General features: G+C 62.7%; 39 protein-coding genes (2 of these 39 only partly in view). 13 read left to right on the top strand and 26 right to left on the bottom strand.

All coding sequences use genetic code 11. From position 1 onward, the window contains the following. Positions 1 to 175 carry the 3' portion of a hypothetical protein gene (locus tag C8C98_RS21645; protein ID WP_147436407.1) on the top strand. The gene continues 95 nt to the left of window position 1, outside the view, so 175 of the gene's 270 nt are visible here — the last part of the coding sequence; the start codon falls outside the window, past its left edge; the stop codon is at positions 173 to 175. Between the two features lie 130 nt (positions 176 to 305). Continuing rightward, positions 306 to 1,535, top strand: coding sequence for a nucleoside recognition domain-containing protein (locus C8C98_RS18230; RefSeq protein WP_121455428.1), 1,230 nt, complete (start codon positions 306 to 308; stop codon positions 1,533 to 1,535). A gap of 101 nt (positions 1,536 to 1,636) precedes the next feature. On the opposite strand, the gene C8C98_RS18225 is transcribed toward C8C98_RS18230, so the two are convergent. From C8C98_RS18225 to sbcB, 7 genes are all read right to left on the bottom strand, one after another. Next, positions 1,637 to 2,632, bottom strand: a complete 996-nt coding sequence (locus C8C98_RS18225; RefSeq protein WP_199726612.1) for a ZIP family metal transporter — start codon at positions 2,630 to 2,632, stop codon at positions 1,637 to 1,639. A gap of 69 nt (positions 2,633 to 2,701) precedes the next feature. Beyond that, positions 2,702 to 3,325 (bottom strand): superoxide dismutase, encoded by a 624-nt coding sequence (locus tag C8C98_RS18220; protein WP_121455427.1) that lies wholly within the window; start codon positions 3,323 to 3,325, stop codon positions 2,702 to 2,704. 135 nt (positions 3,326 to 3,460) lie between these two features. Further along, the gene (locus tag C8C98_RS18215; RefSeq protein ID WP_121455426.1) at positions 3,461 to 3,955 is read right to left on the bottom strand and encodes a hypothetical protein; all 495 of its coding nucleotides are present in this window, start codon (positions 3,953 to 3,955) and stop codon (positions 3,461 to 3,463) included. Positions 3,956 to 4,442: 487 nt separating this feature from the next. After that, positions 4,443 to 4,895 (bottom strand): hypothetical protein, encoded by a 453-nt coding sequence (locus C8C98_RS18210; protein ID WP_121455425.1) that lies wholly within the window; start codon positions 4,893 to 4,895, stop codon positions 4,443 to 4,445. Between the two features lie 272 nt (positions 4,896 to 5,167). Next, the gene (locus C8C98_RS18205; protein WP_121455424.1) at positions 5,168 to 6,481 is read right to left on the bottom strand and encodes a protein kinase; all 1,314 of its coding nucleotides are present in this window, start codon (positions 6,479 to 6,481) and stop codon (positions 5,168 to 5,170) included. A 39-nt stretch (positions 6,482 to 6,520) separates the two neighbouring features. After that, positions 6,521 to 7,765 carry a cystathionine gamma-synthase family protein gene (locus tag C8C98_RS18200; RefSeq protein ID WP_121455423.1) on the bottom strand — a complete coding sequence of 415 codons (1,245 nt, stop codon included), beginning with the start codon at positions 7,763 to 7,765 and terminating at the stop codon, positions 6,521 to 6,523. A 313-nt stretch (positions 7,766 to 8,078) separates the two neighbouring features. Continuing rightward, entirely contained in the window at positions 8,079 to 9,524 is a 1,446-nt protein-coding gene (gene sbcB, locus C8C98_RS18195; RefSeq protein ID WP_121455422.1) for an exodeoxyribonuclease I, read from the bottom strand. Positions 9,525 to 9,811: 287 nt separating this feature from the next. On the opposite strand from sbcB, the gene C8C98_RS18190 reads away from it, so the two are divergent. Continuing rightward, a complete protein-coding gene (locus tag C8C98_RS18190) occupies positions 9,812 to 11,215 on the top strand; it encodes a lytic murein transglycosylase (protein ID WP_121455421.1) in 1,404 nt (467 codons plus the stop codon). Between the two features lie 77 nt (positions 11,216 to 11,292). On the opposite strand, the gene C8C98_RS18185 is transcribed toward C8C98_RS18190, so the two are convergent. From C8C98_RS18185 to dnaE, 6 genes are all read right to left on the bottom strand, one after another. Then, entirely contained in the window at positions 11,293 to 12,639 is a 1,347-nt protein-coding gene (locus tag C8C98_RS18185; RefSeq protein ID WP_121455420.1) for a sigma-54 dependent transcriptional regulator, read from the bottom strand. Beyond that, a complete protein-coding gene (locus C8C98_RS18180; RefSeq protein ID WP_121455419.1) occupies positions 12,636 to 14,552 on the bottom strand; it encodes an ATP-binding protein in 1,917 nt (638 codons plus the stop codon). Before C8C98_RS18180 ends, C8C98_RS18185 begins: the two co-directional genes overlap by 4 nt. Positions 14,553 to 14,718: 166 nt before the next feature. Next, positions 14,719 to 16,026: a dicarboxylate/amino acid:cation symporter gene (locus C8C98_RS18175; RefSeq protein ID WP_121455418.1), complete on the bottom strand. Its 1,308-nt coding sequence runs from the start codon at positions 16,024 to 16,026 to the stop codon at positions 14,719 to 14,721. Positions 16,027 to 16,589: 563 nt separating this feature from the next. Further along, positions 16,590 to 18,935 (bottom strand): ATP-dependent Clp protease ATP-binding subunit ClpA, encoded by a 2,346-nt coding sequence (clpA, locus tag C8C98_RS18170; protein WP_099655342.1) that lies wholly within the window; start codon positions 18,933 to 18,935, stop codon positions 16,590 to 16,592. Positions 18,936 to 18,994: 59 nt separating this feature from the next. Then, positions 18,995 to 19,363: an ATP-dependent Clp protease adapter ClpS gene (gene clpS, locus C8C98_RS18165; RefSeq protein WP_099655341.1), complete on the bottom strand. Its 369-nt coding sequence runs from the start codon at positions 19,361 to 19,363 to the stop codon at positions 18,995 to 18,997. Positions 19,364 to 19,517: 154 nt separating this feature from the next. Then, positions 19,518 to 23,054 carry a DNA polymerase III subunit alpha gene (dnaE, locus tag C8C98_RS18160; RefSeq protein ID WP_121456370.1) on the bottom strand — a complete coding sequence of 1,179 codons (3,537 nt, stop codon included), beginning with the start codon at positions 23,052 to 23,054 and terminating at the stop codon, positions 19,518 to 19,520. Between the two features lie 183 nt (positions 23,055 to 23,237). On the opposite strand from dnaE, the gene C8C98_RS18155 reads away from it, so the two are divergent. Further along, complete coding sequence (locus tag C8C98_RS18155; RefSeq protein WP_099655340.1) at positions 23,238 to 24,038, top strand: outer membrane protein assembly factor BamD; 801 nt, start codon at positions 23,238 to 23,240, stop codon at positions 24,036 to 24,038. On the opposite strand, the gene C8C98_RS18150 is transcribed toward C8C98_RS18155, so the two are convergent. Beyond that, positions 24,001 to 26,097: an ATP-dependent DNA helicase gene (locus tag C8C98_RS18150; protein WP_233574594.1), complete on the bottom strand. Its 2,097-nt coding sequence runs from the start codon at positions 26,095 to 26,097 to the stop codon at positions 24,001 to 24,003. The two genes, C8C98_RS18155 and C8C98_RS18150, sit on opposite strands and share 38 nt — an antisense overlap. 260 nt (positions 26,098 to 26,357) lie before the next feature. Between C8C98_RS18150 and C8C98_RS18145 the strand changes: the two genes are divergently transcribed. Next, a complete protein-coding gene (locus C8C98_RS18145; RefSeq protein WP_099655339.1) occupies positions 26,358 to 27,155 on the top strand; it encodes a PP2C family serine/threonine-protein phosphatase in 798 nt (265 codons plus the stop codon). A 130-nt stretch (positions 27,156 to 27,285) separates the two neighbouring features. Here C8C98_RS18145 and C8C98_RS18140 read toward each other — a convergent pair whose 3' ends face one another. The 5 genes from C8C98_RS18140 to C8C98_RS18120 form a co-directional block, all read right to left on the bottom strand. Then, a complete protein-coding gene (locus C8C98_RS18140; RefSeq protein ID WP_121455417.1) occupies positions 27,286 to 28,008 on the bottom strand; it encodes a hypothetical protein in 723 nt (240 codons plus the stop codon). Continuing rightward, on the bottom strand, positions 28,005 to 29,102 hold the full coding sequence (gene zapE / locus C8C98_RS18135) for a cell division protein ZapE (protein ID WP_121455416.1): 1,098 nt from the start codon (positions 29,100 to 29,102) through the stop codon (positions 28,005 to 28,007). The genes C8C98_RS18140 and zapE overlap by 4 nt, the downstream gene beginning before the upstream one ends. 119 nt (positions 29,103 to 29,221) lie before the next feature. Further along, complete coding sequence (lpdA, locus tag C8C98_RS18130) at positions 29,222 to 30,649, bottom strand: dihydrolipoyl dehydrogenase (RefSeq protein WP_121455415.1); 1,428 nt, start codon at positions 30,647 to 30,649, stop codon at positions 29,222 to 29,224. A 102-nt stretch (positions 30,650 to 30,751) separates the two neighbouring features. Further along, a complete protein-coding gene (gene odhB, locus C8C98_RS18125) occupies positions 30,752 to 32,017 on the bottom strand; it encodes a 2-oxoglutarate dehydrogenase complex dihydrolipoyllysine-residue succinyltransferase (protein WP_121455414.1) in 1,266 nt (421 codons plus the stop codon). Positions 32,018 to 32,078: 61 nt separating this feature from the next. Next, positions 32,079 to 34,955: a 2-oxoglutarate dehydrogenase E1 component gene (locus C8C98_RS18120; protein ID WP_121455413.1), complete on the bottom strand. Its 2,877-nt coding sequence runs from the start codon at positions 34,953 to 34,955 to the stop codon at positions 32,079 to 32,081. 256 nt (positions 34,956 to 35,211) lie between these two features. On the opposite strand from C8C98_RS18120, the gene C8C98_RS18115 reads away from it, so the two are divergent. Together C8C98_RS18115 and C8C98_RS18105 are read left to right on the top strand one after the other, a co-directional pair. Beyond that, positions 35,212 to 36,282, top strand: coding sequence for an AI-2E family transporter (locus tag C8C98_RS18115; RefSeq protein WP_121455412.1), 1,071 nt, complete (start codon positions 35,212 to 35,214; stop codon positions 36,280 to 36,282). 835 nt (positions 36,283 to 37,117) lie between these two features. Beyond that, positions 37,118 to 37,498, top strand: a complete 381-nt coding sequence (locus C8C98_RS18105; protein ID WP_099655331.1) for a PilZ domain-containing protein — start codon at positions 37,118 to 37,120, stop codon at positions 37,496 to 37,498. Between the two features lie 91 nt (positions 37,499 to 37,589). Here the strand turns inward: C8C98_RS18105 and C8C98_RS18100 are convergent, their stop codons facing one another. Continuing rightward, positions 37,590 to 39,281 (bottom strand): long-chain fatty acid--CoA ligase, encoded by a 1,692-nt coding sequence (locus C8C98_RS18100; protein WP_121455410.1) that lies wholly within the window; start codon positions 39,279 to 39,281, stop codon positions 37,590 to 37,592. A 207-nt stretch (positions 39,282 to 39,488) separates the two neighbouring features. Next, entirely contained in the window at positions 39,489 to 43,460 is a 3,972-nt protein-coding gene (gene hrpA, locus C8C98_RS18095; protein ID WP_233574706.1) for an ATP-dependent RNA helicase HrpA, read from the bottom strand. A gap of 475 nt (positions 43,461 to 43,935) precedes the next feature. Here hrpA and C8C98_RS18090 point away from each other — a divergent pair, with 475 nt between their 5' ends. From C8C98_RS18090 to argA, 3 genes are all read left to right on the top strand, one after another. Continuing rightward, entirely contained in the window at positions 43,936 to 44,181 is a 246-nt protein-coding gene (locus C8C98_RS18090; RefSeq protein WP_099655328.1) for a hypothetical protein, read from the top strand. Further along, positions 44,174 to 46,309 carry a peptidase M41 gene (locus C8C98_RS18085; protein ID WP_233574593.1) on the top strand — a complete coding sequence of 712 codons (2,136 nt, stop codon included), beginning with the start codon at positions 44,174 to 44,176 and terminating at the stop codon, positions 46,307 to 46,309. Before C8C98_RS18090 ends, C8C98_RS18085 begins: the two co-directional genes overlap by 8 nt. A gap of 115 nt (positions 46,310 to 46,424) precedes the next feature. After that, the gene (gene argA / locus C8C98_RS18080) at positions 46,425 to 47,771 is read left to right on the top strand and encodes an amino-acid N-acetyltransferase (RefSeq protein WP_121455409.1); all 1,347 of its coding nucleotides are present in this window, start codon (positions 46,425 to 46,427) and stop codon (positions 47,769 to 47,771) included. Positions 47,772 to 47,877: 106 nt separating this feature from the next. Here argA and C8C98_RS18075 read toward each other — a convergent pair whose 3' ends face one another. Together C8C98_RS18075 and C8C98_RS18070 are read right to left on the bottom strand one after the other, a co-directional pair. Continuing rightward, the gene (locus C8C98_RS18075) at positions 47,878 to 48,813 is read right to left on the bottom strand and encodes an HDOD domain-containing protein (protein ID WP_233574592.1); all 936 of its coding nucleotides are present in this window, start codon (positions 48,811 to 48,813) and stop codon (positions 47,878 to 47,880) included. 103 nt (positions 48,814 to 48,916) lie between these two features. Continuing rightward, positions 48,917 to 49,864 (bottom strand): LysR family transcriptional regulator, encoded by a 948-nt coding sequence (locus tag C8C98_RS18070; RefSeq protein WP_121455407.1) that lies wholly within the window; start codon positions 49,862 to 49,864, stop codon positions 48,917 to 48,919. Between the two features lie 227 nt (positions 49,865 to 50,091). On the opposite strand from C8C98_RS18070, the gene C8C98_RS18065 reads away from it, so the two are divergent. The 3 genes from C8C98_RS18065 (at position 50,092) to C8C98_RS18055 (ending at position 53,389) form a co-directional block, all read left to right on the top strand. Further along, a complete protein-coding gene (locus C8C98_RS18065) occupies positions 50,092 to 50,706 on the top strand; it encodes an FMN-dependent NADH-azoreductase (protein WP_121456366.1) in 615 nt (204 codons plus the stop codon). A gap of 350 nt (positions 50,707 to 51,056) precedes the next feature. Then, the gene (locus C8C98_RS18060) at positions 51,057 to 52,109 is read left to right on the top strand and encodes an ABC transporter substrate-binding protein (RefSeq protein WP_233574591.1); all 1,053 of its coding nucleotides are present in this window, start codon (positions 51,057 to 51,059) and stop codon (positions 52,107 to 52,109) included. Next, positions 52,109 to 53,389, top strand: a complete 1,281-nt coding sequence (locus C8C98_RS18055) for a sensor domain-containing diguanylate cyclase (protein ID WP_121455405.1) — start codon at positions 52,109 to 52,111, stop codon at positions 53,387 to 53,389. The genes C8C98_RS18060 and C8C98_RS18055 overlap by 1 nt, the downstream gene beginning before the upstream one ends. A gap of 99 nt (positions 53,390 to 53,488) precedes the next feature. On the opposite strand, the gene C8C98_RS18050 is transcribed toward C8C98_RS18055, so the two are convergent. From C8C98_RS18050 to C8C98_RS18040, 3 genes are all read right to left on the bottom strand, one after another. Further along, entirely contained in the window at positions 53,489 to 55,831 is a 2,343-nt protein-coding gene (locus tag C8C98_RS18050; protein ID WP_121456365.1) for a bifunctional diguanylate cyclase/phosphodiesterase, read from the bottom strand. A gap of 187 nt (positions 55,832 to 56,018) precedes the next feature. Next, a complete protein-coding gene (locus C8C98_RS18045; RefSeq protein WP_121456364.1) occupies positions 56,019 to 56,816 on the bottom strand; it encodes a MetQ/NlpA family ABC transporter substrate-binding protein in 798 nt (265 codons plus the stop codon). 104 nt (positions 56,817 to 56,920) lie between these two features. Beyond that, positions 56,921 to 57,671, bottom strand: partial view of a DUF6817 domain-containing protein gene (locus C8C98_RS18040; RefSeq protein ID WP_099741034.1) — the 3' portion only. Its footprint extends 341 nt past the window's final position; only the last 751 of its 1,092 coding nucleotides appear in the window; its start codon lies beyond the right edge, outside the window; it ends in the stop codon at positions 56,921 to 56,923.

Raw genomic sequence — 57,671 nt, 5'->3', positions numbered from 1 at the left:
GAAGACCGCGATGCTCCTTGGCTACACGGCACTCAAGCTTGCAACGCTGCCGGAAAATCTCATTTTTGCGATTACGCCTGAATTTTTTGGCAGAAGCAACAACGCCAATTCATCAAAAATCAGCATAAATAATAAAAACAAACAGATTTTGATTTCAGTCAAATCCGGGCGCTGATCCATGTTGCCTGCCACCCACGCACAGCTGCAGCCAGCCCAGGCTTGGAACCTCTCTTAAACTGCTTCGCATATCGCTGCGCCCGACCTTTCCCTGCAGCCTCCAAATCCAATCCCCGCGATCACTTCACATGCTCAACACCCTCTGGCTGGGCTTTTTTCTTACGGCAGCCATTGCCGCCCTGGCCCAGTGGCTTCTCGGCGGCCAGGCCCAGGTGTTTGCGGCCATGGTCGAGTCGCTGTTTGCCATGGCCAAGCTCTCGGTCGAGGTGATGGTGCTGCTGTTTGGCACGCTCACGCTGTGGCTGGGCTTTTTGCGCATCGCAGAAAAGGCCGGCATTGTGGATGTGCTGGCGCGCTGGCTGGCACCCCTGTTTGCCCGCCTGATGCCCGAGGTGCCGCGCGGCCACCCTGCCCTGGGCTTGATGACTTTGAACTTTGCCGCCAACGCGCTGGGGCTGGACAACGCCGCCACGCCCATGGGGCTCAAAGCCATGCGTGCGCTGCAAGAGTTGAACCCCGAGCCCGCCACTGCCACCAACGCGCAAATTCTGTTCCTGGTGCTCAACGCCTCATCGCTCACGCTGCTGCCTGTCACCATCTTCATGTACCGCATGCAGCAAGGGGCGCACGACCCTACGCTGGTGTTTTTGCCCATCTTGCTGGCCACATCTGCATCCACCCTGGCCGGGCTGCTGGCCGTGGCCGTGGTGCAACGGCTGCCGCTGTGGCACCCGGTGGTGCTGGCGTATTTGCTGCCAGTAGCGCTGGTGTTGGGCGGCTTCATGGCATTGCTGAGCAGCCTGAGTGCTGCAGCCCTGGCGCAGCTGTCGTCGCTGCTGGGCAACCTCACGCTGTTTGGGCTGGTGGTGGCATTTGTGGCGATTGGCGCCTGGCGCAAGGTGCCGGTGTACGAAGCCTTTGTAGAGGGCGCCCGCGAGGGCTTTGATGTGGCCAAGGGGCTGCTGCCCTACTTGGTGGCCATGCTGTGCGCGGTGGGCGTGCTGCGCGCATCGGGCGCGCTGGGGTATGCGCTGGAGGGGATTCGCTGGTGCGTGAACACCCTGGGGGTGGATGCACGGTTTGTGGACGCGCTGCCGACTGCGCTGGTCAAGCCGTTTTCAGGCAGTGCGGCGCGGGCGATGTTGATCGAGACCATGCAAACGCAAGGCGTAGACAGCTTTGCCGCGCTGGCTGCGGCCACCATCCAGGGCAGCACCGAAACCACCTTTTACGTGCTGGCGGTGTACTTTGGGGCCGTGGGCATTCAACGTGCCCGGCACGCCGTGGCCTGCGCGCTGCTGGCCGAGCTGGCCGGGGTGGTGGCGGCCATTGTGGTGTGCTACCAGTTCTTTGGTTGAGGGCTTGTCACGGTTCAAGCCAAATCGGCCTGCAGCGCCTACCAATCAAGCGCAAGCAGCTATCAAATAAATAGCACCCATCGCCACACTGATGCGAGACATCAACCCAGCGCGGTGTCCAGCAGCATCATCAGCACAAAGCCCCACATCAGCCCGCCAGTGGCCCAGGCCTCGTGCCCTTTGCGGTGGGATTCGGGAATGATCTCGTGGCTGATGACGAACAACATGGCCCCCGCAGCAAAGCCCAGCCCCCAGGGCAGCAGGCTGGCTGCATGGCTGATGACCACCGCCCCCAGCACGGCGCCCAGCGGCTCGACCAACCCCGAGGCCATGCCCAGCCCCACCGCCACCGTGCGGCGGTAGCCCGCAGCCAGCAACGCCACCGCCACCACCAGCCCCTCAGGCACATCCTGGATCGCAATGCCTGTGGTCAAAGCCCCGGCGCGTAAGGCATCGCCGCCAGCGTAGGCCACGCCAATGGCCAACCCCTCGGGCAAGTTGTGCAGCGCAATCGCAAACACAAACAGCCAGGTGCGCCGCAGCGTGCGCGAGGCCTGGCCCTCGACTCCTTTGATGAAATGCTCGTGCGGCAGCCACCGCTCCAGGCACAGCAGTGCCGCAGCCCCCAGCAAAATGGCAGCGCCGATGGTGCCCCCAGCGGCCCAGCCCCCGGCCCCAGCCGCGCGGGCGGCTTGCAGGCCCGGCAAGATCAGCGAGAACGAGCAGGCCGCCAGCATCACGCCCGCGCCAAAGCCAAACAAGGTGTCTTGCACCCGGGCTGACAGCTGCTGCGAGAACCACACCGGCACGGCCCCCAGCGCGGTGGCAAGGGCCGCCAGCAGCCCGCCCAGCAAGGCATCGCGCACCAGCGGCTGCGTAGCCACCATGCGCCAGCCATGCAAAGCCAGCACTACGGCCCCCAGCAACACGATGGCCAAGCCCAGGCGCTGGCGCCAGTGCCCCTGCCAGCGCAGGTAGGCGGGCTGCACGGTGCCGTCATCGCCCTCCTCGGCCGCCCCCGCCCCAACTAAGGCTGGGGCGGGGCTTGCAGCCACAGGGACATGGGATGGCGCTTGGGAAACATGCGGTGTAGACATGGCGGTGGCCTTGCAAAAGGGCAGAAGACGGACGCGACAACAAGGTCAAGTCAAGGGCGCTGCGCCACCTCAGGCCCGAGCCTGCGCATAGCGGCGGGCCACCTCGGGCCAGTCGATGACGTTGTAGAAAGCGGCGATGTAGTCGGCGCGTCGGTTTTGGTAGTGCAGGTAATAGGCGTGCTCCCACACGTCCAGCCCCAGGATGGGGGTGTTGCCCGACATCAGGCCCGACATGAGCGGGCTGTCCTGGTTGCCCGTGCTCTCTACCACCAGCGTGCCCTGCGGCGACACGCTGAGCCAGGCCCAGCCACTGCCAAAACGGCTGATGGCGGCCTTGGTGAACGCGTCTTTGAACGCACCAAACCCACCCAGCTCTGCGTCGATGGCACGGGCCAATTCGCCCTGCGGCGAGCCACCACCGGTGGGTGACATCACGCGCCAGAACAGGCTGTGGTTGGCGTGCCCCCCGCCGTTGTTGCGCACGGCGGGCTGCAGCGCCTCGGGCAGCAGCACCAGGCGCGACACCAGCTCGTCGATCGGCAAGTCGGCATGCGGTGTGCCTTGCAACGCGGCATTCAGGTTGTTGATGTAGGTCTGGTGGTGGCGCGTGTGGTGGATCTCCATGGTACGGGCATCCACGTGCGGCTCCAGCGCGTCGTAGGCGTAGGGCAATGGGGGCAAGGTGTATGGCAAGGGAACATCCTCCGGTTAAAAAAGGGTTGGGTGAGGCGGTGCAGCCAGGTGCGAGTGGGAGAGAGCACGCCCCTGCATGAACAAACGGGAACAAGCGGGAAAGATGCGAGCGCATGCAGCACGCGCCCCAATCGATCAATTAGGCCGCATGGACGGCCAGGGCACATCGGCCTGTAACAGCCGGGTCACTTCTGCATCGGGTGGAGCCCCATAGGCCGCTGCATGGCGCAGCAGCGCCGCCAGGGTTTCGCGCGCATGGCGAAGGGCCGCCTGGCGCAAGGCCGGGGCGCAGGCGGGGTCCCCCATCCAGCGCAGCAAGGTGGCATGCGCCGCACACAGCAAGCGCCTTGATTCAGCCGGGTCGCCCGCCTCTTGCGCCAGCTCTGCCAGGTTAAGGTGCGACACCACCCACGCCGCCGCGCAATCGTCTTCACGCCCCACACGCGGCTCCAGCGCCATCTCGGTCGCCAGCGCCAGGGCTTGGCGCTGATACGCCAGCGCCATGCGCGGCTGCTGCAGATGCATGGCAGAAGCCGCGCGGCGCATCAGCCGCTCCCAGTCATCCAGGGGCGAATGTGCAGGCACTTCTGCCCGATGAAAGAGAGGGCTGACCGACGCGCTGAGGTTCATGAAGCAACTCCTGAAAAGGCCCCGCATGCGTTGGCCGCCGAGGTGCGGTCATGGGGGTAGAACCTTTTGCGTTGGCAGGAGTGCTGCGTAGTCAGGCACATGAATGATAAACATTCTCATTTGAGATGTCTATCTTTGGGCTCATACGCTTAAGGGTGGGTTCAAAGCACACCCGAAGATGGGTGCAAGATGAAGGGAGTTGAGAAAACACCATCACAGTGGGTGCAATAAATCGGGACTTTCCGGACTGAAGGGCTATAAGGAAATGGCCCATTGCAAAGGCGTTTCAATCTTTGCAATCTGACTGAACCACTGGCCTTCAATGCCAGCTCCAGTTGCCCGCAGCAACAAGTCAACCCGAGGAGTTATTCGGCGCTGCTTCTGTGAGGCAGAATTCGGCCACGAGCGGCCGTTGGTACGTGTGGAAGCAGACGCTCAACGCTTGATGGCAGGTACCCGCCGCAGGTAGGTCTTCTAGGCGTAGAGGCTAGCCCTCAGTTTGTAGAACAGCCTCAACAATCGCCCCCTTCGCAAGTGCCTCAATTGAGTGGGCGAAGGTACGTAGCTGCTCGTAGTTGGTGTTCAGCTCTACTGCGACCATAGACTGCGCTTCGGGCCGATCTTGACCCTCGTGCACTGGGGTCGCCAGGGTGACTCGACAGCCAACCTTCCCTATCGATCCGATGGGATAGAACCTGAGGCCAAGATGAAGCTGCTCGATGACTGCTCCTGACTTAGCCCAGTAGCCTCCCTCCAGCGAAAGTGGCGTGTCGGACGGCAAGGGATACGCAGAGGCAAGAGTCTCCCCAAATTCAAGGAGTGCTTGAGCATCGAACCATGCAGAGCCAGTTCCTGAGAATTTCCCTGATGTAACCTCGGCGAACAGCTCACCCGTTCCGTCGGAGTCAAACTCGAACCACAGACGCAGAGTACTTGGCATGGTGATGGTGCTTCACTTAATCCTGTGACATGAACTGGAGGCTGCGAGATACCAATCCGTTTGAAACAATGACCGCTTTTGAAGGGGTGTCCACCGTCGGCTAGGGGCCCAAAGCGGCTGTACGATTTTCACCAAAGCAGTCATTCAACACCATGCCTTAATGAACGCGAGAACCCAGCCCGCCGACCACAAGCCCTGACTGTCGCCCCATCCGCTTTTGCAATCAGTGCTTGTACAAGGCCCAACAGCCCCAACTGGCAGCGCAACACCTCTCACTCCTCCGGCGAACTCAATTCCCAAGACCCCAACTGCTTACTGGTAGCCGCAAGCCGCGACACCAGCACCTTGATAAAAGCCTTGTCAAAACGGGACTGCAGATCGGCAGACGCCTCGCGCAGGGAGGGGTTGCGCACTTTGAGTACCAGCACGTCGGTTTCCGCAGTAGCGGTGGCGCTGCGGATCTTGTGCTCGGGTTGCAAATAGGTCATCTCGCCCAGCGTGACACCCGGGCCCAGCGTGCTCAGTTGCCAGCCCTCTCGGGTGATGCTGACGCGCCCTTCCACCAGCACGTAGAACGAGTCGCCAGGCTGGCCTTCAAACAGGATGACCTTGCCCTTGGGGGCCCAGCGCCAGCGGCCCAGGCGCATCAGCTCCCACAGCGCCACGTCGTGGAAGTCGGCAAAAAACGGCAAGGCCCGCAGCAGGGCAAAGCGCTGCGCTTCGGAGTCTTGCGTGCGCTGGGCGGGCAGCGCGTGCTGCACGGTGAGCAAGGCGTCGGCAAAGTCGGCCCAGGTGGCAAAGCGGTCTTGGGGGCGCTTGGCCAGGGCGCGCAGCAGCACGGCGTCCAGGTGTTCGGGCAAATCGGTGCGCAGCAGGCGCGGTGCGGTGGGCGCTTCGTGGGTGATGCGGTAGAGGGTGGCGAAGTCGGTGTCCGCATCGAACGGGCGGCGCCCGGTCAGCAGCTCGTACACCACCACTGCCAGCGAGAACATGTCGCTGTGGTGCGTCAGGTCCTGCTCTTGCACCTGTTCGGGCGACATGTACGAGGGCGAGCCCACCAACCCGGCCAGTTGCGTGGCATCACTGCGCACCGCCAGGGCGGCGCCAAAGTCGGTGAGCTTGACCTCGCCCTCTTTCGACAGCAGCACGTTGGCGGGCTTGATGTCGCGGTGCACCAGGCCTTCGCGCTGGGCATGCTCCAGCGCGTTGCAGCATTTGTAGGCAATGTCGAGCACCTGGGCCACGGGCAACAGGGTGTCGGGCGTGGTGAAAGCCGACAGGGGCTGGCCATCGACATATTCCAGCACCAGATAGGGCTGGGTGGCTTGCTCGTCGGCATCGAGCAGGCGCACGATGTTGGGGTGCCGCAGCCGGGCCGTGAGCATCACCTCGTTGCGCAGCAGCTTGCGGTAGCGATCGGCATCGTCGGGCTTGCGCAGCAGGTGGGCGTGCACCTCTTTGATGGCCACCTGGCGGCCCTTGAAACCGTCCACCGCCAAGTAAACCACCCCGGTGGCGCCCCGCCCCAGCTCGGCCTGCACTTGGTACTTGCCGATGTGAAAGGGTAAGTCGCAGGGGGTGTTCATGCGGTCAGCTTGCGGCAGGTGGCGGGGATAAAGAGGCTATCAGCCCGCGAGGGCCTGCTCAAAGTCGGCCAGCAGGTCTTGCGCGTCTTCCAGACCCACCGACAGGCGGATCATGCCGTCGCCAATGCCCATGTTGGCGCGCACCTCGGGGCCCGCCTCCCAAAAGATGGTGTGGGCCACCGGGATGATGAGCGTGCGCGTGTCGGCCAGCCCCGTGGCTTTGATGGGCAGGCGCAAGCGGTTGCACAGCGGCAGGCACCGGGCGGCGTCTTTCAACTCAAACGACAGCAGCCAGGAGCCGGATTTGAAGTGCTTGCGTGCCCGCTCGTACTGCGGGTGGGACGGCAGCAGGGGGTAATGCACCTTGGCCACGGCGGGGTGCTGCTCCAGCCACTGGGCCAGGGCCAGGGCGGTGGCGCTGGTGCGGTCCATGCGCAGTGCCAGGGTTTCTGCGCCCAGCGCGATCTGGTGGGCGCTGTGCGACGACAGCGTGCCGCCCATGTCGCGCAGGCCCTTTTTGCGAAGCTGCTGCAGGCCCCAGCCTTTGGCATCGCCCTTGCGGTAGGCCGCGAAGATGTTGGGGTAGGTAGACCAGTCGAACAAGCCCGTGTCGGTGATGGCGCCGCCCAGCGCATCGCCGTGGCCGCCGATGCTTTTGGTGAGCGAATTCATCACCAGCCCTGCACCCACCGTGGCGGGCTGAAAGAGGTAGGGCGAGGCCACGGTGTTGTCCACCACGTACAGCAGGCCCTTGCTGCGGCACAGTGCGCCGATGCCTTCGAGGTCAGGGATTTGCGTGCCGGGGTTGGCAATGGTCTCGACAAACACCATGCGGGTGTTGGGGCGCACCGCCGCTTGCACCTGGGCTGCGTCGGTGGCGTCCACCGTGGTCACCTCCACGCCCAAGTCGGCCAGGGTGCCAAACACGCTGTTGGTGTTGCCAAACACAAACTTGCTGGCCACCAGGTGGTCGCCCGCCTTGAGCAGCGTGAGAAACACCGCGCACAGCGCCGCCATGCCGGTAGAGAAGACGATGGTGCCCACGCCGCCTTCCATCTGGGTGATCTTGGTTTCCAGCGCAGCCGTGGTGGGCGTGCCCTGGCGGGCGTAGTTAAAGCCCCCCTTGGCCGTGCCCTGAAAGACCGCTATCAGGTCTTCGACCGTGTCATAGCCGTATTGCACCGACGAATGGATGGGCTGGTGCACCGCCCCTTTTTCTGCGCCGCCCCAGCGGTCGGCGTGAACGATTTGCGTGGTGAAGTTGGGTTTGTGCGGTGTCGTCATAAATCTCAAAGGCTATGTCTACGGGTCTACATGCAAGGCTGGGCGATGGACACTGGCGTGCGCCAAGGCCAGCGCACCCGTGGAGCTGGCTCTGCCAGGCCACCGGGTGCGTCCCCCTGAGGGGGAAGGCGCGCAGCGCCTCAGGGGGACAGGGATCCTTTGCACGAATCGCCGCGCCGTGTGCATCTGCGGTCTCGGGCGGTCTGCTTCGTTGCAAATACTCGCAATAGCGATGGCTATTGCTGCGCTTTGCGCCTAGCAGCCCATCCCGATCCACAGCGCACACTTACCGCTCGATTCGTGCCAAGGACCCCTACCGTTCCGGCGCGATGTGTTCGGCGTAATCGTACAGCGCACCCAGAATGTCCTGCGTACGGTCATCGTCGGCGGTCTCGGAGAGTTGGTCGATTTCCGTGAACAGTTGCTCCACAGTGCGCGCCCCGCCCTGCCCGTCAAACAGGCAGGCGGCGCGGTGGGCTTCCCAGCGCTCTTGTTCTTCGGGGGTGAGGGTTTGCGGAAAGTTGCGCGCCCGGTAGCGCCAGACCAGCTCGGTCAGGCGCGGGTCGTCAAAGCCCGTGCGGGCCGTGGCCAGCTTGGGGCCAGACATTTCGCGCAGCTCGTTCAGGTAGCGCCGGTCGTTGTTGCCGACAAAGCCGCCGTACAGGTCCTGGTCCACGTCGGGAGTGGTCTCGGCAGGCCGGGCAAACACGGCGGGCCAGATGCCGCTCATGTCGGGCAGGCTGCGCGCCACCTCGGCATGCTGCGCGGCCTGGGCCAGATCTATGCCCCAGCGCTGCGCCAGCGCAGGCGTGAGGGTGTTCACATTGCCCACCACCATGGGCGACTTGTTGAGGTGGATGGTTTTGATGGGCAGGCGCGTGACGCCCTCGGGCAAATCGGCCGCGCGGGTGAACATGCGCAGGCGCAGGTCGTCCACATTCAGCGTGGCCAGCTCGCGCGGGTCGTGGGCCAGGTCCCAGGCGATCAGCTCGTTCTTGTTGGTGGGGTGGCTGGCCAGTGGCCACATCACGCCCAGGCAGCCGCGCTCGGTGGGGAACATGCCCGACACATGCAGAAACGGCCGCGCCGTGATGGCGGTGGTGGGCAAGCGCAGCTCGGCGGCCACCCGGTCTTTTTTGTGCAGCGCCAGGGCAAAGTCAAACAGCTTGGCGTTGTGCTGGCGAATCAGGCGCGCCAGCGCAATGGTGGCGCGCACGTCCGACAGCGCATCGTGCGCGGCCTCGTGCGCCAGGCCGTTGGCTTTGGACAGGTGTTCCAGCTTGAAGCTGGGCGCGCCGTCTTCCTTCTTCGGCCAAGTGATGCCGTCTGGGCGCAGTGCGTAGGTCATGCGCACCACGTCCAGCAAGTCCCATCGCCCGCACTGGTTTTGCCACTCGCGCGCATAGGGGTCGATGAGGTTGCGCCAGAACATGAAACGCGTGATCTCGTCGTCAAACCGGATGGTGTTGTAGCCCACGCCAATGGTGCCAGGCTGGGCAAACTCGGCCTCGATGCGGTTCGCGAACTCGCGCTCTGGCAGGCCTTTTTCCAGGCACAGCTGGGGGGTGATGCCGGTGATGAGGCAGGACTGCGGGTCGGGCAGGTAGTCGTTGGCCGGCTGGCAGTAGATCATCAGCGGCTCGCCGATCTCGTTGAGATCGGCATCGGTGCGAATGGCGGCGAACTGCGCCGGGCGATCGCGCCGGGTGTTGGCACCAAAGGTTTCGTAGTCGTGCCAGAGAAAGGTGTGTGAGGCCATGGTGGTCGCAGTGAAACGGTCGCAAAAACAGTCGCAAGAACAATCGCAAGAAGGCTGCCGTGGGGATACATCCGAACCAGCCCGCAACCCGTGCGGGGGCTTGGCGAAAGCGCCAACTGTAACCCGATTTGAAGTCATTTTGGCACCCAGCGCTTATTGGATAAGCGCTGGCAGCTATAAAACATATAGCAAACAATCCGTATTGCACGCCAGACATGCACACACAGCGATACATCCCGAAGGCACAGCGCGGGGCCGCAGCCCAACACAACGCGGGACAATGCTGCATGCACCGCACACCCCCCACTTCCTTGACGTCCCAGGCCAATGGACGCTCCCACCCAGCGCGCCTGGGCTGGGCTGCACTGGCCTGCGCGCTGGCCTTCACTCAAGCACTGACGGGCTGCGCCAGCGGGCCAGGCAGCGCCCCAGCCCTTGCCACAAAGCCTGCCACGGCAGCAACCACCGCGACGCCCCCTGCGCCAGCCCCGACGCAAGCTGCAGCCCAGCCACCATCCCCTGCAGCCGCGCCCCTGAATGCCGCCGATGCCGAACACGCCCAGGGCTTCGCCCGCTGGCGCGATGCATTTGCGCCCCAGGCGCTGGCTGCGGGCATACGCCCCCAAACCGTGCGCGACGTGCTGGGCCAGGCCCAGTGGCAGCCCCGCGTGATTGAGCTGGACCGCTCCCAGCCCGAGTTCAACCGCACGCCTTGGGCGTACCTGGACAGCGCCGTGTCGCGCCAGCGCGTAGTGCAAGGGCAAGCACAAATGGCGGCGCACCGAGCACCGCTGGAAGCCGCAGCCCACCGCTACGGCGTGCCCGCCAGCGTCCTCACGGCCTTTTGGGGCATAGAGAGCAACTACGGCGGCAATTTCGGCAGCTTCCGCGCCGTGGATGCACTGGCCACCCTGGCTTACGAGGGCCGGCGCCAGGCATGGGCGCAGTCTGAATTGCTGGCCGCGCTGCGCATCATTGACCTGGGCGACATTGCGCCCGAGGCCATGGTGGGCTCTTGGGCTGGCGCCATGGGGCACACGCAGTTCATTCCCTCGGTGTTTCTGGCCCACGCGGTGGATGCGGATGGCGACGGGCGCCGCGACATCTGGGGCAGCATTCCGGACGTGCTGGCCTCCACCGCCAAATTTGTGGCAGCCGAAGGCTGGCAGCCACGCGAGACCTGGGGCACCGAAGTGCGCCTGCCATCGGGCTTTGACCATGCCCGGGCCGAGCTGACGGTGCGCCAAAGCACGGCCCAGTGGGCGGCAGAGGGTTTGCAAGCCGTGTCTGGCGGCCCACTGCCAGACCTGGCATCGGCCTCCGTACTGGAGCCTGCGGGCGCACGCGGCCCGGCGTTCTTGGTGGGGCAGAACTTTCGCACCATCCTGCGCTACAACAACTCCACCAGCTACGCACTGGCCGTAGCCTTGCTGGCCCAGCGGCTCGATGGTGGCCCGGGCGTGGTGGCCGACTGGCCGCGCGACCTGCAACCCCTGTCGCGCGAGCAAACGCGCCAACTGCAGACCGCACTGAACGCACGCGGCTTTGACACGGGCACGCCCGACGGGGTGCAAGGCCCCGCCACCCGCGCAGGGCTGCGCAAGTACCAGCAAAGCCAGGGCCTGGTGGCCGATGGCTATCCCACGCTGGAGGTGTTGCAGGGCCTGGTGAACGGCACGCCTGCCAAGTAAGGAGCAGCAGCGCCCTGCCCCGGTCTGATCTGAACGACTGAGTCTGGGTCAGAGCAAGGGCCAGGGCATCAGAGGCATCAGGTGCCGAGGCCGTATTTGCGAATCTTGTCGTGCAAGGTGGTCTTGGGCACCCGCAGCGCTTCGGCCGTGCGGGCCAGGCTGCCCCCCTGCTGGCGCAAGGCTTCGGCGATCAGGGTGCGCTCAAAGGCCTCCACCGTGGCCGCCAACGCCTGGGGCTGTGCTGCGACACCGGCATCGCCAGCCGCCCCGGCAAAAGGCGCGGCGCCTGCGGCAATGCCCAGCACCATGCGCTCGGCCACGTTGCGCAGCTCGCGCACATTGCCGGGCCAGTGGTAGCCCAGCAGCTGGTGCAACTGGCCAGCGGCCAGCTCAGGCACCGGGCGCTGGTGGCGGGCGGCAGCGCCCATCACAAAGTGCTCCAGCAGCAGCGGCACGTCTTCGCGGCGCTCACGCAGCGGGGGCAAGTCCACCGTGGCGACGCTCAGGCGGTAGTACAGGTCCTCGCGGAATTTGCCCTGGCGGCACAGCTCCAGCAAATCCACCTTGGTAGCAGCCACCACGCGGCAGTCGATGGGAATGAGCGCATTGGAGCCCAGGCGCTCCAGCACGCGCTCTTGCAGCACACGCAGCAGCTTGATCTGCATGGCGAGGGGCATGCTTTCGATTTCATCGAGAAACAGCGTGCCGCCGCTGGCATGCTCGATCTTGCCGATGCGGCGCTTGCCCGCCCCGGTAAATGCCCCGGCCTCGTTGCCAAACATTTCGCTGTCAAACAGCGTATCGGGCAGGCCGCCGCAGTTGATGGCCACAAAGTTGCCCTTGCTGCGTGGGCTGGCGTCGTGCAGGCAGCGGGCGGCCAGCTCTTTGCCCGTGCCGGTTTCGCCGTGTATGAGCACATCCACCGTGCTGGCGGCCAGGCCCGCCAGCACCTCGCGCAGGCGCTGCATGTTGGGTGCACGGCCCATCACCAGGCGCTCAATCGCATCGCGCTGCGCCAGCTGGCTGCGCAGCTGGCGCACTTCCAGCACCAGGCGGCGCTTGTCGAGCGCGCGGCGCACAGCGCCCACCAGTTGCTCGGGGGCAAAGGGCTTTTGGATGAAGTCGTGCGCGCCGTCTTTCATGGCCTGCACGGCCATGGAGACATCGCCATGGCCGGTGATGAGCACCACGGGCAGCTGGGGGTCCATGGCCATGAGCTCTTGCAAAAAGGCCATACCGTCCATCTTCGGCAAGCGGATATCGCTGACCACCACGCCTGGGTAATCACGCCCCAAGCGCATGCGGGCCAACTCGGCACTGGGGGCGCTTTCGGTGGCAATGCCTTCAAGCTGCAAGGCTTGTTCACAGCCCAGCACGATGTCGGGATCGTCCTCAACGATGAGGACCTTGAGGTCGGGGATCATGGGCGGTCTGGGGTGGTATCAGCGTCTGGGCGGGGGGCTGCGGGCAAGGCCAAGTGGAACGCAGCGCCGCCCTCGGGGTGGTTGGCCCCGCTGAGGGTGCCGCCCGATTCACGCACGATGCCCGCCGACAAAGCCAGCCCCAGGCCCAGTCCGTCACCCGAACCCTTGGTGGTGAAAAATGGCTCGAACAGATGGGCCAGGGCTTCTTCGGTGAGGCCCGGGCCCAGGTCGCGCACCTGCACATGCACCTGCTCGCCCCCCGTTGCGGCCAATTGCTCGCAGCGAATATCCACACGCAAAGTGGCACACCCTGCCATCGCATCCAATGCGTTGTTGATGAGGTTGACCAGCACTTGCTCCAGGCGGTTGCCATCGCACCAGGCCACAGGCTCTGGCTCGGCCACGTCCAGCAGCAACTGGGCGCTGGTCTGCTGGATGCGCGGCTCCAACACCGCCAGGGCGTTGGCCAGCGCAGCGCGCAGCGGCACGGGCCGTGGCTCGCCGGTCGATTTGCGGGCAAAGGCCCGCAGCTCGCCAGTGATGCGGCCCATGCGGTCGGCCAGTTGCGCAATGCGCTCCAGGTTGACGCGCACCGTGGGCAAATCGCCCCGCTCGAGAAACCGCACGCTGTTGCCCGACAAGGTACGCAGCGCCGTCAGCGGCTGGTTGAGCTCGTGCGCGACACCAGTGGAAAGCTGGCCAATCACCGCCAGTTTGCCCGCCTGCACCAGCTCGTTCTGCGCAGCGCGCAGCGTGCCTTCGGCACGGATGCGCTCTTGCACTTCAGACTGTAGACGCTCGTTGGTGCTGGACAAATCGGCAGTGCGCTGTTGCACCTTGCGCTCTAGCTCATCGTGTGCGGCTTGCAATGCCTCGCGGGCGGCCAGGCGGTCACGCAATCGGTCGCGCTCGTGCCGGCGGCGCTGGCTGAACATGAAGCCCAGCAGGGCGACAAAGGCGGCACCAATGGTGGCGATCAAGGCATCGCTTTGCGCCGCCTCGTCCGCCCGCGCCAGGTGCGAAAACACGGTGAGCGTCCAAGGCGTGCCAGGCAAGGCACGTGACTGGGTCAGGAAGCGGCCTGTGACCGGGTACACCGACGCCATTTCGGTGCCCTCACGCGCCACGCGCACCAGCCGCGCGCCCTGGTCCAAGTCGCTCAGCACCTTCATGCCCAAGGGGGTGAGTGCCTTGCGGTTGTATTGCAAGGTCTGGTCAAAAGCCTTGCGCGTGGCTTCGTCCAGGGGGCGCAGCGCGGTGAACTTCCAGTCGGGCACCGAGCCCAGAATCACCACGCCGTTTTCATCGGTCACGATGACCGGCGCCTCGACGGTGGACCAGGATTGCTCCAGCTGGTCCAGGCTGACTTTGGTGACGCCCACCCCCACGGTGCGGCTGCCATCCAGCAAAGCGGACGCAAGGTAGTACCCCGGCTCGCCCCGGGTGGTGCCAATGCCAAACAAGCGCCCCGTGCCGGTGCTCAGCGCGTCTTGAAAGTAGGGCCTGAACCGCAGGTCTTCACCCATGAAGCTATCGGGCCTGCGCCAATTGCTGGTGGCCACCACCTGGCCTTGCAGGTTGATCACATAGATGGAGAGCGTGCCTGCGCGCTCGTTGAGCTGCTCTAGGTAGGCATTGACGGTTTCAGCGCGACGGGGCACCGATGGGGCTGACGGAGCCGACAGGAGCTCTAACACGTCTTTCTGCAGCTCCAGCGTGCCGGGCAAAAACGCGTATTTGCTGATCTCGCGCTGCAGGCTGGCGGTGTACAGCTCCAGCCGGTGCAAACCCGTGGCCTGGATCTGCGCCTGCCCCATGCGCTGGGCCAGCAGGTAGGCCATGCCTCCGCACAGCAGCACACCGCACAAAAGCAGCAAAACAGAGAGACGGCGCAAGGATCTGGGCGATGGCATGGAGGGCGAAATAGTAGCAGTGCAAGCACTGCAGGCAGTGGTACGGCATTGGCGGCAAAGCCATGCCTACGCCCAACGAAAAAGGACTGGCACAGGCCAGCCCTTCAGACGCTATGAGAGCGTGCTCAAAGAAGTGACGGCCACATTGCCGCAGCCGCCCCTGTCGTTACGTTGCAGGCTGGGCGGCCTCGTCGTCACCCACGGCAGGAATCATCTCCTCACGCTCGGCCAAGGCCTCAGGCACCGGGTCGATGGCTTTTTCCCACTTGGCGACCACCGCCGTGGCGATGGCGTTGCCCATGACGTTGGTGAGCGTGCGGCCCATGTCCAGGAAGTGGTCAATGCCCAGAATCAGCAGCACACCCGCCTCCGGCAGGTTGAACATGGGCAGCACCGCCGCCACCACCACGAGCGAGGCGCGTGGCACACCGGCAATGCCTTTGCTGGACACCATGAGCACCAGCAGCATGGTGATTTGCGCAGACAGGGGCATGTCAATGCCATAGGCCTGGGCAATGAAGATGGCTGCAAACGTGGTGTAGATCATGGAGCCATCCAGATTGAAGGAATAGCCCAGGGGCAGCACAAAGCCCGTGACCTTGGGTTTGATGCCAAATTTTTCCAGTTGCTCCATCAGCTTCGGATACACGGACTCGCTACTGGCGGTGGAGAAACCAATGAGCATGGGCGTGCGGATCAGCTTGAGCAGGCGGAACACATCACGCCCCAAGACCATGTAGCCAGCCAACACCAGCACCACCCACAACGCCGCCAAGGCCAGGTAGAAGCTCAGCATGAATTTGCCAAACACACCCAACATGCCCAGGCCCTGGGTGGTGATGGCGCCAGCCACCGCGCCGAACACGCCCACGGGAGCAAAGCGCATCACGTAGTCGGTGACCTTGAGCATCACATGGACCACCTCGTCCAAAGTGGCCACCAGGGTGCGCGCAGCCTGGTTGTGCAAGTGCCCCAGCGCCATGCCAAAGAACAGCGAGAACACCAGGATCTGCAGGATCGCGTTGTTGGCCATCGACTCCACAATGCTCTTAGGGAACACCTGGGTGATGAAGTCACGCAGGTTCAAGGCACCTGTCTTGAGTTGTGTGGCGGTGCCCACCTCGGGCAGAGGGATCGACAACGAACTGCCCGGCTGGGTCAGATTGGCAATGACCAAGCCCAACGCCAGGGAGATCAGGGAGGCCCCCATGAACCATGCCAGAGCGCGCGTACCAATGCGCCCCACGGTGCGCGAATCGCCCATGGTGGACATGCCAGCGGCCAGGGTCGCAAACACCAGGGGGGCGATGATCATCTTAATCATGCGCAGGAAGATGTCGGTCAGCAGGCCAAAGTAGCCTGCGATTTCCTTGGCCGCCTCAGGCGTGGGCGCCCAGGTGTGGCAGGCGTACCCGACCAATACCCCCAAAACCACGGCCAGGATGACCATCGCGGTCAGACGATTGAGTTTCATGCGATCTTCTATGGATTGAAAAAGGAAAAGCCCCGCGAGACGGCGTTTCCTGGTTCAGAAATCGCCGCACTCAAGGAATGGGCTATGACTGCATTGCAAATAGCGCGAACGGCACACACGCACCACAGCGCAAGCTGTGGCGAGACCCCGTCAGCCCATGAAGGCAATCGCGCGCCCCAGGGGATGGAAGGACCTCCCCGATCAGACGGATGGGACCACCGTGGGTGGCATGTTGCATGGCTTGTCTCCGATGGGTAACTGGCCACGTCTCGCGCAGCCTGCCCTAGCCTTTGCATGCAATGTGCCAATGCCTGCAGCCGATCCAAGTCATTGATTTGCAAAGACAAAGCGCATGGCGACCGCCCACAAACATTCGGAAAACCGAACAACAAAACGCACCAACATCCGAACCATCGAACAGCCATGCAGATCGGAATGCATCCATCCACTGCACAACGGGTTGCGCTGTGCGAGCTGTAGCGAGACAAAAAAAAGCCGACCCATCGGGTCGGCTTGTGGAGGAGCAGGACACAGATGCCCGTCAGGCACCAGCGTCTACCAGATCAATCGGCGGTCGCTTCCTCAGGCTCCGCAGGCTCTGCCTTGGCTGACCGCTCCTTTTTCGGCAAGGGCTGAATATCCAACAAGACTTCGGGCGTCTCCACACCTTTTTCATCGGTCTTGGTTTCGATATCCACCGTCAAGCGACCACCTTCCGTCAGGCGACCAAACAGCAACTCGTCGGCCAGCGCACGGCGAATGGTGTCCTGGATCAGGCGCTGCATGGGGCGAGCCCCCATCAGAGGATCGAAGCCCTTCTTGGCCAGGTGCTTGCGCAACTGGTCGGTGAAGGTGACCTCCACCTTTTTCTCTGCCAACTGGGTTTCGAGCTGCAGCAGGAACTTGTCCACCACGCGCAGGATGATCTGCTCGTCCAGCGCCTTGAAGTTGACGATCGCATCCAACCGGTTGCGAAACTCGGGCGTGAACAGGCGCTTGATGTCACCCATCTCATCGCCCGCCTGGCGCGGGTTGGTGAAGCCAATGGTCGCCTTGTTCATCGTCTCGGCGCCCGCGTTCGTGGTCATGATGATGAGCACGTTGCGGAAGTCGGCCTTGCGGCCGTTGTTATCCGTCAGCGTGCCGTGGTCCATGACCTGCAGCAGCACGTTGAAGATGTCCGGGTGCGCCTTCTCGATTTCGTCGAGCAGCAGCACTGCGTGCGGCTTCTTCGTGATGGCTTCGGTGAGCAGGCCACCTTGGTCGAAGCCGACATAACCTGGAGGCGCGCCGATGAGGCGGCTCACGGCATGGCGCTCCATGTACTCGGACATGTCAAAACGGATCAGCTCGATGCCCATGATGTAGGCCAGCTGCTTGGCGGCTTCGGTCTTGCCAACGCCTGTGGGGCCGCTGAACAGGAACGAGCCGATCGGCTTGTCGCCTTTGCCCAGGCCCGAACGCGCCATCTTGACCGAGGACGCCAGCACTTCGAGTGCCTTGTCCTGGCCAAACACCACGCTCTTGAGGTCGCGCTCCAGCGTCTGCAGCTTGCCGCGGTCGTCGTTGGAGACATTGGCAGGCGGAATGCGAGCGATCTTGGCCACGATCTCTTCGATCTCGGCCTTGCCGATGGTCTTCTTGCGCTTGCTTGGCACCATGATGCGCTGCGCAGCACCCGCCTCATCGATCACATCGATGGCCTTGTCGGGCAGGTGGCGGTCGTTGATGTACTTGGCACTCAACTCCGCCGCAGCCTGCAGGGCCGCTGCAGCGTATTTCACGCTGTGGTGCTCTTCGAAGCGCGACTTCAGGCCCTTCAGAATGTCGATGGTTTCTTGCACCGTCGGCTCAACCACGTCCACCTTCTGGAAGCGGCGCGACAGCGCGGCGTCTTTCTCGAAGATGCCCCGGTACTCCGTGAACGTGGTGGCGCCAATGCACTTGAGTTGCCCGCTGGACAGCGCAGGCTTGAGCAAGTTGGACGCATCCAGCGTGCCACCCGAAGCCGCACCCGCACCAATCAGGGTGTGGATTTCGTCAATGAACAGCACCGCGTTGGGCTTGTCCTTGAGCGCCTTGAGCACGCCCTTGAGGCGCTGCTCAAAATCGCCACGGTACTTGGTACCTGCCAACAAGGCACCCATGTCCAGCGAGTACACGACGGCCTCGGCCAGGATTTCGGGCACATCGTTTTGCGTGATGCGCCATGCCAAGCCCTCGGCAATCGCCGTCTTGCCCACGCCCGCTTCACCCACCAGCAGCGGGTTGTTCTTGCGGCGGCGGCACAGGATCTGGATGGTGCGCTCCACCTCGTAGTGGCGGCCGATCAAGGGGTCGATCTTGCCGTCCTTCGCAGCCTGGTTCAGGTTCTGCGTGTACTGCTCCAGGGGAGAGGCTTTTTCGGACCGTTCGCTACCGCCCTCTTCGCTCTCTGCGGGGCTTTCGGCCTTGGTGGGCTCTGGCGGCTCGCCCTTTTTGATGCCGTGGGCAATGAAGTTCACCACATCCAGGCGCGTAACACCCTGCTGGTGCAGGTAGTACACGGCGTGTGAGTCCTTCTCGCCAAAAATGGCGACCAGCACGTTGGCACCGGTGACTTCCTTCTTGCCATTGCCCGTGGACTGCACGTGCATGATGGCGCGCTGGATCACGCGCTGAAAGCCCAGCGTGGGCTGGGTGTCCACCTCGTCGGTGCCAGCCACCTGTGGGGTGTTGTCTTTGATGAAGTTCGACAGCGAGGACCGCAGGTCATCGATGTTGGCCGAACAGGCACGCAGCACTTCGGCGGCGCTAGGGTTATCAAGCAGTGCAAGCAGCAGGTGCTCCACGGTGATGAATTCGTGGCGTTGCTGGCGGGCCTCGACAAAGGCCATGTGCAAGCTGACTTCCAGTTCTTGGGCAATCATTTGAGAACTCCTTTGTGCTTGCGGGGTAGGAATAACTTTAGTTCAGGGTCAAAGACCTGTTATTCAACAGGCTCACTGACACATTGCAGGGGGTGGCCCGCTTTTGCGGCGGCATCCAGCACCTGCTCCACCTTGGTGGCAGCCACGTCGCGCGAATAAACGCCGCAAACGCCTTTGCCATCGAGGTGGATCTTGAGCATGATTTGGGTGGCCTGCTCACGGTCTTTACTGAAAAACTCCTGCAGCACCACAATGACAAACTCCATGGGGGTGTAGTCATCATTGAGCATGACCACCTGGTACATCTGGGGGGGCTGGGTCTTTTGGGTGCGCCGCTCAAGCACGACCGAACCGCCATCATCCCGCGCTGGCCGAGAAACAGGCGGCGCGGTGGGGGGAGAGGGTGGTTTTGTTGCCATGAAATTCATTCTAGCGATCCCGAAGCCCGGTTGTCGCCTAAGAAATCTAATGATTGGCGTCTATTTTTCAAGGCCCGGCTGCAAATATCGTGGCGGCCCGTCCAGCGCGCCGCCGTCCTTTCCAAAACGATCACCTCACGGTGAATCAACGCGCCAATCACGGCTATTCGTACACCACCGTGGTGGTGCCACTGCCAGCCTGCGCGCTCCAGGCGGCCAGCGCAGCATCGGTGGGGAAAAACCGGCTGCCCTCGCCCAGCTGCAGCTCGGCAACGGCCCCTCCGGCATAAGACTGGCAACGTACGCCCATGCGAACTCGCAGCCCATGCAAGATGTCGCCCGACTCAGTTTCCTCCTTGTGAGGCGGAAACTCTGACACCAGGCGACGCACATCCGGCTGGGCGTCACCCATTGCAATGTGCAGGTATTTGCCAAACCGGCACCGTGCGCCAGCCAGATCCCACACCTGCTGCACCTTCACGCGCAACCCGCCGCTAAAGTGGTCCATCTGCAGGCGCCCCATCATCACCACGAACTCGTCTTCCTTGAGTTGATTGCGGTAGGTATTGAGCAGTGCCTCGTCTGCCGAGGCTTCGATCATTCCCGACTTATCGTCCAGCTTGAACAGGCCCAGCTTGCCTCGCTGGCCATTGATGACCCGGAAGTCACTGATGATGCCTGCCAAGACTTGTGGCTCACGGCTGTCCAGCAATTCATCGATCTGGGTGCGAACGAACTTGCGCACCTCCCCCGCCACCTCATCGAACAGGTGGCCTGAGAGATAGAAACCCACCGCTGTTTTTTCCTGGGTCAGCCGCTCTTTGATACCCCAGGGGATTGCATCCACCAGATCGGGCTCTTGCGTGCTGGAGCCGTGGGCGTCGTCGCCCATCATGTCGAACAGACCGCCCTGGTTCACGTTGGCCAGCGTGGCCGCTGCAAAGTCAAAGGCTCGGTCAATCGACGCCACCAGAGAGGCCCGATTCATGTTCATCGAATCAAAGGCCCCAGCCTTGATCAGCGCCTCGAGCGTTCGTTTGTTCAGCCGACCTTTGTCTACCCGCACACAAAAATCGAACAAGCTCTTGAAAGGCCCCTTGGTGCTGCCCTGTGGCCCCTCTCCGCGCCCTTCGCGCGCGGCCACCATCGCTTCGATGGCTTGTTGACCCGTGCCCTTGATGGCACCCAGCCCGTAACGAATGACCTTGTCGGTCACTGGCTCGAAACGGTAGAAACCGCGATTGACATCAGGCGGCTCAAAGCTCAACCCAAAATTCTTGCAAGCGTCTTCGTACAACACCTTGAGCTTGTCGGTGTCGTCCATTTCAACGGTCATGTTGGCGCAGAAAAACTCAGCGGTGTAGTGCACCTTGAGCCAGCCAGTGTGATACGCCAACAGCGAATAAGCGGCAGCGTGCGACTTGTTGAAGCCGTAGCCCGCAAACTTCTCCATCAAGTCGAACACTTCGTCCGCCTTGTCCTGGCTGATGTTCTTTTCCGCAGCCCCCTTGCGAAAGATCTCCCGGTGCTCGGCCATTTCCTCGGCCTTCTTCTTGCCCATAGCGCGGCGCAGCATGTCGGCGCCGCCCAGGCTGTAGCCACCCAATACCTGGGCGGTCTGCATCACCTGCTCCTGGTACACCATGATCCCGTAGGTTTCGGCCAGCACCGGCTCGACCAACGGGTGGGGGTACTCCACCGGCTCCTTGCCGTGCTTGCGGTTCACGAAGGTGGGGATCAGGTCCATGGGGCCCGGGCGATACAGCGCATTGAGCGCAATCAAGTCCTCCAGACGGCTCGGGCGGGCTTCTTTGAGCATGCCCTGCATGCCCCGGCTTTCAAACTGGAACACGGCCTCGGTCTTGCCTTCGGAAAACAGCCGGTAGGTGGGGCCGTCGTCGAGCGGAATGTTCTCGTAGGCAAAGCCCTCCTGACCCTTGTGGCGCTTCATGATGAACTCGCGCGCAATCTCCAGGATGGTGAGCGTCGCCAGGCCCAAAAAGTCGAACTTCACGAGGCCAATGGCCTCCACATCGTCCTTGTCGTACTGGCTCACTGCCGACTCGCTGCCGGGCTGCTGGTACAGCGGGCAAAAGTCAGTGAGCTTGCCCGGCGCGATCAAAACACCCCCGGCGTGCATGCCGATGTTGCGCGTCATGCCTTCGAGTTTTTGCGCCATCTCGATGACGGTTTTGACGTCTTCTTCCTTGCGCACACGCTCGTAGAGCATGGGCTCCAGCTCCAGCGCGTAGTTGTTTTTGTCGCCCTCTTTCTTCACCTCGGGCGGGTACTGCAAGGTGTAGGACATGCCAGGCTTACCGGGCACCAGCTTGGAGATGCCATCGCAGAAGGTGTAGCTCATGTCCATCACCCGGCCCACATCGCGGATCGCGGCCTTGGCGGCCATGGTGCCGAACGTTGCAATCTGGCTCACGGCATTCTTGCCGTACTTTTCCTTCACGTAATCGATCACCCGGTCTCGGTTGCCCTGGCAAAAGTCAATATCGAAGTCGGGCATCGATACCCGCTCGGGATTCAGGAAGCGCTCAAACAGAAGGTTGTATTCCAGCGGATCCAGATCGGTGATCTTGAGCGCATAGGCCACCAGCGAGCCCGCACCCGACCCCCGGCCCGGCCCCACGGGGCAGCCGTTGGCCTTGGCCCACTGAATGAAGTCCCCCACGATGAGGAAGTAGCCTGGGAACCCCATCTTGAGGATGGTGCCCAACTCAAACTCCAGTCGCTCCACGTAGCGCGGGCGCTCCTTGTCTCGCTTGGCTTCGTCAGGGAACAGGTGCTTCAGACGCTCCTCCAGCCCCTCGAACGATGCAAAGCGGAAGTACTCTTCAGCAGGCATGCCGTTAGGCGTGGGAAACGCTGGCAACTGCGGTTTGCCCAGCACCAGGGTAAGGCTGCACCGCTTGGCGATTTCTGCGGTGTTGGCGAGCGCCGAGGGCACATCTGCGAACAACGCCTGCATCTGCTCAGCGGACTTGAAATACTGCTCGCGCGTAAAACGCCGCACCCGTTTCGGATTGGCCAGAATTTCCCCGCCAGCGATACACACCCGGGCTTCATGGGCCTCGTAGTCCTCGGCAGTCAAAAACTGAACGGGGTGCGTGGCAACGACAGGCAAGTTCAGCCGAGCGGCCAATTGCACAGCAGCCACCACATGGCTTTCATCGTCCACACGGCCTGCGCGCTGCAACTCCATGTAAAACCGATGGGTGAAAATGCCCGCCAGCCTCAACGCCAGGTCGGCAGCGCCCGCCTCGTCGCCCTTGAGCAAAGCCTGGCCTACAGGCCCAGCCTGCGCACCAGACAAGGCGATCAGCCCATCCGACAACTCCTGCAGCCACGCCCAGGTGGACACTGCCAGATTCTTGACAATGTTCTTGGTCCAGGCGCGCGCTAGCAATTCCGAAAGATTCAGGTAACCCTGCTTGTTTTGCACCAGCAGCAGCAACCGCGTGGGGTCCGCGCCCGACTCACCCTCCAGATAAATCTCGGCGCCAAGCACCGGCTTGACGCCCTTGCCGCGCCCTTCCTTGTAAAACTTGATGGCGCCGAAAAAATTGTTGAGATCGGTGATGGCAAGGGCTGGCTGCCCGTCTGCCGCAGCGGCCTTGACGACCTCATCGATGCGGGTGGTACCGTCAACGACGGAGAACTCTGTGTGCAGGCGCAAGTGAACGTACATGCCCTCCATTGTAGAAAGGCGCCCAAGCTTCCATTCGCTAGCGCCGAGGAATTTGAGGGGGCAAATGAGGCCATTACAATGCCGCTTCAATCTGTGGCCACCGGTAGGAGGATTGCATTGGCAGTCCACCCCGCCCCACTCGTGGAAGACTAGGTTCTTCTAATTGCCTGAAAGCTGCTTGCGATGCGTCTTGCCCCACTGCCTCTTTGCTCTGTCCTGCTAGCGTCCCTGGTGCTGGCCGGTTGCTCCAGCACCCCGGAAGACAAAACCGCCGGCTGGAGTCCGAACCGTATCCACTCGGAAGCGAAAGATGAAATGAGCAGCGGCGCCTATGACAAGGCCGTGCCGCTGCTGGAGAAGCTCGAAGGCCGTGCCGCTGGCACCCCCCTGGCGCAGCAAGCGCAATTGGACAAGGCCTACGCCCAATTCAAGGGAGGCGAAAAAGCCCAGGCCATCGCCACCCTGGATCGCTTCATGAAGCTACATCCCGCCAGCCCGGCGCTGGACTACGCGCTGTACCTGAAAGGCTTGGTCAATTTCAATGACAACCTGGGCCTGTTCTCCTGGATCTCTCGCCAGGACCTTTCAGAACGCGACCAAAAGGCGGCCAAGGACTCCTTCGAGTCTTTCAGTGATCTGGTCACCCGCTTTCCCGAGTCCCGCTATGCGCAGGACTCTCGCCAGCGCATGACCTACATCGTCAATTCGCTGGCCCAGTACGAAGTGCATGTGGCACGTTACTACTACGAGCGCGGAGCCTATGTGGCAGCCGTGAGCCGGGCACAAGTTGCACTGGCCGACTACAAGGATGTCCCCGCACTGGAAGAAGCGCTGTACATCCTGGTTCGCTCTTACGATGCCCTGGGCATGACCCAACTGCGCGATGACGCCCGCCGCGTCATGGCCACCTCCTACCCCCAAAGCAGCTACCTGCGCGAGGGTGGCTTCAAGACCAAATCGGATCCTTGGTGGAAGTTCTGGTGATCTCGGCCAGCGCCTGCAGCGCCTCTTGAAACGATTCGGGGGTTTCCAGGCGCCGCATGGGCGGCAGCACCGCCACCAACCGCTTGCCATAGCCCTTGGTCAATAAGCGCGGGTCACACACCACCAAAATGCCGTGGTCCGACTCGCGCCGGATCAATCGGCCAGCACCCTGCTTGAGGGCCACAGCCGCCTCGGGCAAAGCGTAAGTTTGAAACGCTCGGCCACCCGCCGCCTCAATGCGCTGGGTGCGTGCCTCTACCAGAGGGTCACCCGGTGGAGGAAAGGGCAGCTTGTCGATGACCACCAACTGCAGCGCATCGCCAGGCACATCAAAGCCCTCCCAAAAACCCATGGACGCGATCAGGATGCAGCCTTTTTGCCCATGCGCCGCTCCCGCTCGGAAACGCTCCATCAATCTGCGCTTGGGCCATTCGCCCTGCACCAGCACCTCTAGCAGTGCCCCATGCTTGGCCAGTTCCTCACGCAACGTGGAGGCAATGACGCCCAGTGCTCGCAACGTGGTGGTGAGTACGAGGGTGCGTCCGCCCAGAGTCGCTGCAGCCTGGGCTGCCAAGGCGGCTACCGCCGGGCCATGCTGTGGATCTGACGGCGAAGGAAAGTCCTTCGGCACAAAAAACCCTGCCTGGGTGCTGTAGTCAAACGGACTCTCCACCCGCAAGATGCGAGCGCCCTCCAGCCCACAGCGCTTCACAAACCAGGACAACTCCGCATCGTGCCCCAGCGTTGCTGAAGTAAACACCCAGGCGCGCGAAGGACCCCGAGCTGGCGCGGGCCACCCATCGTCATCCACCGCTTCTTGCGCAGTGGCCAGCAAACGGGTGCGCATGGCTTCTGCAATGTCCAGCGGCGACTCCACCAAGCGCAAGCCGCCTCCCGCCTCCAGCCAGCGCACATAGCCCTCCGGGCAAAGCCCCTGAAACCTGGACAACCGCAACAGCAGCGCCGCCCCCCGTTCGGCCAGCCGGGCCATGTCTGGCGCCACCTCACTGAAGGCCTCAACAGCGTTCTGCGCCTGTGCGCATACCTGCTCCAGCCCAGCCATGGCCGCTTGCCAGCGTGGCAGATCCAGCCCCTCTGGCGCACCATGCCACCAGCCGCGCCTGGATGGCATCGTCCCGTCCGCCCCGGCGACTGCGCTCCATCGGCGCGCGGCCTCTTCCAGCGCGGCGTGAAGGCCCAGCCAATCAGCGAAGCCCCTCGCATGCTGCAACCCCGCAGCCAGAACATCACGCGCAAACTCCTGGATTTGCCCAGATGTCAGCTGCATCCCCAAAAACTGCACCCCAGTGTCGCTCAGCTGGTGTGCTTCGTCAAAAATAACCACGCGCACCGAGGGCAGCAACTCGGCGACGCCCGACTCTCGTACGGCCACATCGGCAAAGAACAGGTGGTGATTGACCACCACCACGTCAGCCGCCATGGCTTCGCGACGGGCCAGATTCACATGGCACTCTTTGGCGCTGGGGCACTGTGAGCCCTGGCAGTTATCGCGGGTGGAGGTGACCAGAGGGATCACTGGCGAGCGCTCGTCCAGGCCCGTGAGTTCAGACAGATCACCCGAGCGGGTGCTGCGCGACCAGTCTTCGATCTTCGCCAGCACGCGCAACATTTGCGCACCTTGCACAGCCATGTCATGGCGCGCCAGCGCCATGCGATGCAGGCACAGGTAGCTGCTTCGCCCTTTGAGCAACGCAATGCGCGCTGGAATTCCCAAAATCTCCAGCAATCTAGGGATGTCGCGCGAACAAAGCTGGTCCTGCAAAGCCTTGGTGGCCGTGGAGACCAAAGCCCGCTCCCCACTGAGCAACACGGGTACCAAATACGCATAGGTTTTGCCGACGCCCGTCCCGGCCTCGACCACCAAGGCACCACCTGACTCAATGGCGCCAGACACCGCCAGCGCCATCTGAACCTGCCCCGCGCGCGGCCGATACAAAGGGTCCGAGCGGGCCAGCAGGCCATCGCCCACGAATATGGACTCCACCACCGCACCCAAAACCGAAGGGGAAGACAAGGGCGCAGCGGAGTCCTGTGGCATAGCTCAACGAAAAGAAAGTGGAAAGGCCGAAGACACTGGGGCACTCGAATGATGCCCAATGCAGCGGCCACGCAAGCGGAGCGAAAAATCTCTATACCCCAGCCTGCGCCGCCTGGCGCCACAACGCAAGGCATCTCAAACAGTGGGCAAAGCTGTGCGGCAGCACCGCCATGGCAAAAACGCCACAGGCAGGCGGATAATACGCGGCTCAGCGCTTCATAATGACCGGCAGCGTTCTACCACGCACCACAATCCCCAGCATGACCAAAGCGTTCCGTCTCATCGCATCCACCGGCATCCACAAAGGTGACCGGGAATACCAGCAAGACCAAGTGGCCTTGATTTCGCACAACCGGCACAACGGCTGTGTTTTGGGCGTGGTGGCCGATGGCATGGGCGGGCGCAGCGGGGGCCGCAAAGCCTCCGACCAAGTCATGATGACGGCCCGCCAGTTGTTTGAGCGCTATTCCCCCGAGACAGACGACCCTGCTGCCATGCTCAAAGCCATGGTGGAAGAGGCCCACATCGTCATCCGGCTAACGGCCATTTCAGCCGAGCAAGAGCCTCACAGCACCATCGCCGCCTTCCTCATCAACCCCCGTGGCGACTGCCATTGGGTGCACGCAGGCGATTCGCGCATCTACCACTTCCAAGGCGGACGGCTCATCCACCGCAGCAGCGATCACTCTTATGTGCAGGCCCTGGTAGACAGGGGCGAGCTGACCGAGGCCGAGGCCAACAACCACCCTCACTCCAACATCCTGGTGGGTTGCCTGGGCACCGAGAGCGATCCGCCCGCAACACCCCACATGATTTCGCAACTGCGCCCTGGCGATGTCCTGCTGGCATGCAGCGACGGGGTCTGGCACTACTTCTCGCCCACCGAGTTGGCCTCGGTGGTTGAATCCTTGTCGCCGCGTGAAGCCACGGAGTTCTTGATTGAAAAAGCCCGCTCACGTGCCCGTGGGGGCGGCGACAACCTGTCGCTGGTAATTGTCAAGATCGAAGCCTTGGCTGAAGAGAAAAAGCACGCCAGGCTGGTCAGCACAACACCCTGATTCCACCCCAACCGACACAGCGACCCAACGGCCCGGCCAGCTCTCTGGCGGGCCGTTTTGCTTTGCATGGGCCAAGGCAGGGCCATCAGCCAGGGCCACCTGTCATGCGGCCCCACCCAATGGCTCACCATCACTGTGGCGTGGGCAACGGTGCTGCGGGCTTATGCCCATCCGCTGCGGATTGGGCCTGCTCTTTGTCTCGCCGGGCCCGACGCGCCTCGGAGGCTTTTTCCGCATCCAACTGTCGTTGGCGGGCCTTGGCTGCGCGCTCGGCGCTTTCTTTTTCACGGGCTGATTGTTCAGCGGCCTGCGAAGACTGGCGAGCCCGCTGCTGGCTGGCCCTTTCCTGGGCCTCACGGTCGCGCAGCACGACCGTTCCGGGAGACTTCTCTCGGGCCGCAGGCTTCCCCCCCTGGGGTGCGTTGCGCACAGTGGCTGAAGCTGCAGACGCTCCCCCCGCAGGCCCCGCAGCATCGGCCGCAGAAGACTGCTTTTCTTCAATCTGGCGCAGGCGCTCCTGGGCCTTTTCTTTGCGCTCGGCATCGTTGATTTGCACCTCTTGGGCACGCAGCCGCGTTTCCACCTGCCGCCACTCGTTGCGGGCATCGCGCAAGCAATCCTCCACGGCAAACAGGCGGTAGCACTTCACCTCCGTCTGCTTGCGCTGTGCCAGATTCTGCTTGCGCTCTTGCTCGATACCCGAACGCTGTGCCGCCCGCTGAGCAGATGCTGCGCGCAGCGCCTCATGCGGGGAAAGGTCTGCGTCACGAGGCTGGGCTGCCGCCTGGCCTGCCGACAACACAGCGACGCACGCCGCCATGCTCCATACCGATGATGCAATGGTCTTTTTCATGTCAGCCCCGTATCCACCAAACGCCGCTCCAAATCCAAAAATTCTTTGGACTGCATTTCGTTGAGCCGCGACACTGTGCGCGGAAATTCATGGGCCAAAGGGCCCTCGGTGTAAAGCTGCTCAGGGGCCACGGCGGCTGACAGAATAAGCTTCACCCGCCGGTCGTACAGCACATCCACCAGCCAGGTAAAGCGCCGCGCGGGCGATGCCATGTTCACCGGCATGTAGGGCACACCCGACAACAACACCGTGTGGAACTGCGTGGCAATCTCAAGGTAGTCGTTCTGTGAACGCGGCCCACCACACAACGTGCTGAAGTCAAACCAGACCACCCCACCCGCTTTGCGTCGGGCGCGAATCTCGCGGGCTTCGATGTGCAACACCGGGTCTTCGTCGTGTACTTCGGCCAGCTGATTGAAGGCGTCATCCATCGCTGCATCGGCCTCAGGGCCCAAGGGCGTGTGGTACAGCTTCACGTGCTCCAGCGTACGGCGCCGGTAGTCGGTGCCGTTGTCCACGTTGATCACCTGCATGCGCTCATTGAGCAACGCAATCGCCGGAAGGATGCGGTCACGGTGCAAGCCGTCTGGGTAAAGACCATTGGGCTCAAAGTTCGAGGTGGTCACAAACCCCACGCCGTTCTCAAACAGCGCCGCCAACAGGCGGTGCAGGATCATGGCATCCGTGATGTCGGCCACATGGAACTCGTCAAAACAGATCAGTTTGTAGCGCTTGGAAATGCGCTCACCCAACACATCCAGCGGGTTCACGGTGCCTTGCAGCACCGCCAGCTCACGGTGCACTTCACGCATGAACTCATGGAAGTGCAGGCGCACCTTGCGCTTGAGCGGTACGGCATTGAAGAAGCAGTCCATCAAAAAGCTCTTGCCCCGCCCCACGCCGCCGTACATGTACACGCCCTTGGGAATGTCCGGTCGGTTCACCAGCTTTTTGAACGCATTGGAGCGCTTGGCTTTGTAGGCGCTCCAATCGTCAGCACAGCGCTGCAAAGCATCGACCGCACGCAATTGCGCCGGGTCACTTTGAAAGCCTTTGGCGGCCAGCTCGGCCAGGTACGCCTGTTTGACACTCACGGTGTTGATGCCTCAGAAAAGGCTAACCCCCGCGATGGCGCGAGGGTTAGCTATTAAATCAATAGCTGCTAGCGCTTATGTATAGAGCGCCAGAGGCCATTTTGACTGAAACTCTGGAATCAGAAGTTCAGCGTGCGCTTGTCCACCGCCAGGGCCGCTTCCTTGGTGGCTTCGCTCAAGGAGGGGTGGGCGTGGCAAATGCGCGCGATGTCTTCGGCGCTGGCCTTGAACTCCATAGCCACCACGGCTTCAGAGATCAGTTCGGAGGCCATCGGGCCCACGATGTGCACGCCCAGGATTTCATCCGTGGCTGCATCGGCCAGGAACTTGACCATGCCCGTGGTATCGCCCAACGCGCGGGCGCGGCCGTTGGCCAGGAAGGGGAACGTACCGGCCTTGTATTTCACGCCATCGGCCTTGAGCTGCTGCTCGGTGCGGCCCACCCACGCGATCTCGGGGCTGGTGTAGATGACCCAGGGGATGGTATTGAAGTTGACGTGACCGTGCTGGCCCGCAATGCGCTCGGCCACGGCAACGCCCTCTTCTTCGGCCTTGTGCGCCAGCATCGGGCCGCGCACCACATCACCCACAGCCCACACGCCAGGCAGGTTGGTCTTGCAGTCGCCGTCCACCACAATGGCGCCGCGCTCGTCCAGGGCCAGGCCCACGGCTTCGGTGTTCAGGCCAATGGTGTTGGGCACGCGGCCAATGGAGACGATCAGCTTGTCGGCGTCCAGCGTCTGGGCTTCGCCCTTTGCATTGGTGTAGGCGATGCTCACGCCCTTCTTGCCGGTCTTGATCTCGCCGACCTTCACGCCGAGTTCGATCTTCAGGCCTTGTTTGTCGAACGCCTTCTTTGCTTCCTTGGCGATCTGCTCGTCCACCGCGCCCAGGAAGGTAGGCAGGCCTTCCAGAATGGTCACGTCAGCACCCAGGCGGCGCCACACCGAACCCATTTCCAGGCCAATCACGCCCGAGCCAATCAGCGCCAACTTTTTAGGCGTGGCGCCAATGCGCAGCGCTCCGTCGTTGGACAGCACCAGCTCTTCATCAAAAGGCGTACCGGGCAAGGCGCGGGCATTGGAGCCGGTGGCGATGATGATTTGCTGGCCCACCAAGGTTTCTTCAGCAGCGCCTGCCACCTTGATCTCGTAGCCGCCTTCAACGGCTTTGACAAACGAACCACGGCCATGGAAGAAGCTGACCTTGTTCTTCTTGAACAGGTACAGGATGCCGTCGTTGTTCTGCTTCACCACGGAATCCTTGCGGCCAATCATCTTGGTCACATCGATCTTCACATCGGTGGCAGTGATGCCATGGTCGGCAAAGTGCTTGTTGGCATGCTCGAAGTGCTCGGACGACTGCAGCAGCGCCTTGGAGGGGATGCAGCCCACGTTGGTGCAGGTGCCACCGGGCGCAGGGCCGCCCTTTTCATTCTTCCACTCGTCGATACACGCCACGTTCTTGCCCAACTGGGCGGCGCGGATGGCAGCGATGTAGCCGCCGGGGCCGCCACCAATCACGATCACATCAAATTGCTTGCTCATAGGAAATCTCTTTGATTCAGTTGAAGAAAAACCCACCGACGAGAGCGCCGCGCAGTGCTTGCGCCCATGCTTCACAGGTGGGTTTCAAGTCTCAGGGCTCGATCAGATGTCGAACAGCAGACGCGATGGATCTTCCAGCGCTTCCTTCATGGCAACCAGGCCCAGCACAGCTTCACGGCCGTCGATGATGCGGTGGTCATAAGACATCGCCAGGTAGTTCATTGGGCGGATCACGATCTGGCCGTTTTCAACCACGGCGCGGTCCTTGGTGGCGTGCACGCCCAGGATGGCCGATTGAGGCGGGTTGATGATGGGGGTGGACAGCATGGAGCCGAACGTGCCGCCATTGGAGATGGAGAACGTGCCGCCGGTCATTTCTTCAATGCCCAGCTTGCCGTCCTTGGCCTTTTGGCCAAATTCAGCGATCTTCTTCTCGATGTCAGCAAAGCTCATCTGGTCGGCATTGCGCAGGATAGGCACCACCAAACCACGGGGCGAACCCACAGCGATACCGATGTCGAAGTAGCCGTGGTAGACGATGTCGTTGCCATCGACCGAGGCGTTCAGCACCGGGTACTTCTTGAGGGCATGCACAGCCGCCTTCACGAAGAAGGACATGAAGCCGATCTTCACGCCGTGTTCCTTGGTGAACGCGTCCTGGAACTTCTTGCGCATGTCCATCACGGGGGCCATGTTCACTTCGTTGAACGTGGTCAGGATGGCGTTGGTCGATTGCGACTGCAGCAGGCGCTCGGCCACGCGGGCACGCAGGCGGCTCATGGGCACGCGCTGCTCTGGGCGGTCGCCCAGGTTAGCGGGCGCAGGAGCGGCCACCTGGGGCAACACCTTGGTGGGCACACCGGTTGGAATGGCGCTGGGTGCAGCCACTGCAGCGGGCTTGGCACCACCGGCCACTGCGGCCAGCACGTCGCCCTTGGTCACGCGGCCGTCCTTGCCAGAACCAGCCACATCGCCGACCGACAGATTATTGTCGGCCAGCAGCTTGGCTGCTGCAGGCATGGCCACATCGGCCTTGGAACCACCGGTGACTGCAGCGGCGGCGGCCACAGGTGCAGCAGCGGGTGCCGCTGGGGCTGCAGCTGCCGGAGCAGCAGCACCAACCTTGCCTTCGGTATCGATGCGGGCGATCAACTGCTCAGCCACGACGGTAGCACCGTCGCCTTGAACAATCTCAGACAGCACGCCAGACGACGGCGCAGGCACTTCCAACACCACCTTGTCGGTTTCGATTTCGATCAGGATTTCATCGGCAACAACGGCCTCGCCTGCTTTTTTCTTCCACGTCAGCATGGTGGCTTCCGCCACGGATTCGGACAGCTGGGGAACTTTGACTTCTACGATAGCCATATCAATTCTTTCGGGAATGGGGTTTTGTTCTGACAGTTTTTTAGAAATGGGCTGGCTGGCCTTACTTGGTCAGTACAAAACCCTTGAGCTTGGCAAACGCGCCGTCCACCAGAGCCTTTTGCTGCTCTTGGTGCAGGTGCGAATAACCCACGGCAGGCGATGCCGAAGCAGCACGGCCGGAGTAACCCAGCTTTTGGCCTTCGAGCATGTTCTCGTGGATGTTGTGCTGGATGAAGAACCAGGCACCCTGGTTCTGCGGCTCGTCCTGGCACCAGACGATGTCGGTCGCGTTGGGGTACTTCTTCAGCTCGGCGGCAAAAGCTTTGTGCGGGAAGGGGTACAGCTGCTCAACGCGGATGATGGCCACGTCGTCAGCGTCCTTCTCGGTACGCTTCTTGACGAGGTCGTAGTACACCTTGCCCGAGCAAGCGATCACGCGCTTGACCTTGGCGGCCTTCTTCTCGATCGCGTCGTCCTGTTCAGGAATCACCGTTTGGAAACTGCCCTTGGTGAACTCGGACAGCGGCGAAGTCGCATCCTTGTTGCGCAGCAGCGACTTGGGCGTGAAGATGATCAGCGGCTTGCGCAGGTCACGCACCATCTGGCGGCGCAGCACGTGGAAGATCTGGCTGGCCGTGGTGGGCTGCACGATCTGCATATTGGCATCAGCAGCCAACTGCATGAAGCGCTCCAGGCGCGCAGAGCTGTGCTCTGGACCCTGGCCTTCATAACCGTGGGGCAGCATCATGGTAAGGCCATTGGCGCGGCCCCACTTGACTTCGCCCGACGCGATGAACTGGTCGATCACCACCTGCGCGCCGTTGGCAAAGTCGCCAAACTGCGCTTCCCAAATCACCAAACTACTGGGGTCAGAGCCGGCATAGCCATACTCAAAGCCCAGCACGGCTTCTTCGGACAGGATCGAGTCGATCACGATAAACGGAGCCTGGTTCTCCGCCACGTTTTGCAAGGGCACGTAGGTGCCGGTGTCCCACTTTTCGCGGTTCTGGTCGTGAATCACTGCGTGGCGGTGCGTGAACGTGCCACGGCCCGAATCCTCACCCGACAGACGCACGGGATAGCCGCTGGCCACGAGCGAAGCAAAGGCCATGGTTTCACCCATGCCCCAGTCCACATTGACGTCGCCCCGGCCCATGGCTGCGCGGTCGTCATACACCTTCTTCACCAACTGGTGGGGGGTCACTGTGGCGGGAATGGTCGTCAGCTTCTCGGCCAGACGCTTCCACTCCGTCAGAGGGATGGCGGTGTCGCCAGCGTCGGTCCACTTCTTGCCCAAGAAGGGGGACCAATCCACGGCGTACTTGCTCTTGAAGTTGGTCAGCACAGGGTCCACCGTGTGCTTGCCAGCGTCCATGGCGGCGCGGTAGGCCTTGACCATGTCGTCGCCCAGCGTGGCGCCCAGGCCTTGGGCAGCCAGCTTGTCGGCATACAGCTTGCGCGTGCCGGGGTGCTGGGCAATCTTCTTGTACATCAGCGGCTGGGTCAGTGCAGGCGTGTCCTGCTCGTTGTGGCCCAGTTTGCGGAAGCAGGTGATGTCCACCACCACATCCTGGCGGAACTCCATGCGGAACTCCAGCGCCAGCTGCGTGGCCAGCACCACGGCTTCTGGATCATCGCCATTGACGTGCAGAACCGGGGCCTCAACCATCTTGACGATGTCGGTGCAATACACGGTCGAGCGCATGTCGCGCGGGTCGGACGTCGTGAAACCGATCTGGTTGTTGATGATGATGTGCACCGTGCCGCCGGTGGTGTACCCACGGGTCTGTGCCAGCGCCAGGGTTTCCTGGTTCACACCTTGGCCGCCGAAGGCGGAGTCGCCGTGCACCAGCACGGGCAGCACTTGGCTGCCCTTGGGGTCGCCACGGCGGTCCATGCGAGCGCGCACCGAGCCTTCCACCACAGGGTTCACGATTTCCAGGTGGGAGGGGTTGAACGCGAGCGACAAGTGCACCGGACCACCTACGGTGGACACATCAGAGCTGAAACCCTGGTGATACTTCACGTCACCAGCAGGCAATTCTTCGGGCGCTGTGTGGTCGAACTCGGCAAACAAGTCCTTGGGCATTTTGCCCAGCGAGTTCACCAGCACGTTCAGACGACCACGGTGGGCCATACCGATCACAATTTCCTGCACGCCCTTGGCGCCAGCGGACTGGATCAGTTCGTCCATGGAGGCGATGAAGCTCTCACCACCTTCCAGCGAGAAGCGCTTTTGGCCCACATACTTGGTGTGGAGGAAACGTTCCAGGCCTTCGGCAGCAGTCAGGCGATCCAGGATCTGGCGCTTCTTGTCGGCCGTGAAGTTAGGTTTGCTGCGAATGCTTTCCAGCTTTTGCTGCCACCAGCGCTTCTGGTTCTGGTCCGATGTGTACATGTACTCGGAGCCCAGCGTCCCGCAGTACGTTTCGCGCAGTGCATTGAGCAGCTCGCGCAGGGACATTTTGTCTTTGCCGAAGAACGTGTTGCTGGTGTCAAACACGGTTTCTTGGTCGGCGTCGGTGAAGCCGTAGAACGACGGCTCCAGCTCAGGAATCTGTGGGCGCTCAGTGCGCTTGAGGGGGTCCAGGTCGGCCCAGCGCTGGCCAACGTTGCGGTATGCGGCAATCAGCTGTTGAACAGAAGTGCGCTTGCGGCCCATTTCGGCGTCAGCGCTGGCAACCACCACTTTGGTGCCACCGGCCTTGGCGCGCTCGGCAAAGGCATTGACCACAGGCAGGTGCGGAACGTCCTTGGCATTGCTACCGTCTACAGCGGGGACATGCTGCAGCGCATCAAAATACTCGCGCCAGTTGTCAGGCACGCTGCCAGGGTTGGCAAGGTAGTTTTCATACATCTCTTCGACATAGGGCGCATTGCCGCCGAAGAGGTAGGTGTTGCCTTGGTAGGCTTGATAGACGGATGTCGTATCGCTCATATTCCGCTGACCTCCGCTTTCCTTGAGAAAGCATTAGCTGGTTAAGAAACCTTCCGCGACACGGCTGAACCGATTGGCGGATGCGACTGTGGCTGGGGAAGGGCCTAGGGTTGCGGGCGCCATTGTGCCACCGAACAGGGCATTAACCAAGATCAAGCCCAAAGGCGCCGCGGCGCGCCAGCCAATTCACAGGCAACGGTGTCGTACATTGCGGGTCTTGCACTTGTGCATCCGATCACCCAGCCCCCAAGGCCCTATGACCCAACACCCGCTCCAGCAAAAAACCTTTCTGCTTTTGCTAACGCTCGTCACCGTTGCGTTTGGCGCCATCCTCTGGCAATTCCATGGGGCCATCTTCTGGGGCATGGTGCTGGCCATTTTGTTCGCACCACTGCACCGCAAAATGCTCAGGCGCATGCCCCAGCGTGAAAACCTGGCGGCGCTGTGCACCCTCGGACTGTGCCTGGTGGTGGTGATTTTGCCCCTGTCTCTCATCACGGTATCCCTGATCCAAGAGGCCAACACCATCTACGAAAGGTTGCGCTCAGGGCAGCTCAATTTCGGCGCATATTTCGAGCAAATCGTGGCAGCTTTGCCCAGTTGGGCCGTGGGCCTACTGGAGCGGCTGAACCTCACTACCATCACCCAAATACAGCAGAAGCTATCCTCCGTGGCCGTACAGGCCAGTCAATTGATTGCGACCCAGGCAGTGAGCATCGGGCAAAACACCCTGGAGTTTCTGGTGGGCTTCGGCATCATGCTGTACCTGCTGTTTTTCCTGCTGCGTGACGGACGCAGCCTGGCGCTGCGCATTGGGCAAGCCACCCCTCTGGACAACGAGCACAAGAAACAGCTGGTCACCAAATTCACCACCGTCATTCGCGCCACCGTCAAAGGCAACATCGTGGTGGCCGCCTCACAAGGCGCATTGGGTGGATTGATTTTCTGGTTTCTAGGCATTCAAGGTCCCGTGCTGTGGGGCGTGCTGATGGCGTTCCTATCCCTGCTGCCCGCTGTGGGTGCAGGCCTGATTTGGGTACCTGTGGCCATTTACTTTTTGGCAACAGGTGCCGTGTGGCAGGGGGTTGTACTTACCCTGTTCGGCATATGCGTCATCGGGCTGGTAGACAACATCCTGCGGCCCATCTTGGTGGGCAAGGACACCAAGATGCCCGACTACGTGGTGCTCATCTCCACACTGGGCGGCATGGCCATGTTTGGGCTGACAGGCTTTGTCATTGGCCCCACCATTGCAGCCCTCTTCATGGCTAGCTGGGACTTGCTGGCGTCTTCAGAAGAAAGCCAGCAAGCCCCACCTGCCGCCTGAGACTCGCTCAGAGCGGCTAACTAAACGCCCCTGGCGTCGTTGTCTCGCCTTGTCGTACTGCTTGTACTGCCTGCGACGAAACGCCTAGCAAGGGCCGCTTCGCTTAGTTTTGTTAGCCGCTCTCAGTCCCTGTGCCCCCCGCCATGCCCACGCCCGTGGCCACGGTGGTCATCATGGTCCCCTCGGTCGTGGCCACGACCGCGCCCAGGTCGCTCATCATGGTGGTCATGCCGATCCCCCTGGGATGGGCCACCATAGTGGGGGCCACGGGGCGGCTGACGGCGGGGCGGCTCCTGCACAAAGTACACGGGCTGACCACAGGCGTTGTAGCGCGCGCAGTGCTTGCCCCAGTTCTTGGCGTGCCCTGGGGGCACGTACATGTAAATAGGAGCACGCTGAACCGGCACTTGGGGACGGTGGATGATCACAGGCTCGGCATAGATCAATGCCGGAGGCGCTGCATTGCCAATCTGGATTCGGCCATAAACGCCCGGAACGATCTGACCATCCACCGTGGCATTCACATAGGCTTGTGCGCTAGCGCCACCAGCCGCCAGCAACAACGCGATAGAGGCCCCAACAACAGGCCCGGTGCGACTGAAAAAACCCATAATTCACTCCAATGATTTCAATTCATCCCGTTTGTAACCAGCTATGAGCCAAAGCATGGCAAATGCCCTGCTTTTTTTGTAACCACAGGGTTTTGGTTCTTTGCCTGGGCATGCTGGTCACTTTTGTGCGTGGGCCCGGGTTCAATAAAACCCTAGGAATAGTGCTGGAGCACCGTAGCGCTTTGCATTAGGATGAGTCGATCCCTCGGCCCAGGAGACCGCACATGCCCCACGAACGCCGCCACTACGTGCGCGTGCAATTTGACGCACCAGCGCTGTTGACCATCGCCACCGCAGCCTTCAGCGTGCAGGTTCTTGACCTATCGCTCAAAGGCGCGCTGGTGACCCTGCCCGACAACGCCATGGTGCCCGCAGGCATGCCTTGCCAGCTCACGGTGCCGCTGGCAGAAACTGGCGATCACATCTCCATGACCGCCGGCATTGCCCATGTAGACGGCAACCATGCTGGGCTGCTGTGCCGAAGCATTGACCTAGACAGCGTCACCCACCTGCGGCGCCTGATTGAGTTGCAGCTGGGTGACCCCGCCCTGCTGGAGCGAGACTTGGCAGAGCTGATCCAGGTCTCGGTCAGCTCAGGCAACTGACACACTTCACACCTGACAAAAAGCCTGCCATTGGCTCTGGCGAACCCGTCATTTCACCCAAAGCCAAGGCAAAAGTAGCGCGAGCCCCCCGTCAACTCGACGCAACCTCACGCTCTTGAAGGGTGCGCCACATCACCTTGCCGCTGCCGCTCTTGGGCAGCGCATCCACAAACTGCACGATGCGCGGCACCTTGTAGACCGCCATGTTCTCGCGGCACCAGTCCATGATCTGCTGCTCGGTCGTGTCTTTGTGCGACGCGCGCAGCACCACCACCGCCTTCACCGTCTCCCCCCGGTAGCTGTCCTTGCTCGCGATGATGCAGGCTTCCTGGATGGCGGGGTGGCGGAACATCAGCGCCTCGACCTCCGCAGGCCACACCTTAAAGCCGCTGGCATTGATCATGCGCTTCAAGCGATCGGTCAGGAAAAAGTAGCCATCCCCGTCCATGCGCCCCAAATCGCCAGAGCGGAAAAAGCGCTTGCCCTCGAACTCGATGAAGGCCGACGCCGTAGCGTCTGGCCGCTTCCAGTAGCCCTCAAACACCTGCGGGCCGTGGATGATGATTTCGCCCTGTTCACCCACCGGCACCTCCTGCAGAGTGTCGGGGTCTACCACGCGCGCATCCACGCTCATGAACGGAATGCCCAAACACTGCTGCTTGGGGCTGTCGGGCGGGTTGGCGTGCGACGGGGCCGCCGTTTCGGTCAGGCCGTAGCCTTCGGCATAGCGCAGGCCGTATTGCTCCAGCAGGCGCTGCGCTACTGCTTGCGGCATCGCCGCGCCGCCACCGCCCATATAGACCAGGCTCGACAGGTCGTAGCTGGCAAAGTTCGGGCTGCCCAGCAGGTCGATGACCATGGTGGGAATGTTGGTCCAGGTGGTGACCTGGTAACGCGAAATCAGGCGCCCTGCCAGGTCGCGGTCCCACCGGGGCATGATGACCAGCGTGGCGCCGCAGCAGATGGACGTGTGCATCACGCTCACCATGCCGGTGATATGGAACATGGGCACCACGGCCAGCGTCACATTGTCGGCCGAGCCATTGCCCCACAGGCTGCTGGCCACCGCGTTGTGCATGATGCTTTTGTGCAAGTGCATGCAGCCCTTGGGCAAGCCCGTGGTGCCGCTGGTGTAGGGCAGCAGCGCCAGGTCATTGGGCCCCACCACCAGTTCAGGCGGCGCATCGACACAGGCCAAGGCCTCCGTCCAGGCATGGGCCTGGCCACCGTCCAACGCTGGCAGGGGATGGCGCGTGCCCAACCATTCGCGCCAAGCCTCAGGCGGCGCATCGGCGCCCGCCACATCCACATCGAACGCATCGCTGAACTGCGCCACCACCAGGTGCGCGAGGCGCTCAGCGGGCGGCAGCGCGTTGCTGGCTTTGGCCAGTTCTGGCGCCAAGTCGCCGGTGGTGAAGGCCACCTTGGCATCTGGGTCGGTGATGTAATGCTTGAGCTCTTCAGCCCGGTTCATCGGGTTGACTGGCACCACCACCGCGTTGGCCCGCAAGATGGCAAAGTGCGCCATCACCAGTTGCGGACAGTTCTGCATGCACAGCACCACGCGGTCACCCCGCTGCACGCCCAACGCAGCCAGCCGGGCTGCCATGCGCTCGGCGCCCTCCATCAACTGCCGATAGCTCAGCGACCGCCCAAAGAAGACCAGGGCCGCCTTGTCTGGATAGCGGCGCGCACTGATCGCCAAGTTATCCCACAGCGATGTGGATGGCAAGGTGATGGACTTGGGCAGGCGATGGGGCCAGAACTTGTAGTGAGAGCGCATGGATTACAAATCTCCTTGAGCTTGCAAGCCTAGATGCCTCGCCAGTGGGGAGCAATGGGGGATGCCCCGCGCCCGCGTCACCAAAGTGACCACAGCAATTTTGCGGCGTCCAACACCCGCCCTTCCCTCACGCGCGCTACCGCCCTCGCGATCGTCAAACCATGACGAACAGCAGACCGCCCCAAGACACAGAAAGCCGACGCGCCATCAACTCTGGATCTGCGCCCACAGCTTGTCCAGCCGCTTCACGCTCACCGGCTGGGGTGTGCGCAGCTCCTGCGCGAAGAAGCTCACACGCAGCTCCTCCAGCAGCCAGCGCAGCTCTTGCATGCGCGCATCCACCGCCCCCTTGCGCTCGGCCACCAGGCGCCAGTAACGCTGCTCCTGCGGACGCAGTTCGGCCAGTTTGGCGGCGTCGCGGGCGGGGTCGGCGCGGTATTTGTCCAGGCGCAGGGTGATGGCCTTGAGGTAGCGGGCATAGTGGGCCAGCTGCGCCCAGGGAGCCACGGCGATGAAGTTCTTGGGCACCAGGCGTTGTAGCTGCTGCAGCGCGTCTGCTGTGGCGTCGGGCGCGTTCTTGGTGTCCTTGATCTTGCGGGCGGCAGCCGCGTATTCGGTGAGGATGGTGGAGGCCAGACGCGCGACCTCGTTGGCGATCAGAGTGAGGCGGCCCCTGCCCTCTTCCACGCGGCGCTTGAAGGCGTACTCGTCGGTGGGCAGCGGGTCCAGCAGAAAAGCGCGGTCCAGGGCCACGTCGATGATCTGGGTGCGCAGCTCTTCCTGGGTACCCAGCGGCATGTAGGCCACGGCCATCTTCTGCAGGTCGGGGATGTTCTTTTCGAGGTACTTGAGCGCATCTTTGATCTGCAGCGCAAACAGGCGGCGCAGGCCCGCGCGGTGTTTGGCGGCGGCCACCTCGGGTTCGTCGAAGACTTCGATGGTCACGGCGTCGCGGCCGTCGATGAGCGCCGGGAAGCCGATCAGCGTCTGACCGGCCTTCCTGATCTCCATGAGTTCAGGCAGCTCGCCGAATGTCCAGGTGGTGTAGCGCTGGCCTGCTGGGGCCGATGGCGCAGCGCTTGCGGGTTTCGCCGCAATGGGGGCTGCGCCTTTTACTCCTGATTTGATAGCTGCTTGCGCTTTATTATCAAGCGCTGGGGCCGAATTTGATTCAGATTTTGCGCCCTGCGCCGCCGCATCACCGAGCTTGAGCCCCGCCAGCGCCTGGAACGCACCGCGCGCTTTGGCGCCCCACTCGGCCTTGAGTGCGCCCAGGTTGCGGCCGTGACCGAGCTGGCGGCCATGTTCGTCCACCACGCGGAAGTTCATGAACAAATGCGGGCTGAGCATGTCGAGCTTGAAGTCGGCGCGCTTCACATCGAGCGAGGTCTCGTCGCGCACCTGCTTGAGCAGTGCGTCCGTCAGGCTGCCGGTGCCAAAACGCTCAGGCGCGTTGAACAGCTCGGCCAGCCGCGCGGCCGACTCGGGCAGCGGCACGAAGCGGCTGCGCGGGCGCTGGTGCAGGCTTTTGAGCAGCGCCTGGATCTTGTCCTTGAGCATGCCGGGCACCAGCCATTCGCAACGCTCGTCGCTCACCTGATTGAGCACAAAGAGCGGGATGGTCACGGTGATGCCGTCGCGCGCGTCGCCAGGTTCGTGCAGATAGGTGGCGGCGCAGTCCACGCCGCCCAAGCGCACGGTCTTGGGGAAGGCGTTGGTGGTGATGCCTGCGGCCTCGTGGCGCATCAGCTCTTCGCGGGTGAGCTTCAGCAGGTCGGGGTTCTTGCGGCTTTCGTCGCGGTACCAGGCTTCAAAACTGTGGCCACTGCACACCTCGGGCGGCAGTTGCTGGTCGTAGAAGGCGTAGATCAATTCGTCGTCCACCAGCACGTCCTGCCGGCGGGACTTGTGCTCCAGTTCTTCGACCTTGGCGATGAGCTTCTGGTTGGCGGCCAGAAACGGCAGCTTGGTTTCCCAGTTGCCGCCCACCAGAGCCTCGCGGATGAACACCTCGCGCGCGGCATGCGGGTCTACCTTGCCGAAGTTCACGCGGCGGTTGTTGTAGACCACGATGCCGTAGAGCGTGGCGCGCTCCAGCGCCACCACCTCGGCAGACTTCTTCTCCCAGTGCGGGTCGAGCAGTTGCTTGCGCAGCACATGCCCGCCAATCTGCTCCAGCCACTGCGGCTCAATGGCGGCAATGCCCCGGCCAAACAGGCGCGTTGTCTCTACCAGTTCCGACGCCACGATCCAGCGGCCGGGCTTCTTGTTCAGGTGCGCACCGGGGTGTTTGTAGAACTTGATGCCGCGCGCGCCCAGGTACCAGTCTTCTTCGTCACTCTTAGCGCCCACGTTGCCCAGCAGCCCGGCCAGCATCGACAGGTGCAGCTGCTCATAGCTGGCGGGCTGGGTGTTGATCTGCCACTTGTGCTCGGTGACCACTGTGAGCAGTTGGGTGTGGATGTCGCGCCACTCGCGCAGGCGCCGGATGCTGATGAAGTTCTGGCGCAGCAACTGCTCGTATTGGCGGTTGCTGAGCTTGTGGGTGGCGGCGGGTGCGGTGGCGGTAACACTGGGCGGGGCCTCCACAGGGCTTGCGCCGCTGCTGCGCTGCGCCACCGGCAAGAAGGCCTGCGACGGCGCTTTCTGCGCGGCCATGGCCTTTTGGGCACGGGCCGATGGCAGGCTGGGCGCGCCGCCCCGGGCCTCGTTGATCCACTTCCACAGCTTGAGGTAGCCGCTGAACTCGCTCTTGTCGTCGTCGAACTTGGCGTGCGCCTGGTCGGCCTGCTGCTGCGCCTCCATGGGGCGGTCGCGCACGTCCTGCACGCTCAGGGCGCTGGCAATCACCAGCACTTCATCGAGCGCCTTGCGGTCGCGCGCCTCGATGATCATGCGGCCCACGCGCGGGTCCAGCGGCAAGCGCGACAGCTCCACGCCCATCGGTGTGAGTTCGTTCGCGTCGTCCACGGCGCCCAGCTCGGCCAGTAGCTGGTAGCCGTCGGCAATCGCGCGGCCCGAGGGCGCCTCGATGAAGGGGAACTGCGTCACGTCGCCCAGGTGCAGCGACTTCATGCGCAGGATGACGCCTGCCAGCGATGACCGCAGGATTTCGGGGTCGGTAAAACGGGGGCGGCCATTGAAACCGGCCTCGTCGTACAGGCGAATGCAGATGCCGTTGGCCACCCGGCCGCAGCGGCCAGCACGCTGGTTCGCGGCGGCCTGGCTGACGGGCTCGACCAGCAGCTGCTCCACCTTGCTTCTAAAACTGTAGCGCTTGACGCGCGCTGTGCCTGCGTCAATGACGTACCGGACGCCCGGCACGGTGAGCGAGGTTTCGGCCACGTTGGTGGCCAGCACAATGCGGCGGCCCGTGTGGCCGTCAAAGATTCGGTCCTGCTCCGCCTGCGACAGGCGTGCGAACAGCGGCAGCACCTCGGCATTGCGCATCACGGGCTGGTGCGACAGGTGCTTGCGCAGGTGGTCGGCCGCTTCGCGGATCTCGCGCTCGCCAGGCAGAAAGACCAGGATGTCGCCCGCCGCGTTGCCCTGCCAGAGTTCGTCTACGCCATCGGCAATGGCTTCGTTAAGACCGTAGTCGCGGCTGTCTTCAAACGGGCGGTAGCGCTGCTCGACCGGGAAGGTGCGGCCCGACACCATGATGACGGGGGCGGGGCCCTTGGCGCTTTCGAAATGCTTGGCAAACCGGTCGGCGTCGATGGTGGCCGAGGTCACGATGACCTTGAGGTCCGGCCGGCGCGGCAGGATCTGGCGGATGTAGCCCAGCAGGAAGTCGATGTTGAGGCTGCGTTCGTGCGCCTCGTCGATGATGATGGTGTCGTAATTCTTGAGCAGAGGATCGGTCTGCGTCTCGGCCAGCAAGATACCGTCGGTCATGAGCTTAACGGAGGCATCGCGGCTCAGGCGGTCCTGGAAGCGCACCTTGAAGCCCACCACGTCACCGAGCGGCGTGTTCAGCTCTTCGGCAATGCGCTTAGCCACGCTGCTGGCGGCAATGCGGCGCGGCTGGGTATGGCCGATGAGCTGGCCTTTCTGGCCAGGTTTGGCGTTGCACTTGCCCCGGCCCAGCGCCAGCGCAATCTTGGGCAGCTGGGTGGTTTTGCCCGAGCCAGTCTCCCCGCAAACAATGATGACCTGGTGCTTGGCGATGGCCTCCATGATTTCTTCGCGCTTGCCCGACACGGGCAGGGATTCGGGGAACGTGATGCGCAGGGGGGATATGGGCTGGGCACCAGGCGGGGCAGAAGCGGGGGAAAGCTCGGACAAACGCGGATCAGAAGAAGACATAGCCCCGCATTATCGGCAGCGCGCCCCTGTGCCAAGGCGCCCGGCCCCCCTGTTTTGTGCGTTTGACGCGACATTTTTCGCCGCGTTCTGGCCATTTGGCTTGCAGGCGAGGCTCCACGCCGCCACAATCGCGCCTTCTTTCAAGCAAAGCCAGCCACCCCGGCACGGCGCTGAAAGCACTGGAGGTCCCGATATGTCTGCCAACTTCTTCGCACACACCTGACCACAGTCCACCGCCCCGGCTGGACTGTGCACACTCAGTTCAGCCAAGGCTCAGCGCTTTACTTTGCGCTCCACAAGCCCTGGCTACATCGCCGGGGTTTTTTGTTTGTGGAACGCACAACGTATGAGTGCAAAAAAACTGTCTCGGGCATACGCCCAGGGTGAGATCAAAAAGCTGCGCCGCATGAAGCAGCCCCTGGTGCTGAAACTCGAAGCCTCGGGCCCGCCCCGAAACCCTGTAGCCGCCGCCATGGCCCAACGCAGCCTGTCCAGCGCGGCGGGCAAGCACATCCGAACCCGTGGGGCCCAGCGCCGTGCGGACAACGTCGCCTTGCGCAAGGCGATTCAAAACCAAATATTCAATGACTGAAACGAATCCGTACTCCAACGGGTCGCTCTTGCATGGAGCCCACGGGCTGCAGGGGCGGCTCACCCAGGGCTTCGGCCCTCACCAGCCCGCAGGGGCGGCGCAGGCAAAGGCAGGTGCTGCGGCAGCCCAAGCTGTCCAGGGCCTATCCATCCCATCCGACCCATCTGGCCAGCCCATCTCGCACAACCCGCCCACCACAGCCACGCTGGCCTTGCGCCAGCAAACCCTGGCCCATGCCGCTGCGCAGCTCAAGGCAGAGCTGTTTGGCATCGACGATGTGATTGACCGTGTCATCGACGCCATCCGCGCCTGGTACGTGCTGCCACAGCTCATCAGCCGCCCGGTCATCGTCTGCCTTTGGGGATTGACGGGCACAGGCAAGACCCAGCTCACGCGGCGCTTGGCCCAGCTGCTGGGCTTTTACGACCGCTTTGTTGAAGTGCAGATGGACGGCTTCAGCCACGGCGCGAGCTACCGCAGCTCCACCATCTCAGGCATGCTGGGTGACTCTGGCATCCACGAAGGCGCACCGGGCATGCTGGTGCTGGACGAATTCCAGCGCTTTCGCACGGTGGACACCAAAGGTGGGGATGTGAAGGTGGAGCGCTACCAGGACGTGTGGACGCTGCTGTCCGACGGGCGCCTGCCACCTGCGCTCAGCGCGCTGTCCAACATCGAGCGCAAGCTGGCCGATGCCCAGTACGACGCAGAGCGGGCCGAGGACGAGGAAGACGAAAAACGCGCAGGAAAGGCAGCCTACCGCTTTCAGCTGGACGCATGGGACGCGCAGGAACTCAAACGCATGCTCAAGCTGCAAGAGCCCCTGGGCGAGATCATGCAGTGGCCGCCCGGCAAGGTGCAGTCGCTGTACACCCGGTTCCAGCAGTCCAGCCAGGCCTGGGAGACGGACTACAGCAAGCTGCTGGTGTTTGTGTGCGGCAACCTGGACGAGATGTACCACGAGACCGCACAGCGCGTGGAAGACTGCGACACCGACGCCGATATCTTTCACCGCCTGACCCGCAAGCTCTCGCTCATCGACGTGAAAAAGGCGCTGGGCGAGCGCTTCAAGCCCGAGCAAATTGCGCGGCTGGGCAACGAGCATGTGATCTACCCCTCGTTCAGCAAAGCCACGTACGAGCGCCTCATCCAGAATCTGTGCCACCGCTATGTGCACGACATTGCCGCCCAATGTGGTGTGCAGTTCCACATCGGGCAAGACCTGCGCGATGAGCTGTACGCCAACGCAGTGTTTCCGGCGCAGGGCACGCGGCCGCTGTTTTCTTCGGTGCACGCCATCCTCAGCGCCAACTTGGTGAATGCAGCGCTGTGGGTGCTCGAACAACAATTGCCCCTGGCCCAGACATTTGCCATTGGCCTGAGCCCAGACAAGCGCGAATTGCGGGTGTCCGGGCGGAACGCGAGCGGAACCGAGCGAGAGAGCCGCTTTGCAGTCTCTTTGGAACTGAACCGGCTCAAGCAGCGGGCCAATGCCGATTTTCGGGCGCTGCTGGCGGTGCACGAAGCGGGCCATGCGCTGGTGTACTGCCTGTTGTTTGGCCAGGCGCCGCAAGAGGTCAAGATCAACATTGCCTCGTTCGAGGGCGGCTACAACAGCTTTGCGGGCCTGAAGGTCACCACGCGGCAAAACGCACTGGACATGATGTGCGTGGGCCTGGCCGGGCGCGTGGCCGAAGCCATGGTGTTTGGCGAGATGGCCTGCACCACTGGTGCCGAGCAGGACTACAAGCAGGTCACCGCTGAGGCCGCCCGCTATGTCAGGCACCTGGGTTTTGATGGCCGCATCAGCCGCACCGATGTGACGCTGGAAATGGACAACCACATCAACACCGATGTCGCACCCAGCAACGCTGCCATTGAAGCCCTGTTGCAAACGCAGTACCAGCGCGCGCAAGCACTGCTGAGCGAACACCAGGCAACGCTCAACGCCCTGGTCAGCGCACTGATGGCGCACGGCATGATCGCCCAGACCGAGATGCAGCAACTGCTATGCGCCCAGGGGCTGCAGATTCGCACCAGTGCCCCGGTGGGAGCGGACGAGACGCTGGTGCTGGAGCCCTTTGCGCAGCGGTTGGCCCAATTTCAGGGCCAGTGCGCGGCGCAATGAGCGCTTTGTCACGCACAAACTTGCTTTGCATGCTTATGATGCGCGACTTGGCGACCCAGAGCGGTCGCCTTTCGCCGTCTGCCATGCTCCCACCCTGAGGCCCCGTCCCACTGCCATGTCCGCTGTTTTCAACTTCACCTTTGTGCCCTGGTTTCGCTCTGTGGCGCCTTACATCCACAAGTTTCGCAACCAGACCTTTGTGATCGGGCTGACGGGTGAGGCAATTGCGGCGGGCAAGCTGCACAACATTGCGCAAGACTTGGCGCTGATCCAGGCCATGGGCGTCAAGATCGTGCTGGTGCACGGCTTCAGGCCCCAGGTGAATGAGCAGCTCGCCGCCAAGGGGCATGCGGCCAAGTATTCGCACGGCATCCGCATCACCGATTCGGTGGCGCTGGACTGTGCCCAGGAGGCCGCCGGCCAACTGCGCTATGAGATTGAAGCCGCCTTCAGCCAGGGACTGCCCAACACGCCCATGGCTGGCGCTACGGTGCGCGTCATTTCTGGCAACTTCCTCACCGCACGGCCCGTGGGCATTGTGGATGGGGTGGACTTTCAGCACTCAGGCCTGGTGCGCAAGGTGGATGTGGCGGGCATCACCCGCACACTGGACATGGGCGCACTGGTGCTGCTTTCACCCTTCGGCTTTTCGCCCACCGGCGAGGCCTTCAACCTGAGCATGGAAGAAGTGGCCACCAGCGTGGCGATTGAGCTGCAGGCCGACAAGCTGATCTTCTTGACCGAAGTGCCTGGCATTCGCATGCAGCCGACCGAGCCCGAGAGCGAAGACAACCCCATCGACACCGAGCTGCCGCTGGCCGCGGCCCAGGCCCTGCTGGCGCAGTTGCCTGCCGCCCAGGTGCCATCAGACACGGGCTTTTATCTGCAGCACTGCGTCAAGGCCTGCAAAGCCGGGGTGGAGCGCAGCCACATCCTGCCGTTCTCGGTGGACGGGTCGCTGCTGCTGGAGGTGTATGTGCACGATGGCATCGGCACCATGGTCATCGACGAAAAGCTCGAAGAACTGCGCGAAGCCACGATTGACGATGTGGGGGGCATCCTGCAGTTGATTGAACCGTTTGAAAAGGACGGCACGCTCGTCAAGCGCGACCGCACCGAGATCGAACGCGACATTGCTACCTACACCATCATCGACCACGACGGCGTGATTTTTGGCTGCGCCGCGCTGTACCCCTACCCCGAGGCCAAGACGGCCGAAATGGCTGCGGTCACCGTGTCGCCCCAAAGCCAAGGCACGGGCGATGGCGAAAAGCTGCTCAAGCGCATCGAACAACGCGCCCGCGCCATGGGGCTGGAAAGCATTTTTGTGCTGACCACCCGCACCATGCACTGGTTCATCAAGCGCGGCTTCCAGCCCGTGGACCCTGACTGGCTGCCCGATGCGCGCAAGCGCAAATACAACTGGGACCGCAAGAGCCAGGTGCTGGTGAAAAAGCTGTAAACGTCCCTCTACACCCCAAAACTGAAACGGCCTGCGTTACACAACGCAGGCCGCTTGCTTTGGCGAACGCGCCGTCCATGCCTGCCAAGCAAGGGGGGCGAAGCGGCTACTGCATCACGCCTTCAAAGGCGGCGTACAGCTCGTCAATCCAGTGGTCCAACTCGTCCTGCGTGACGTGCAGGTGCTCCATGCAGGCTTGGCCATGTTGCTGCCACTCGCGCGTGGGCGAGAGGTTTTCGTGGTGGTTGACCAAGAACTCGGCCAGCAAGCCGAGGGCGACCAAGTGCCGCACGGTGGCGTCAAACCGCTCATCGTTCAGGCAGGCAAAGTCGTGGTGCAACCAAATGGCCTGCGCCACCTCGGGCGGCAGGTGCCAGGTGCGCGCCACGATGGCGCCCATCACCGCATGATCGGTGCGGTGGGAGGCGTTCTCTGTCTGGGTGAAGGTGCGGTCTTTGCGGGCCAGAGCTTCGGTCACGGTGCCGGCGTAGCCTCGCACAGCCTTCACCAGCACAGGCATACCCACATGGCAAAACAGCCCAAAGCTGTAGCCCAGCCCTGGATCAAAGCTGTAGAGCTGGCGGCCAATGTGCTCGCAGGCAATGGCCTTGCGCTGCGAGCTTTCCCAAAAATGCTCCAGCAGCGGCGTGCGCACATGCAGTGCGTTGCGGGTGATGAAGGCAGATAACAGCTCTACCGAGGGTTGCAGGCCCAACACCGTCAGGGCCATGCCCACGGTTTGCACGGGTTGCGCCAGCGCATAAAGGGGGCTGTTGGCGGTGCGGATCAAGGCGGCAGCCATGGCGACGTCCGAAGACGCCAACTGCTCCATAGCGGCCGAATCCAGCTCGGACGCCGCAATGATCTCTTGCAGGCGCACCAGTGACTCGGGGCAGGGAGGAATCACAATCGCCCGCACGCTGGGATGCGCCCGGGCCTTCTGGATGTCTTGGTCGATCAAATGAGAGGTCACGGCAGGTTGGCGCGCAGACACCGAAGCGGACATGGAGACGCCCTTCGATACGGTTTCAATTGGTTGCATTGTGCCGCCAAAACAGCCCCACGCCACGCAATCAGACCCAGAACAAGGCTGGCAATCATTCGCTTGACATGGCCCAAATCACCCGGCGGGTGCAGTCCACCATTCAAATGCCAGCGCCCTCCAGCCCCTGCAAATCGGCGCGGGTGGTCAGGCTGTTGCGCCCTGGCATGGTCTCGCCCAGGTAGTCCAGAAAGCGCCGCACGGCAGGCGATAAGCCTCTGCGCGAGGCAAACACCGCGTGCACGATGGCCGGCGGTGGCGCCCAATCGGGCAGCACGCGCACCAGGCGGCGCTCGCGCATTTCCTCCTGGCACATGTAGTCGGGCAGCCAGCAAATGCCCGTGCCTGCCAGCGCAGCAAACTTGAGCGTGAGCAAATCGTCGGCCACATAGCGCGGTGTGTAGTGCACCACCTGGTGCACCCCGCCGGGGCCAATCAGGCTCCAGGTGGCGCGCCCGTCGGGGGCGGACATGGCAATGCTGTCAATGCGGGCGAGGTCCTCCAGGGTTTGAGGGGTGCCTTGGCGGATCAGCAAATCCGGGCTGGCCACCAGCACCTGCGTAGCCCGGTCCAGCCGTTTGACGACCATGCTGGCACTGTCCTCCAGCGAAGGCCGCACCCGCAACGCCACGTCGATCCCCTCCTCCACCACATTCACCGCCCGGTTGCTCACCTGCATCTCCACCCGCACCAGCGGGTGCTGCGCCAAGAACGCGGGCATCAGCTCGGCCAACACGGTTTGGGCCAGCGTGACGGGGCAGCTCACGCGCACCGTGCCACGCGGTTCGGTTTGCACCTGGGCCACGGTGTCAGCTGCAGCCTGGGCCGATTCGCGCATGGCCTGGCAGTGCCGCAAATAGGCCTCACCCACCTCGGTCAGCGAGAGCTTGCGCGTGGTGCGCTGCAGCAGGCGCACGCCCAGGTGGGCTTCCAGATCAGACACCCGGCGCGAAAGGCGCGACTTGGGGATGCCCAGGGCCCGCCCGGCGGCCGCAAAGCCACCGCGCTCGACCACCTCGGCAAAGTACAGCATGTCGTTCAAGTCTTGCATGGGCCAGCCGTCCACAAGGGTTGAGAAGCGCAGAAATCAAGCGCAGGGAGCATGTATTGCGGCTTGCAAAGTCACGGGCACAGCCCCAATGCATTCACTCCGATTGTTCCATTTTTAGAACAATCTATCGCATTTGCGGCAGCTTATCAATCTTTGTGAGCCCCATCACAATTCACCCATGGCCGCAAAGTCTGGCGGCATCCACCATCGACATCACGGAAAACACCATGCAATTGCTTCACATCGACTCGTCTATCGCCGGCGCCGCCTCGGTTTCTCGCCAACTCACAGCCCAGGTGGTGGATGCTTGGAAGGCCAACCACCCCGGCACCCAGGTGAGCTACCTGGACCTGGTGGCCAGCGCCCCCAACCACTTCACCATGGACGCCATGGCCCCCCGCACCGGCCAGACCGATGGCCTGAGCGAAGCCCAATTGCGCGAAAACGCCGTGTCCGAACAACTGGTGAGCCAGTTCCTGGCGGCAGACGTGGTGGTGATTGGCGCCCCGTTCTACAACTTCGGCATCCCCACCCAACTCAAGGCCTGGATCGACCGCCTCGCCCAGCCCGGCCGCACCTTCAAGTACGGCGCCAACGGCCCCGAAGGCCTGGCCAAGGGCAAGACCGTGATCATTGCCTCGGCCCGTGGCGGTGTGTATTCCACCAGCGAAGGTGGCCGTGCCATGGAACACCAGGAAAGCTACCTGCAAACCGTGATGGGTTTCTTTGGCGTAACCGATGTACGCTTTGTGCGTGCTGAAGGCGTCTCTATGGGCCCTGACGCCAAGGCCCAGGCGTTGGCCGCTGCGGCCCAGCAGATCAGCACGCACACCGCCGCCTGATCGGCCCGAGACTGCGCGCAGTGCCCCCCCTGCGCACGGCGCTCTGAAGCCCCGGCTTCCTTGGATACGCACCATGCGTGCCCAGGAAACCGGGGTTTTTTGCGCCCACTGCAGGATTGCAAACAATCTTCAAGTCTGCCCAACGGCTGACCCAAGCCGAGACATTTGTGCATTAATGTAAATTCGGTATGACACGCTCTAGGCACTTTGGCTTTTTAGCGTGTAGTTTTCAGGGCGACCCAAGGTGCTTTGGCCCGTCAACGGCTGCAAAGGCGTCCTGGTAGCCCTTCTGGGACTTGAGATTGGCTTGTTTTTTTCTGCGTCGATGGCTGCTGTGCTGCATGTGCTGCATGCCGCTGTGGGCGCAAGCGCAAACGATTGCGTTCATCAATCCGGGCAAGAAAGACGAGCCTTTCTGGCGCACGGTGAGTGAATCCATGCACGCCGCATCGCGCAGCCTGGGCATCCGACTGGAAGAACAGTTTGCCGAGCGCCAGCACCTGAGCACGTTCACCATCGCCAAAGCCATCGCCGCACGCCCCGCCGCGCAGCGGCCGGACTATGTGATCCTGACCAACGACTACGGCACGGGCCCAGAGCTGCTGCGCATTTTTGACGGGACGGGCATTCGCAGCTTCATGGCGTTCAGCACGCTCACCACCCCAGAGCGCGTGCAATACGGAGGCCCACGGGAGCAGTTCAAGGACTGGATCGGCTCGCTCGAGCCCCGCGCGCAAGACGCAGGCTACCTCACCGCCCAAGCGTTGATTGCCAAGGGCCGCGCCATGCGCGCCCACGGGCCTGACGGCAAGCTGCACCTGCTGGCCATTGCCGGAGACCGATCCACCAACTCATCCATCCAGCGCAACGAGGGCATGCAGCGCGCTGTGCGGCAAGCCCCCGATGTGGTGCTGCAGCAAACTGTGTACGCGGGCTGGTCACGCGCCAAGGCGCAAGAGCAAATGGGCTGGCTGCTGCATCGCCACCCCCAGGCCCGGCTGGTGTGGACCGGCAGCGACCTGATGGCCTTTGGCGCCATGGATGCACTCGCCGCCGCTGGCGCTGGCCAGCCGGGCAGCACCGTCTGGTTCAGCTCGGTCAACACCTCACTGCAAGCGCTACAAAGCCTGCACAGCGGCCAACTGGCGGCGCTGGCGGGTGGCCATTTCATCGCAGGCGCCTGGGCGCTGGTGATGCTGTACGACTACCACCATGGCCGCGACTTTGCGAGCGAGGGGCTGGAGTTGGAGCGCCCCATGTTCACGCTGTTCACCCCGGCCATGGCGCGCCGCTACCAGCAGCGCTTTGGCCAGGGGTTTGATCGGCTGGACGTGCGCCCCTACAGCAAGGTGCTCAACCCCACCGTTCAACGCTACCAGTTCGGCTTTGCCCAGCTGCTTTGATGCCCCATATGCCCCAGCGCCCGTTCCGCTCCATTGCCAGTGTGCTCATCCGCCGCACCATCGTGCTGGCGGTGCTGTGCATGTTGCTGGTGTTTAGCGTGCAAAGCTGGCTGCTGCGCGCCCAGCACCAAAAGCAGTTTGAAATGGCGATCAACGATGTGGCCAACACCAGCGTGCCGCTGCTGGCTGTGGCGCTGTGGGACATAGAAACCCAGGCCATTGCCGCGCAACTGCAGCGCATTACCCAGAAGCCAGAGATTGGCTACGCACGCCTGCAAGCAGCGGGTGGCCAGCGCTTCGAGGCAGGCAACCCCGCCCTGCTCGCCCAGGGGGTGTCGCGGCAGATTGCCATCCCGTCGCCCCAACCTGTCCAGGGTGCGTCAGCGCTCGGGGTGTTGGAGCTTACCGGCAACCCTGATTACCTGTGGCAAGGGCTGCGTACCGAGGGGCTGCGCATTTTGCTGGGCTACAGCCTGCTCACCGCGGGCATTTGCGCACTGATTGCCTTCATGCTCAAACAACTGCTGCAAAAACCGCTGTCTACCGTGGCCGAATTTGCCAGCGACGTTTGCCCCCGCCACCTGACCACTCCGCTGCGGCTGAACCGCCCACCCCAGGCGCACAGCGATGAAATCGATCAGCTCGAGGCTGGCGTCATCAAGCTACAGACAGCGCTGCAAGAGCACATCCACAACCTTGATGACCTGGTGGCCGAGCGCACCGAGCAGCTGGAGCGGCTGCTGGAAGAGATTCGCCACCTGTCTGTCACCGATGGGCTCACAGGCACCTTCAACCGGCGCGCGCTGCAAGACAGGCTGCCCGCAGAAATCGACCGTGCCCAGCGCTATGGCCGGGCTTTGTCGGTGATCTTCATGGACATCGACCGCTTCAAGCAGTTCAACGACACCCATGGCCATGCCCTAGGCGACGAGGTGCTGCGCAATGCTGCCAGCCATGTCAGCGCCAGCCTGCGCCATGGGGTGGACTGGGTGGCCCGCTATGGTGGCGAAGAGTTTGTGGTGGTGCTGCCCGAGACCGAGCTGGACGCCGCCATGGCCACCGCGCAACGCCTGTGCCGCAGCCTGCCCGAGCAGCCCCTGGAGTCGGCACGCGTGGCACGCCCTGCCGGGGGCAGCGTGCCGCCGCTGACCATCAGCGCCAGCTTCGGTGTCACGGCCTACCGGGCTGGGGAAAGCACCAGCGCCCTGCTGGCACGCGCCGATGCGCTGGTGTACGAGGCCAAGTCACGTGGCAGGCAGCAGGTGGTGGGCCGGACCTGAGCCGATAGGCGGGCGCAGAAACCGCCATGCAAACGCTATCAAAACAATAGCTGCTAGCGCTTTACCTGCAAGCGCCAGGGGCAATTTTGATCAAAACCTTCAAATACAGGCATCTATCGCATCGTGCTCATCCCCCCGTGGGGGCTGCTGGGCTCCGGCACGTTGCAACCACTGCGCCTGCAACGCCTCGGGCGGCAAGGCTTTGGCAAACAACCACCCCTGAAACCGGTGGCAGCCCATGCCCACCAGTAGGTCAAACTGCGCCTGCGTCTCCACGCCCTCGGCCACGACCTCCAGTTGCAGGGTGCGGGCCAGGGCGTGCACCGTGGCACAAATTTCGCGGTCGTTGGCGTCTTCACAGATGTCGCTGACAAACGCCTTGTCGATCTTCAGCTCCCCCACGGGCAAGCGCTTGAGCTTGATGAGCGATGAATGGCCGGTGCCAAAGTCGTCAATCGACAAAGCAAACCCCATGTGCCGCAAATCCACGGCGGCGGCATACAGGGATTCGTCCAACAGTTCTGACTCGGTGATCTCCAGCACGAAATCAGCGGGTGCGCGCCCGGCCTCATGCACCAAGGCCAGCAGCGACTGGGCAAACTGCGGCTCGCGCAGCTGGATGGTGGAGATGTTCACCGATATCACTGGCACCACGAAGCCCGCAGCGTCCCACACAGCGGCCTGGCGGCAGGCGGTCTCAAACACCCAGCGCCCCAGCGGCACGATGAGGCCACTGGCCTCGGCAATGGGGATGAACTCATCGGGCGGCACCATGCGCCCGTCCAGGCGCCAACGCATCAGCGCCTCCACCCCCACCAGTTGCTGGCGCCTGCCTACCTGCGGCTGGTACTCGAGGCTCAGCTCACCAGCCTGCAGCGCCTGGTGCAAACGGCGACGCAACGCCTGGCGGCCCTGTGCCTGTCGGGTGAACTCGTCGATGTAAAAGCGGTAAGTACCGCGCCCTGCATCTTTGATGGCATTCAAAGCCGTGTGTGCGTTGCGCACCAGGGTTGCCGCATCAGGTGCATCGTCAGGGAACAGGCTGATGCCAATGCTGGCCCCCACAAACTGCGCGCCCACGCCCGGCAGCTGCCAGGGCTGCATGAAGCTCTCGACCAGCGAAGCGGCCAGCTGCGCGACCTCGTTGCGGGTGTGCGAGCGCGCGAGCATGACCATGAACTCGTCCTCGCCCAGCCGCGCCAGAAAGCCCCGCCCCTGCAGGTGATCGGCAATGCGCTTGGCCGCCTCCACCAGCAGCTTGTCGCCCGTGCGGTGACCAAAGGTTTCGTTGACGTTGTTGAAATGGTCCAGGTCCAGCAGCAGCACCGCCACGCACTGCCCGCTCTGGGGGCCCTGCTGCACCGCCAGTTGCACGGCCTGATCGAGCGCGTCTTCAAAGTAACGGCGGTTGGGCAAGCCCGTCAGTGTGTCGAAGTGGGCTACGTGATAGAGCTGCTCTTCGTTGCGCAAAATGGCCGCCTCGGCCATGCGCAAACGTTCGAGCAAGCTCACCACGATGGCCTGGCGCAGGGCCGCCAGCACCAGCACCAACAGGCAGCACCCCAAAATCAAGGCGTAGACCACGCTGCGCGCGCCTGCCGCCGTAAACAGCAGCCACAGCGTTGCGCTGGCCATCAGCATGGTGGCCAGGGGCACCAGGTTCACCACTTGCTCGCAGCGGTGGCGGTACGCTGCATCATTGCTCAACTCGGCCTGAAAATACCGCGAGCCCCAGCCCAAGGCCAGCGCAGCCAGCGAGAACAAACCGTTGAACCAGCTGCCCGGCGCCAGCTCGCCATGCAATGCCAGCAGGTTCCAGTGCATCCAGCTGAGCCCGTAGCACACCATGCCCGCAATGATGAGCCCATGCGAGAGCCGCCAGCGCACCCCCACGCTGGGCACTGCCAGCGCTGTGACACTGGCTGCAGTGAGAAAGCTCACGGGATACAGCACCATCACAGCGCCAACGAGTGCAGATTTCAGCTCGCCACTGGGAACATAGACCACCAGCGTGACAGCCAGCAGGGCCAGTACAGCGCCTCCAAAATCCAAAGAAGTGGGGTACACCCGGTCCGGCGCAATGCGCTGAAAGGTCACGCGCATCACCGTCAGTGCCCACACAGGCCCTGCTGCCAAAAATAAAGCATCGGCAGGCGAAGGGAACGGGTTCCAGTCCGTGGCCACCTGCACATTCCACATCAACTGCCCCGCCAAAATCAGCAAAGCGCCCAACAGCAACCCGTTGTGCAAGCTGTGGTCCACCACCGACGCCTGCACCCTGCCCCGCCACGCCAAAAAGGCCGAAAGCAAAAACGCCAGCGTCCAGCTGGCGTTATCGAAAAAAACCTGGGCGGCACGGTCAGATGCCAGCAATGCAGCGGCGAACAGCCCTACCGTCAGGGCTGTACAGCCAGCAACCAGCCACTTCTCAGCTTGGGGCATCCGCATCTGCATCGGCAAACAGCTCTCCATTCAGGTTAAGCCATGCGTTTACATAAGCTTACATGATGACGATGTCCGGGTTTTCACTGGAGCAAGCCAAGCCCCACGGCTGGCTGCCCGCACGCCCATAAAAAAAGCGGGCCGAAGCCCGCTTTGCTTTCCAGATGGGTGCGAGCCACCCAGCGGATTAGAAGCCAGGGATCACAGCGCCCTTGAACTCGGTCTGGATGAACTTGCGCACTTCTTCCGAGTGGTAGGCCTTGACCAGCTTGCCCACCCAAGGCTTGTCCTTATCGGCCTCGCGCACAGCGATCAGGTTGACGTAAGGGCTCTTGGCGCCTTCTTGGGCAATGGCGTCCTTGCCAGGGTTCAGGCCGGCAGACAGGGCGAAGTTGGTGTTGATGGCCGAGGCGTCCAGATCGTCCAGCGAACGGGGCAGTTGGGCAGCGTCCAGCTCCACGAACTTGATTTTCTTGGGGTTGTCGGTCACGTCCAGGGGCGTGGCCTTCAGGCCCGCTTCGGGGCGCAGCTTGATCAGGCCCTTCTCTTGCAGCACCAGCAGCACGCGGCCGCCGTTGGTAGGGTCGTTGGGGATCCCAAACTTGGCGCCCGACTTCAACTCGTCCAGGCTCTTGACCTTTTTGGAGTAGATGCCGATGGGGAAGTTGACGGTGTAGCCCGCAGAGACGAACTTGTAGCCACGGTCTTTGACTTGCTGGTCCAGGTAGGGCTTGTGCTGGTAGCTGTTGGCGTCCAAGTCGCCTGCAGCCAAGGCTGCGTTGGGCTGCACGTAGTCGCTGAACTCAATGACCTGGATCTTCAGGCCGTCTTTTTCAGCAACCTTCTTCACCACTTCAAAAATCTGCGCGTGGGGGCCGCCGGTCACGCCAATCTTCACAGGCTTGTCCTGGGCCGAGGCGCCTGTCACAAAACCGGCAGCCAGGGCCAATGCGAGGGCAGATTGCAGCAAAGAACGCTTGTACACAGAAACACCTTTCAAATTAAGATGTTTCAGATCGTACGCAGCTTCAGTTAAAACTCAAAAGAATAAGTTTTAATTATCTTAGCCGCTAAAGCATATATAGAGATTCATGCGCCACTGCGCAGCGCCACGTTGTTGAGCTTGTCCAGCCGCTCGGGCCAAGGGCCGCCGTTGGCGGCTTGCAAAAGGATGCGCGTCCAGGCCACCCAGGCGTCCCACTGCACGCGCTTGTCCCACGAATTGCCCCAGGCGCTGAACAGGTGCAAGGCGCTGGTGGCAGCCGCCTTGGCATCGTCCTGCCGCCCGGCCGCCAGGTAAAGCTGCGCCAGCACCATTTGCGGCTCGCCCACCCAGGGGTTGTGGCGCACAGCGCTCTCCAGCACGCCGGTGGCCACGTCCAGGTCCACCAGGGGCTGGTCTTGCTGGATGACGGACCAGTACAGCGACGCGGCCGCCGCCTCGTTGGCGGCAGACAGGTATTGGCTGCAGTGCGCAAACACCGGTGGCATGGGCAGCAAGTCTTTGAGCCCTGGGTGCTGCAGGGCTTTGGCCAGCCCGTTGATCTGGTGCACCATGCGCCCCGTGGGCCGCATGGGCCCGGGCCACAGCGATGCCGCCCAGTGCACGGCCTGCGGGCGGTGCTGCACGTGCGGAAAGCGCGAGTAGATGTCGTCTTGCCAGCTGAACCACTGCTCGATGGTGTCGGCCATGCTCACGATGATGAAGGCGGCCACTTCGTAGGGGCTCAGGCGGTGCTGAGCGCCGTCTTTGTCGAGCAGCAGGCCACCGTCGGCCTCCAGCGCGTGGCCCAGCACCTTTTGCACAAACTGCGTGCGCGACTGGGTGCAGAACAAATAC

This window comes from Acidovorax sp. 106 (assembly GCF_003663825.1).
GTDB lineage: Bacteria > Pseudomonadota > Gammaproteobacteria > Burkholderiales > Burkholderiaceae_C > Acidovorax.
Note: the sequence above shows the minus strand (reverse complement) of the source record. Positions and strands in the feature narration are given on the sequence as shown.

What these genes read in the sequence shown, in the direction of transcription:
- odhB (WP_121455414.1), bottom strand. Translation starts at nt 32,017, where the DNA reads ATGGCTATCGTAGAAGTCAAAGTTCCCCAGCTGTCCGAATCCGTGGCG.
- C8C98_RS18120 (WP_121455413.1), bottom strand. Translation starts at nt 34,955, where the DNA reads ATGAGCGATACGACATCCGTCTATCAAGCCTACCAAGGCAACACCTAC.
- sbcB (WP_121455422.1), bottom strand. Translation starts at nt 9,524, where the DNA reads ATGGCCTCACACACCTTTCTCTGGCACGACTACGAAACCTTTGGTGCC.
- C8C98_RS18105 (WP_099655331.1), top strand. Translation starts at nt 37,118, where the DNA reads ATGCCCCACGAACGCCGCCACTACGTGCGCGTGCAATTTGACGCACCA.
- C8C98_RS18085 (WP_233574593.1), top strand. Translation starts at nt 44,174, where the DNA reads ATGACTGAAACGAATCCGTACTCCAACGGGTCGCTCTTGCATGGAGCC.
- C8C98_RS18075 (WP_233574592.1), bottom strand. Translation starts at nt 48,813, where the DNA reads ATGCAACCAATTGAAACCGTATCGAAGGGCGTCTCCATGTCCGCTTCG.
- C8C98_RS18150 (WP_233574594.1), bottom strand. Translation starts at nt 26,097, where the DNA reads ATGCCACAGGACTCCGCTGCGCCCTTGTCTTCCCCTTCGGTTTTGGGT.
- C8C98_RS18200 (WP_121455423.1), bottom strand. Translation starts at nt 7,765, where the DNA reads ATGACGACACCGCACAAACCCAACTTCACCACGCAAATCGTTCACGCC.
- dnaE (WP_121456370.1), bottom strand. Translation starts at nt 23,054, where the DNA reads ATGTACGTTCACTTGCGCCTGCACACAGAGTTCTCCGTCGTTGACGGT.
- C8C98_RS18145 (WP_099655339.1), top strand. Translation starts at nt 26,358, where the DNA reads ATGACCAAAGCGTTCCGTCTCATCGCATCCACCGGCATCCACAAAGGT.
- C8C98_RS18060 (WP_233574591.1), top strand. Translation starts at nt 51,057, where the DNA reads ATGCCGCTGTGGGCGCAAGCGCAAACGATTGCGTTCATCAATCCGGGC.
- C8C98_RS18210 (WP_121455425.1), bottom strand. Translation starts at nt 4,895, where the DNA reads ATGCCAAGTACTCTGCGTCTGTGGTTCGAGTTTGACTCCGACGGAACG.
- C8C98_RS18225 (WP_199726612.1), bottom strand. Translation starts at nt 2,632, where the DNA reads ATGTCTACACCGCATGTTTCCCAAGCGCCATCCCATGTCCCTGTGGCT.
- C8C98_RS18090 (WP_099655328.1), top strand. Translation starts at nt 43,936, where the DNA reads ATGAGTGCAAAAAAACTGTCTCGGGCATACGCCCAGGGTGAGATCAAA.
- C8C98_RS18115 (WP_121455412.1), top strand. Translation starts at nt 35,212, where the DNA reads ATGACCCAACACCCGCTCCAGCAAAAAACCTTTCTGCTTTTGCTAACG.
- C8C98_RS18230 (WP_121455428.1), top strand. Translation starts at nt 306, where the DNA reads ATGCTCAACACCCTCTGGCTGGGCTTTTTTCTTACGGCAGCCATTGCC.
- C8C98_RS18205 (WP_121455424.1), bottom strand. Translation starts at nt 6,481, where the DNA reads ATGAACACCCCCTGCGACTTACCCTTTCACATCGGCAAGTACCAAGTG.
- C8C98_RS18180 (WP_121455419.1), bottom strand. Translation starts at nt 14,552, where the DNA reads ATGCCATCGCCCAGATCCTTGCGCCGTCTCTCTGTTTTGCTGCTTTTG.
- clpS (WP_099655341.1), bottom strand. Translation starts at nt 19,363, where the DNA reads ATGAATTTCATGGCAACAAAACCACCCTCTCCCCCCACCGCGCCGCCT.
- C8C98_RS18055 (WP_121455405.1), top strand. Translation starts at nt 52,109, where the DNA reads ATGCCCCATATGCCCCAGCGCCCGTTCCGCTCCATTGCCAGTGTGCTC.
- lpdA (WP_121455415.1), bottom strand. Translation starts at nt 30,649, where the DNA reads ATGAGCAAGCAATTTGATGTGATCGTGATTGGTGGCGGCCCCGGCGGC.
- C8C98_RS18155 (WP_099655340.1), top strand. Translation starts at nt 23,238, where the DNA reads ATGCGTCTTGCCCCACTGCCTCTTTGCTCTGTCCTGCTAGCGTCCCTG.
- C8C98_RS18100 (WP_121455410.1), bottom strand. Translation starts at nt 39,281, where the DNA reads ATGCGCTCTCACTACAAGTTCTGGCCCCATCGCCTGCCCAAGTCCATC.
- hrpA (WP_233574706.1), bottom strand. Translation starts at nt 43,460, where the DNA reads ATGGAGGCCATCGCCAAGCACCAGGTCATCATTGTTTGCGGGGAGACT.
- C8C98_RS18140 (WP_121455417.1), bottom strand. Translation starts at nt 28,008, where the DNA reads ATGAAAAAGACCATTGCATCATCGGTATGGAGCATGGCGGCGTGCGTC.
- C8C98_RS18215 (WP_121455426.1), bottom strand. Translation starts at nt 3,955, where the DNA reads ATGAACCTCAGCGCGTCGGTCAGCCCTCTCTTTCATCGGGCAGAAGTG.
- C8C98_RS18190 (WP_121455421.1), top strand. Translation starts at nt 9,812, where the DNA reads ATGCACCGCACACCCCCCACTTCCTTGACGTCCCAGGCCAATGGACGC.
- C8C98_RS18175 (WP_121455418.1), bottom strand. Translation starts at nt 16,026, where the DNA reads ATGAAACTCAATCGTCTGACCGCGATGGTCATCCTGGCCGTGGTTTTG.
- clpA (WP_099655342.1), bottom strand. Translation starts at nt 18,935, where the DNA reads ATGATTGCCCAAGAACTGGAAGTCAGCTTGCACATGGCCTTTGTCGAG.
- C8C98_RS18050 (WP_121456365.1), bottom strand. Translation starts at nt 55,831, where the DNA reads ATGCCCCAAGCTGAGAAGTGGCTGGTTGCTGGCTGTACAGCCCTGACG.
- C8C98_RS18185 (WP_121455420.1), bottom strand. Translation starts at nt 12,639, where the DNA reads ATGATCCCCGACCTCAAGGTCCTCATCGTTGAGGACGATCCCGACATC.
- C8C98_RS18065 (WP_121456366.1), top strand. Translation starts at nt 50,092, where the DNA reads ATGCAATTGCTTCACATCGACTCGTCTATCGCCGGCGCCGCCTCGGTT.
- argA (WP_121455409.1), top strand. Translation starts at nt 46,425, where the DNA reads ATGTCCGCTGTTTTCAACTTCACCTTTGTGCCCTGGTTTCGCTCTGTG.
- C8C98_RS18070 (WP_121455407.1), bottom strand. Translation starts at nt 49,864, where the DNA reads ATGCAAGACTTGAACGACATGCTGTACTTTGCCGAGGTGGTCGAGCGC.